The sequence below is a fragment of the Caulobacter sp. GW821-FHT10E02 genome (genome assembly GCF_059415225.1).
Genome location: NZ_JBWKMV010000006.1, coordinates 224588 through 280734, shown reverse-complemented (window position 1 = coordinate 280734; position 56147 = coordinate 224588). Strand labels below are relative to the sequence as shown.

At 68.1% G+C, this 56147-nt stretch carries 55 protein-coding genes (2 of these 55 running past the window's edge); 33 read left to right on the top strand and 22 right to left on the bottom strand.

The window, feature by feature from the left end; genetic code table 11:
- The 7 genes from AC07NI_RS25970 to AC07NI_RS25940 form a co-directional block, all read right to left on the bottom strand.
- On the bottom strand, positions 1-1772 hold the 5' portion of the coding sequence (locus tag AC07NI_RS25970; RefSeq protein ID WP_494624566.1) for an Atxe2 family lasso peptide isopeptidase. It extends 265 nt beyond the left edge of the window; only the first 1772 of its 2037 coding nucleotides appear in the window; it begins with the start codon at positions 1770-1772; its stop codon lies off the left edge, out of view.
- Positions 1766-4699 carry a TonB-dependent receptor gene (locus tag AC07NI_RS25965; protein ID WP_494624564.1) on the bottom strand — a complete coding sequence of 978 codons (2934 nt, stop codon included), beginning with the start codon at positions 4697-4699 and terminating at the stop codon, positions 1766-1768. The genes AC07NI_RS25970 and AC07NI_RS25965 overlap by 7 nt, the downstream gene beginning before the upstream one ends.
- Positions 4700-4801: 102 nt before the next feature.
- Positions 4802-5764 (bottom strand): FecR family protein, encoded by a 963-nt coding sequence (locus AC07NI_RS25960; RefSeq protein WP_494624562.1) that lies wholly within the window; start codon positions 5762-5764, stop codon positions 4802-4804.
- A gap of 14 nt (positions 5765-5778) precedes the next feature.
- A complete protein-coding gene (locus AC07NI_RS25955; RefSeq protein ID WP_494624560.1) occupies positions 5779-6324 on the bottom strand; it encodes an RNA polymerase sigma factor in 546 nt (181 codons plus the stop codon).
- A 422-nt stretch (positions 6325-6746) separates the two neighbouring features.
- On the bottom strand, positions 6747-7841 hold the full coding sequence (locus AC07NI_RS25950; protein WP_494624558.1) for a DUF3800 domain-containing protein: 1095 nt from the start codon (positions 7839-7841) through the stop codon (positions 6747-6749).
- Positions 7842-7870: 29 nt separating this feature from the next.
- On the bottom strand, positions 7871-8536 hold the full coding sequence (locus AC07NI_RS25945; protein ID WP_494624556.1) for a hypothetical protein: 666 nt from the start codon (positions 8534-8536) through the stop codon (positions 7871-7873).
- Entirely contained in the window at positions 8529-8918 is a 390-nt protein-coding gene (locus tag AC07NI_RS25940) for a hypothetical protein (protein ID WP_494624554.1), read from the bottom strand. Before AC07NI_RS25940 ends, AC07NI_RS25945 begins: the two co-directional genes overlap by 8 nt.
- A 151-nt stretch (positions 8919-9069) precedes the next feature.
- Between AC07NI_RS25940 and AC07NI_RS25935 the strand changes: the two genes are divergently transcribed.
- From AC07NI_RS25935 to AC07NI_RS25925, 3 genes are all read left to right on the top strand, one after another.
- Positions 9070-10179 carry a PIN domain-containing protein gene (locus tag AC07NI_RS25935; protein WP_494624552.1) on the top strand — a complete coding sequence of 370 codons (1110 nt, stop codon included), beginning with the start codon at positions 9070-9072 and terminating at the stop codon, positions 10177-10179.
- Between the two features lie 142 nt (positions 10180-10321).
- Positions 10322-11047, top strand: a complete 726-nt coding sequence (locus AC07NI_RS25930; protein WP_494624550.1) for a class I SAM-dependent methyltransferase — start codon at positions 10322-10324, stop codon at positions 11045-11047.
- A gap of 253 nt (positions 11048-11300) precedes the next feature.
- The gene (locus AC07NI_RS25925) at positions 11301-12053 is read left to right on the top strand and encodes a helix-turn-helix domain-containing protein (RefSeq protein WP_494624548.1); all 753 of its coding nucleotides are present in this window, start codon (positions 11301-11303) and stop codon (positions 12051-12053) included.
- Between the two features lie 157 nt (positions 12054-12210).
- Here AC07NI_RS25925 and AC07NI_RS25920 read toward each other — a convergent pair whose 3' ends face one another.
- Both AC07NI_RS25920 and AC07NI_RS25915 read right to left on the bottom strand, forming a co-directional pair.
- Positions 12211-13098: a hypothetical protein gene (locus AC07NI_RS25920; protein WP_494624546.1), complete on the bottom strand. Its 888-nt coding sequence runs from the start codon at positions 13096-13098 to the stop codon at positions 12211-12213.
- A gap of 58 nt (positions 13099-13156) precedes the next feature.
- Complete coding sequence (locus AC07NI_RS25915; protein WP_494624544.1) at positions 13157-14158, bottom strand: DUF4238 domain-containing protein; 1002 nt, start codon at positions 14156-14158, stop codon at positions 13157-13159.
- Between the two features lie 264 nt (positions 14159-14422).
- On the opposite strand from AC07NI_RS25915, the gene AC07NI_RS25910 reads away from it, so the two are divergent.
- Positions 14423-18445: a type II toxin-antitoxin system MqsA family antitoxin gene (locus AC07NI_RS25910; protein WP_494624542.1), complete on the top strand. Its 4023-nt coding sequence runs from the start codon at positions 14423-14425 to the stop codon at positions 18443-18445.
- 209 nt (positions 18446-18654) lie between these two features.
- On the opposite strand, the gene AC07NI_RS25905 is transcribed toward AC07NI_RS25910, so the two are convergent.
- From AC07NI_RS25905 to AC07NI_RS25895, 3 genes are all read right to left on the bottom strand, one after another.
- Entirely contained in the window at positions 18655-19062 is a 408-nt protein-coding gene (locus AC07NI_RS25905) for a hypothetical protein (RefSeq protein ID WP_494624540.1), read from the bottom strand.
- Between the two features lie 194 nt (positions 19063-19256).
- Positions 19257-19499 carry a hypothetical protein gene (locus AC07NI_RS25900; protein ID WP_494624538.1) on the bottom strand — a complete coding sequence of 81 codons (243 nt, stop codon included), beginning with the start codon at positions 19497-19499 and terminating at the stop codon, positions 19257-19259.
- 288 nt (positions 19500-19787) lie between these two features.
- Positions 19788-20699 (bottom strand): 3'-5' exonuclease, encoded by a 912-nt coding sequence (locus tag AC07NI_RS25895; RefSeq protein WP_494624536.1) that lies wholly within the window; start codon positions 20697-20699, stop codon positions 19788-19790.
- A gap of 123 nt (positions 20700-20822) precedes the next feature.
- Here AC07NI_RS25895 and AC07NI_RS25890 point away from each other — a divergent pair, with 123 nt between their 5' ends.
- The 3 genes from AC07NI_RS25890 to AC07NI_RS25880 are packed head-to-tail and all read left to right on the top strand — an operon-like array spanning position 20823 to position 22355.
- Entirely contained in the window at positions 20823-21191 is a 369-nt protein-coding gene (locus AC07NI_RS25890) for an ArsR/SmtB family transcription factor (RefSeq protein ID WP_494624534.1), read from the top strand.
- Position 21192: 1 nt separating this feature from the next.
- Positions 21193-21684 (top strand): SRPBCC domain-containing protein, encoded by a 492-nt coding sequence (locus AC07NI_RS25885; RefSeq protein WP_494624532.1) that lies wholly within the window; start codon positions 21193-21195, stop codon positions 21682-21684.
- Positions 21684-22355, top strand: a complete 672-nt coding sequence (locus tag AC07NI_RS25880; RefSeq protein ID WP_494624530.1) for a DUF998 domain-containing protein — start codon at positions 21684-21686, stop codon at positions 22353-22355. The genes AC07NI_RS25885 and AC07NI_RS25880 overlap by 1 nt, the downstream gene beginning before the upstream one ends.
- A 96-nt stretch (positions 22356-22451) precedes the next feature.
- Here AC07NI_RS25880 and AC07NI_RS25875 read toward each other — a convergent pair whose 3' ends face one another.
- The 3 genes from AC07NI_RS25875 to AC07NI_RS25865 all read right to left on the bottom strand — a co-directional run bounded on the left by AC07NI_RS25875 (position 22452) and on the right by AC07NI_RS25865 (position 24336).
- Positions 22452-23036: an RES family NAD+ phosphorylase gene (locus tag AC07NI_RS25875; RefSeq protein WP_494624528.1), complete on the bottom strand. Its 585-nt coding sequence runs from the start codon at positions 23034-23036 to the stop codon at positions 22452-22454.
- Complete coding sequence (locus AC07NI_RS25870) at positions 23033-23782, bottom strand: hypothetical protein (protein ID WP_494624526.1); 750 nt, start codon at positions 23780-23782, stop codon at positions 23033-23035. Before AC07NI_RS25870 ends, AC07NI_RS25875 begins: the two co-directional genes overlap by 4 nt.
- Before the next feature lie 92 nt (positions 23783-23874).
- Positions 23875-24336, bottom strand: coding sequence for a MerR family transcriptional regulator (locus tag AC07NI_RS25865; RefSeq protein WP_494624524.1), 462 nt, complete (start codon positions 24334-24336; stop codon positions 23875-23877).
- A gap of 69 nt (positions 24337-24405) precedes the next feature.
- Between AC07NI_RS25865 and AC07NI_RS25860 the strand changes: the two genes are divergently transcribed.
- From AC07NI_RS25860 to AC07NI_RS25840, 5 genes are all read left to right on the top strand, one after another.
- Positions 24406-25644 carry an NADH:flavin oxidoreductase/NADH oxidase family protein gene (locus tag AC07NI_RS25860; RefSeq protein ID WP_494624522.1) on the top strand — a complete coding sequence of 413 codons (1239 nt, stop codon included), beginning with the start codon at positions 24406-24408 and terminating at the stop codon, positions 25642-25644.
- 115 nt (positions 25645-25759) lie between these two features.
- Positions 25760-26665 (top strand): acetoacetate decarboxylase family protein, encoded by a 906-nt coding sequence (locus tag AC07NI_RS25855; RefSeq protein WP_494624520.1) that lies wholly within the window; start codon positions 25760-25762, stop codon positions 26663-26665.
- 175 nt (positions 26666-26840) lie between these two features.
- The gene (locus tag AC07NI_RS25850) at positions 26841-27500 is read left to right on the top strand and encodes a DUF998 domain-containing protein (protein ID WP_494624518.1); all 660 of its coding nucleotides are present in this window, start codon (positions 26841-26843) and stop codon (positions 27498-27500) included.
- A 72-nt stretch (positions 27501-27572) separates the two neighbouring features.
- Positions 27573-27848: a metal-sensing transcriptional repressor gene (locus tag AC07NI_RS25845; protein WP_494624516.1), complete on the top strand. Its 276-nt coding sequence runs from the start codon at positions 27573-27575 to the stop codon at positions 27846-27848.
- A gap of 7 nt (positions 27849-27855) precedes the next feature.
- The gene (locus tag AC07NI_RS25840) at positions 27856-28995 is read left to right on the top strand and encodes a nickel/cobalt efflux transporter (RefSeq protein ID WP_494624514.1); all 1140 of its coding nucleotides are present in this window, start codon (positions 27856-27858) and stop codon (positions 28993-28995) included.
- Positions 28996-29072: 77 nt separating this feature from the next.
- Here the strand turns inward: AC07NI_RS25840 and AC07NI_RS25835 are convergent, their stop codons facing one another.
- Together AC07NI_RS25835 and AC07NI_RS25830 are read right to left on the bottom strand one after the other, a co-directional pair.
- Positions 29073-29930, bottom strand: coding sequence for a hypothetical protein (locus AC07NI_RS25835; RefSeq protein ID WP_494624512.1), 858 nt, complete (start codon positions 29928-29930; stop codon positions 29073-29075).
- Positions 29927-30856, bottom strand: coding sequence for a HEPN domain-containing protein (locus tag AC07NI_RS25830; RefSeq protein WP_494624510.1), 930 nt, complete (start codon positions 30854-30856; stop codon positions 29927-29929). Before AC07NI_RS25830 ends, AC07NI_RS25835 begins: the two co-directional genes overlap by 4 nt.
- 240 nt (positions 30857-31096) lie before the next feature.
- On the opposite strand from AC07NI_RS25830, the gene AC07NI_RS25825 reads away from it, so the two are divergent.
- The 3 genes from AC07NI_RS25825 (at position 31097) to AC07NI_RS25815 (ending at position 33470) form a co-directional block, all read left to right on the top strand.
- Complete coding sequence (locus tag AC07NI_RS25825) at positions 31097-31375, top strand: HU family DNA-binding protein (protein WP_494624508.1); 279 nt, start codon at positions 31097-31099, stop codon at positions 31373-31375.
- A gap of 113 nt (positions 31376-31488) precedes the next feature.
- On the top strand, positions 31489-32358 hold the full coding sequence (locus tag AC07NI_RS25820) for a LytTR family DNA-binding domain-containing protein (protein ID WP_494624506.1): 870 nt from the start codon (positions 31489-31491) through the stop codon (positions 32356-32358).
- 83 nt (positions 32359-32441) lie between these two features.
- A complete protein-coding gene (locus AC07NI_RS25815; RefSeq protein ID WP_494624587.1) occupies positions 32442-33470 on the top strand; it encodes a M23 family metallopeptidase in 1029 nt (342 codons plus the stop codon).
- A gap of 74 nt (positions 33471-33544) precedes the next feature.
- Here the strand turns inward: AC07NI_RS25815 and AC07NI_RS25810 are convergent, their stop codons facing one another.
- Positions 33545-34183, bottom strand: a complete 639-nt coding sequence (locus tag AC07NI_RS25810) for a glutathione S-transferase family protein (RefSeq protein WP_494624504.1) — start codon at positions 34181-34183, stop codon at positions 33545-33547.
- 455 nt (positions 34184-34638) lie between these two features.
- On the opposite strand from AC07NI_RS25810, the gene AC07NI_RS25805 reads away from it, so the two are divergent.
- The 11 genes from AC07NI_RS25805 (at position 34639) to AC07NI_RS25755 (ending at position 44641) form a co-directional block, all read left to right on the top strand.
- On the top strand, positions 34639-35166 hold the full coding sequence (locus AC07NI_RS25805) for a GcrA family cell cycle regulator (protein ID WP_494624502.1): 528 nt from the start codon (positions 34639-34641) through the stop codon (positions 35164-35166).
- A 159-nt stretch (positions 35167-35325) separates the two neighbouring features.
- The gene (locus AC07NI_RS25800) at positions 35326-36258 is read left to right on the top strand and encodes a DUF2493 domain-containing protein (protein ID WP_494624500.1); all 933 of its coding nucleotides are present in this window, start codon (positions 35326-35328) and stop codon (positions 36256-36258) included.
- Positions 36259-37059: 801 nt separating this feature from the next.
- On the top strand, positions 37060-37428 hold the full coding sequence (locus AC07NI_RS25795; protein WP_494624498.1) for a single-stranded DNA-binding protein: 369 nt from the start codon (positions 37060-37062) through the stop codon (positions 37426-37428).
- Positions 37429-37554: 126 nt separating this feature from the next.
- Positions 37555-38571, top strand: a complete 1017-nt coding sequence (locus AC07NI_RS25790) for a DUF1612 domain-containing protein (protein ID WP_494624496.1) — start codon at positions 37555-37557, stop codon at positions 38569-38571.
- Positions 38572-39058: 487 nt separating this feature from the next.
- Complete coding sequence (locus AC07NI_RS25785) at positions 39059-39718, top strand: AAA family ATPase (RefSeq protein WP_494624494.1); 660 nt, start codon at positions 39059-39061, stop codon at positions 39716-39718.
- A 15-nt stretch (positions 39719-39733) separates the two neighbouring features.
- Positions 39734-40195, top strand: coding sequence for a hypothetical protein (locus tag AC07NI_RS25780; protein WP_494624492.1), 462 nt, complete (start codon positions 39734-39736; stop codon positions 40193-40195).
- Between the two features lie 135 nt (positions 40196-40330).
- Positions 40331-41299 (top strand): replication initiator protein A, encoded by a 969-nt coding sequence (locus AC07NI_RS25775; protein ID WP_494624490.1) that lies wholly within the window; start codon positions 40331-40333, stop codon positions 41297-41299.
- Between the two features lie 854 nt (positions 41300-42153).
- Entirely contained in the window at positions 42154-42675 is a 522-nt protein-coding gene (locus AC07NI_RS25770; protein ID WP_494624488.1) for a S26 family signal peptidase, read from the top strand.
- A gap of 17 nt (positions 42676-42692) precedes the next feature.
- Complete coding sequence (locus tag AC07NI_RS25765) at positions 42693-43403, top strand: cell wall hydrolase (RefSeq protein WP_494624486.1); 711 nt, start codon at positions 42693-42695, stop codon at positions 43401-43403.
- 246 nt (positions 43404-43649) lie between these two features.
- Complete coding sequence (locus tag AC07NI_RS25760; RefSeq protein ID WP_494624484.1) at positions 43650-43976, top strand: hypothetical protein; 327 nt, start codon at positions 43650-43652, stop codon at positions 43974-43976.
- 401 nt (positions 43977-44377) lie between these two features.
- Complete coding sequence (locus AC07NI_RS25755) at positions 44378-44641, top strand: hypothetical protein (protein ID WP_494624482.1); 264 nt, start codon at positions 44378-44380, stop codon at positions 44639-44641.
- Here the strand turns inward: AC07NI_RS25755 and AC07NI_RS25750 are convergent.
- Positions 44638-45138, bottom strand: coding sequence for a hypothetical protein (locus tag AC07NI_RS25750; protein WP_494624480.1), 501 nt, complete (start codon positions 45136-45138; stop codon positions 44638-44640). The genes AC07NI_RS25755 and AC07NI_RS25750 overlap by 4 nt on opposite strands.
- Positions 45139-45480: 342 nt before the next feature.
- Here AC07NI_RS25750 and mobQ point away from each other — a divergent pair, with 342 nt between their 5' ends.
- From mobQ to AC07NI_RS25725, 5 genes are all read left to right on the top strand, one after another.
- A complete protein-coding gene (gene mobQ, locus AC07NI_RS25745) occupies positions 45481-46977 on the top strand; it encodes a MobQ family relaxase (RefSeq protein WP_494624479.1) in 1497 nt (498 codons plus the stop codon).
- Positions 46978-47177: 200 nt separating this feature from the next.
- Entirely contained in the window at positions 47178-49091 is a 1914-nt protein-coding gene (locus tag AC07NI_RS25740; RefSeq protein ID WP_494624477.1) for a type IV secretory system conjugative DNA transfer family protein, read from the top strand.
- Entirely contained in the window at positions 49092-50051 is a 960-nt protein-coding gene (gene trbB / locus AC07NI_RS25735; protein ID WP_494624475.1) for a P-type conjugative transfer ATPase TrbB, read from the top strand. It abuts the gene before it with no gap.
- A 75-nt stretch (positions 50052-50126) separates the two neighbouring features.
- Entirely contained in the window at positions 50127-50792 is a 666-nt protein-coding gene (locus AC07NI_RS25730; protein ID WP_494624473.1) for a DUF6088 family protein, read from the top strand.
- The gene (locus tag AC07NI_RS25725) at positions 50789-51880 is read left to right on the top strand and encodes a nucleotidyl transferase AbiEii/AbiGii toxin family protein (RefSeq protein ID WP_494624471.1); all 1092 of its coding nucleotides are present in this window, start codon (positions 50789-50791) and stop codon (positions 51878-51880) included. The genes AC07NI_RS25730 and AC07NI_RS25725 overlap by 4 nt, the downstream gene beginning before the upstream one ends.
- A gap of 4 nt (positions 51881-51884) precedes the next feature.
- Here the strand turns inward: AC07NI_RS25725 and AC07NI_RS25720 are convergent, their stop codons facing one another.
- Complete coding sequence (locus tag AC07NI_RS25720; protein ID WP_494624469.1) at positions 51885-53255, bottom strand: MmgE/PrpD family protein; 1371 nt, start codon at positions 53253-53255, stop codon at positions 51885-51887.
- Between the two features lie 38 nt (positions 53256-53293).
- The gene (locus AC07NI_RS25715; RefSeq protein ID WP_494624467.1) at positions 53294-54487 is read right to left on the bottom strand and encodes a 2-methylaconitate cis-trans isomerase PrpF family protein; all 1194 of its coding nucleotides are present in this window, start codon (positions 54485-54487) and stop codon (positions 53294-53296) included.
- An 80-nt stretch (positions 54488-54567) separates the two neighbouring features.
- Here AC07NI_RS25715 and AC07NI_RS25710 point away from each other — a divergent pair, with 80 nt between their 5' ends.
- Both AC07NI_RS25710 and AC07NI_RS25705 read left to right on the top strand, forming a co-directional pair.
- The gene (locus tag AC07NI_RS25710) at positions 54568-55485 is read left to right on the top strand and encodes a LysR family transcriptional regulator (RefSeq protein WP_494624465.1); all 918 of its coding nucleotides are present in this window, start codon (positions 54568-54570) and stop codon (positions 55483-55485) included.
- Positions 55486-55578: 93 nt separating this feature from the next.
- Positions 55579-55923 (top strand): MmcQ/YjbR family DNA-binding protein, encoded by a 345-nt coding sequence (locus AC07NI_RS25705; protein WP_494624463.1) that lies wholly within the window; start codon positions 55579-55581, stop codon positions 55921-55923.
- A 48-nt stretch (positions 55924-55971) separates the two neighbouring features.
- On the opposite strand, the gene AC07NI_RS25700 is transcribed toward AC07NI_RS25705, so the two are convergent.
- Positions 55972-56147 carry the 3' end of a thermonuclease family protein gene (locus AC07NI_RS25700; protein ID WP_494624461.1) on the bottom strand. The gene runs 211 nt beyond the window's last position, so the window shows 176 of its 387 coding nt (coding positions 212-387); the start codon falls outside the window, past its right edge — the gene reads right to left on this strand; its stop codon occupies positions 55972-55974.

Sequence of the window (56147 nt, the reverse complement as noted above, 5' to 3'; positions counted from 1 at the left end):
GGCGCTCGGATCCGGTCGACATTGAGGGCTGGCGACAGTTTGGCCCAAGCCTCCGGTGTTTCGCCCGGCGGGCCGAGCCCCCAAACCCGACGCAGTGCGTCTGGGGTGTCGCGTCCAGCCACGCCCTGGGCCCAGTAGTAGGCCGCCTCGACTTGCGTCGAAGCGATTGAGGCCGCAGCCAATCGATCGCTACGCATCGCCATCCAGGTGGTCACCTCGCTCCCGAAGCTGAGGCCGCCCATACCAACCTTGTGAGCATCAATCAGGCCGCGGGCCGCCAACTGGTCGATGATCGTCTCGATCCCCGCCTGGCCGGCCGCGTACTCGCTGGCGGCGTCATAGACGCCGGGCGAAGCCGGGGTCTTGGTGATGCAAACCGCCGCGATGCCTGCTTGGGCTAGGACGGCCAGCGGCCATTCGTCCCCAGTGCCGCCGCGCAGGTAGCCGTCGCATACATAGTAAGTGATGAACAGCGGCCAGGGTCGGCTTGGCGAGGTCTTTTCCGGTCGCACGAGGAACCCAGTAAACGGTCTTCCGGTCGGGTCTCGCCAGAACAAGGACTCGACGGTCGGCGCGTCACGCTTCAGGTCAAGATTGGGCTCGGCCAAAACGGTCTGGCGTCCATTAGCCAGGTCGATTCGCACCAATCTGGGTGGGGCGGCGGCCGCCGCTGCGATGCAGACGGCTTGGACGATGTCGAACGCGCACGGCGCGCCGAGCCCGTCGCCGCCATCGAGCACGCCCTCGGCTGTGGCGATTAGGCGGACCTGTCCGGTGTTCGGGCGCCAGGCTCGCAGGCTCTGCCGGCGGTGCAGATCAACTGCGGTGAAAATCACCTCCTGCTCACCCCGCCAGGCCAGGGCCACTATTCGGTTCTGGCACGACGGAGACGCGCAGGTCGCGATCGTGGTCTCGCCGCGCCGGACCTCAAGATGACGCGCCGCGCCTTCACCCAGCGCCACGGCAACGAGAGCTCCGTCCGCCGTTCGGGCGGAGACCGCCGCGTGCGCCAGGAGCACCGGCTTGGCCGGCGGGATGACGCCAGCGGCGGCCGCCTCCGCGTCCGTCGCCGCCCGCGCCTGCCCCGAAACAAGATCCTGACTGATATACCGGCGCGGAACGTCCCAGAGCACCGTCCCGTGGTCGAACCACTGGCCGGTCAAGCGCTGGGCGGCCAGGCGGCCGTTGACCTCGACGGCCGCGAACAGGCTCTGGCTGGGATCGACGTGAGAATCGATCCGTACGCCCTGGTCGTACTGCCGTCGCTCCGCGCCCAACAGCGCTTCGCGCGTCGGACCGACGGCATAGACCAGCCGCGCGCCGTCGGCGGTGAGGCCGAAAGCTTCGACATCGGCATCATCGTGGGTGACCTGGACTGCAAAGCCCTCCGAGGTTGCGCGCCAAACCTGGATCTGGCCATCGATCAGCGCCCGGTAGAAAAACGCTCGTGAATCTGGCGCCCATCGCGGGGGCTCGGCGCGGAGGCCGCCATAGTCCTGCCAGATCGCGTCTCCGCCGCCCGCGACCCGTTGCGGCCGCGCGGAGCCGTCTAGCGGCGCGACCCACCAGGATAACGTCTGGCGATTGCGCTCGATCGACGCTTGGTTCTGCCGGTAGGCGACCGAGCGCCCATCGGGGGAGATGGCCGGGCCGGACAGGTCTGTGATTTCGATCAGCGACCGCTGGCTCTGCGCACTCGCCGCAGGAGCGGCCACTAACGTCAAGATCGATGCGGCGAGTGTCACGGCCAGAGAATGGCGACGGTTCACCATGCCTTGGTGACCTGCAGCGAAATAAGTCTGCCCTCGGGGCTGGCGTTGTCGGGATTGAAGCCGATCACCGTCGTCGGTGTCCGGAGGACCGCGAACGGCGGATCCTTGTCGAACATGTTGCTGACCGATAGGGCCGCCCTAACCCCCGACAGCGCTCCGCTCCTTGCTTGGACCTGATAGCTCAGCTGCAGATCCGCGGTTGTCCAGGCGTCGACGTGCTGGGCCGGCGAGACGGTCTGGTTCCGATAGCCGTCGGTGAAATTGACCGCGGCATTGACGGCGAGGGGACCCTGGCTCCAGCCCAATTGGCCTCGCAGGCGCAGAGCCACCGGGGAGCCGACGGATCCTAGAACGTCAACCTTTGGCGCGGTCGGCGTAAACCGTTGCGACAGGCCCAGGGTGTAGCTGCCACTGACGCTGGCGCTCAGATGGCCGGAGCCCAGGTCGGCGCCATAGTCGAGTGTGAAATCGACGCCGTCCTGGTCGACGACCGACAGGTTCTGCACCCGCAGATCGAGGATAATTTGCACTGCGGACGCCGGGATATTGTCGAAGTTCAGCAGGTACGGGGACGCATAATAGGCCTCGACCTCAGACAAGGTCGGATGCTCGTTGATGAGGCTAGCGTAGACCTCGCGGTTGGGAAGCACATCGAAGGCCGCCGAGTTTGGATTGGCGATCCGGTCGCGGTAGCGGATCTTGTAGTAGGTCGCGCTGGCGTGCAGCCCGGGCAGCCAGGTCGGACGCGCTTCAGCTCCGAACGTCCAGGTCTTGGCGCGCTCGGGGCCGAGATCGGCGGTGTTGCCCAGCAGACCTAGCACCGTCGACATCCCGGTCGGTGACTTGGGGTCTGGAATGGTGATCGGCTGATATCCGACGGTGCCGATTCCGATGATCTGGTTTTCGAACGACGGCGCGTGGAATGAAGTCCCGTAGGCGCCTCGCAAGACGAGGCCCTCGACCGGTCGCCAGTCGAGCCCGACCTTGGGATTGCGGGTGACGCCCCACTGATCGTAGCGCTCGACTCGTCCAGCCACGGAAAGATCGATGCGTCGCAGCGGGGACTGGCCCTCGCCGACCAACGGCACGCGCAACTCTGCATAGGCCGCGGACACCGTTCGGCCCGGCGGATAAACATTGGCGATGGCGCGCGGAGCGGCGGCGGCGAGGTCGCTGACCGAGTCTTTTGCGTATTCTTCCTCGCGACGCTCGGCGCCGACCGCTAGGCGTATTTCGCCGGCCGGGAGGGAAAAAAGAGGTCCATCCGCCTTGGCCGAAAGAAACCAGACCTGGGCGCGGCCGCGGCTGCTGGAGAACCCGCGCACCTTGTCGATCGTGGCCTGGGATGTGGATCTTGGGTCCCCGAAAAGGTTGTAGGCCGTCGCTGGGCTGGGGTCGGCCAGGGCCAGACCCAACCGATAGGTGTTGACCTGATTGTCCGTCCGCGTCGCTTCTGTCTGCCGGCCATAGCCGGCGCTAGCCGTCGCTGACCACGCTTTCAATCGATAGGTCGCGCCAACCACACCATTGATGGCGCGCACGGTTCCCGAGTTGGTCATCGGCCCCAGGTCGCCGGTGTAGTTATAGCGAACCTGGATGGGCTGGCCGCCGCCGATAGGATCCACGTAGAATGGGTTGGCGGCAGTTACAGTGGAGGTTCTGACCTCGGCGATACTCCGTCTGTCGAAGGCGCGCTGGGCCCACAGCAAATCACCGAACACGGTCAAGTTCGCGCCGATCTCCTGGCTGGCTCCGGCGTAGACAGCATGTCTCGATTGGTCGGGCAGGAGATCGCTTTGAGCCCAGACGTCGCCAAGGTTGGGCCGATCGGGCGTTAATTGGCCAGCAGTGAGGTTTCGGCCGTTCTGCCCAGCTGGAATGCCAAAGCTGCGTCCGCCGGCGACGATGGTGCCTGGCGCCGAATAGGGGGTTCTGTAGTCGAGACCCCCAAGTGATCGGAGATCCTCTGTGGCGTAGTCGCGATCAGACGCCGCCAGGCGGTCACGATGGTAGTATTCATAAGCCATCACCGCGTGGCCGCCTGACCACCTGCGACCGAGGATCTGGCCCAAAACGTACTCGTTGAAGCCGTTGGCCACTCCGACACGGGCCGTGGTTTCGGCTCCGTCGAAGGCGCGGCGCGGCACGATATTGACGACGCCGGCAACCGCATCCGAGCCATAGAGCGCCGAGGCGCCGTCGGCCAAGATCTCGACGCGCTCAACCGCGAGCGACGGCACCAGCGACAGGTCTGCGAACGTACCGGAGACGCCCCCGAGGGCGGGCCGCACTCCATTGATCAGAACGAGGGTGGAACTGGGACCAAGGCCTCTCAGATTGATCCCCGAGCCGTTGCCAAGGTTGGCGTCCGCTCCGTTGCGGATGCTCAGGCCAAGGGTCGCTTCGTTCGGGCCGCCGCCGAAGTTCTGCGGCGCAGCCTGAATAAGTTGCGCCGCCGTGGCGTAACCGCTCTTCGCCAAGTCTTCACGCGACAGAATGATCGGGCTCGCCCCGACGGGGGCCGCGCCCCGGATGCGCGTGCCGGTGACCACGAGCTCCGACAGGGTCTCAGCGTCGCCGGCCTGGGGCTCCCCCGGCGCGGCCGGGGCCTGGCGCAGCACAAGCTTGTCGCCGACAGGCGTCAGGACGAGACCGGTGTTGGCCAGGAGGCGATCGAAGGCTTGGTCGGGGGTGAAGCGGCCCCTCAGGGCCGGGGCGGTCTTGCCGGCCACCAGGGTCTGGGGCGCGATGACCTCGCGGCCGCTGGCCTGGGCGACGGCCGCCAGGGCCTGGCCGAGATCCTGGGCCTGCTGATCATAGGCCTGGGCGGGTTTGGCCGGTTGGCTTTGCGCGGCCGCGTGGCCGGCCAGCAGGCTCAGGGCCGCGGCGCTGGCGAGCAGGCCGCGGCGGGTCGAGATCGAGAACATGGTTTCCCCCAAGGACGCGAGATGCGTGGTGTCTGGGGGCTAGGGACGAGGGGGGTGAGCGAGACCCCCCAAAAAACTTCATCGAGGCGCCATGACCCTGTCTCAGGTCGCGGCGCGGCTCAGGACGAGGTCGCCTCCGGGGGCGGTGTTGACGCTGAGGCCGAAAGCGGCGGCCAGGCCCTTGGCCAGGCTTTCGGAGCCCGTGACCCGGAAGGCGCCGGAGACGCGGAGGCCGCCCAGGCTCGGGTCGGCGAAGCGGATCTTGCGGGTGTTGTAGCGATTGGCGATGGCCGCCACGTCCGACAGCGACGCCTGATCAAAGGCGCGCATGCCCGAGGGCCAGCTGGCCTCGACCTTGGAGGCCGGCGTGATCCTGGGCGCGGTCAGGCCTGGACCGAACCGCAGCTCCCGTCCGGCCGCGAGCGGTGTGCTGGCCGGCAGCAGGCGGGCGGCCGGGCCGGTCAGGCGCGGATGGCCCGACAGGACCGTGACGGCGGTTTCGTCCTGGGCGGCCAAGGCCAGGTCGAAGGTGGCGCCCTTGGCCTGGAGTCCCGCCTGGCCGGCCTGGACGGCCAGATCGCCGGCGGCGACGAACCGCGCCCGGCCGCGCTCCAGGCGGACGGTCTGGCGGCCGCCCTTGGTGGCGGCGGTGGCGGCGCTGTCGGTGTCCAGCACCATGGTGGAGCCGTCGGCCAGCGTGACCGTGCGGATCTGGCCCGTCGTCGTAGCGTAGCGGGTCTCGCCATGCCCGCCCCGAAAGACGACGGTCCCCAGGGCGATGGCGGCCACCACGCAGGCGGCCAGGGCGCCGGCCAGGGCATAGATCGGCTTGAGGTCGTGCCGGGGACGGCTGCTGCGCAGGCGCATCTCGGCCAGGCGCGAGCTGCCCAGCACGACGGACTCGTCAAACCGCGCGACCAGACGGTCATAGGCCCGGCCGTTGGCCGGTTCGCTCCGCCAGGTCTCGAAGTCGGCGCGATGAACCTCGGCGCCGGGGCCGCGCATGCGCGCGAACCACGCCGCCGCCTCCTGGCGCAGCCGTTCGTCCTGGTCGCTCGCCGTCATGCTCGCGTCTGTCCTCACGGCCTGCCGAGGGCGCGGTCGAGATGGGCAATGGCCTTGGCCATCTGCTTTTCGACCCCGCCCACGCTCATGCCCCATTCCTGGGCGATCTCCAGATAGGTGAGACCGTCCAGCCGATGGCGCAGGAAGATCTCGCGCGTCTTGGGCTTCAACTTCAACATCGCCGCTTCGTAGCGCGCCAGGGTCTGGCGCGCCACCAGGGCCTGATAGGGGTCGGCGTCATTGGCCGCGTGCAGGTCGGGCAGGAGTTCGGCGTGGGTGCGCTCGAGCCGGCGCGATACGTTCTTGGCCCGGTCGCGCAGCAGGTTCCAGACGATGCCCTTCAGATAGGACTCCGGATTGGTCAGGGTCTGGCGGTCGGCCGCCCCGGTCAGCCGCAGGAAGACTTCCTGGACGATGTCGCGGGCCTCCTCGTGGCTGTAGCGGCGCGTCAGCAAACTCAGGAGCTTGGGGCCGTGGCTGCGGAACAGACGCTCGACCTGGTTGTCCTGTCCGGCCGTCTCGGCCGGGCGCGGGCGGGGTTCGACGAGGAGATCGGTCATGCGACCCCCTCCCCTGCCCGTCCGTCGACGGGCGTCGTCACGAACCCGCCTCTCAGATGATGGCCAACGGCCATGGCTCGCCTCCGTGAGGCGTCGCCCGACGAAGGTCGGGTCGTCTTGAGACCATGGCTTGAGCAGCAGGGCGCGCGTCGTCATCGACGCGGATCGCGCAGGCGCGCCGGCCGCGCCGGGTGACGACCGGACGCGGAGCGGTTCTATCAAGCGAGGTTCTCACGCCTCGGCGTCGCGCTTTCAGCGACGCACCTAGAATCTAGAACGGCGGTTTCTCAGTTGGCAAGTCGGCCGGCATAGGTCTCGCCGTTTCTGGGGTTTAGGCCCTCCGTCATGACCAACTTGAACAGAAAGTGGCGCGGATCGAGGTCGATCTCGATGAAGCCGAGGGTGCGCAGCCAGCCGGTCCGTTACTGCCCTGCCGCCAGAAACCAGGCGGCGACATGCTGGTCCTGCAGGGCCAGGACGTTGTTGGAAAAGCCCGGCGTCTCGCCGACGGAGCGGTCGAGGAGGCCGTTCAGGGTCCTGAGGTTGCCGCGCTGGGCTGCGCTGAGCTTGGCCCGATCGGCCAGCATGAACCCGGGCGCGGTGTAGATCACATAGGTCAGGAGCTTGCCGATCAGCCCGGCGATCGGGTCGGAGATCTGTACGCCAGGTTCGGCCCTGGAGTTGGTGAAACGGTAGTTGGCCAGAGGTTGGTCGCCATCTCGCAGATCGTAGGTCGTGATCTGAGGGCGGACCACGTCCTCGTCGTCGAGGATGTGGCTGGCGTTCTTGAAGAGCGTGATGCGCTCGACGAAGCATCCGGCGAAACCGGCCAAAAGGGTCCTGGGTTCGTCGCCCTCGAGGAACGGAAGCGCCTCGGCGCGTCGCCCGGCCTTGAGGACATCCTTCAGCATCTGCTTGGGGAAGTGCTCAAGGAGATCGTCTCGCGCGTCGACCCAGTCACGCAGCGTCTCCATGAACTCAGGCCGGCGGTCTGGCGCGAGCCCGGGATAGTCGAAGGCGAAGAACAACGCCGCGGTCGCGGCGCGGTCGTCGCGCAGCACCGTGTAGAGGTCGTCCTTAAGGTTCGCGCCAAACGGGGTCATGTGGCGCATGCTCCGGTCGGCCAGCACCGCATCGATGATGTCGACGCACGACCAGTAGAACGGATCCAGGGCCACGTAGTGGACGAAGAGGTCCTGGGCGGAGACCCAGTCGAGATAGGCGGTCAGCCTGCGCGAACCGAGAAGCTTCAAAAAGCCGCCCCAACCCAGATTCTCCAGCTTCAACTCCTTGGCGTTGGCCTGCAGGCCGACCGCTTGTCGCAGCGCTTGGATGTCGAGGGGCCTGGACGGACCTGCGTGCCCCACACCGCCCAGCACGAAACAGGCCGGGTCGGCCACGTTGAACCCCTCGGCCGTGACGTGCAGCCGACGGATGTTGTTGGTTTCGTCGTAGTAGAGGGTATAGGGCCGATCCACCCCGGTCAGGCCATGGGCGCGGATCATCAGTTCACGCATGGGATTGATGTCGATTGGCATCACCGGGCCTACACCGCGAATCCCTGGTCGCGCAGAAACCACGTCAGGCGCCAGGTCAGGGCATGGTCGAGGTCAGCGGTGTTGTAGGGCGCGGTCTCGGCTCGGTAGTAGACCCCGTGCCGGCGCAAAAGCTTGGTGGCGCTGTCGGACGGCGGACCGTTGGTCACCAGGCCCCCGCGGCGTCGCAGCCGGCAATCGGCCGATAATCCCCAGAGTCCTCGCGCCAGCCCAAGGCCGATCTTGCCCGTATAGAACTTGCACTCTGCGTGGGCGGCAACCTCCGTCCAGGGGGGATTGGCGTGGTCGACGCGGGCCTGGTCCGCGGCCGGTTTGGTCACGGCCACTACGTCGAACTCGTGCTCGACCCCCGAGCGGCCGTCGATGCGCACGCCCAGGTGCACCTCCAAGGTTGGCCAGGACTCGTGTGTCAGCTCGGCGAACGTGAACGGCGTGGCGCTGTAGATCCAGCCAGGACCGGTGCGGAAACGAAAGCCGCTGCTCACGGGGCCGTTGATGTCTTTCAGCGCGACCGACCAGCCCATGTCCTGGGCGACTTCGACCATCCGCCACCAGACGAAAGCCTCGTAGGCGTCCTCCACGGCCGCGGCGCTGGAGTAGCCGCTGTGGGCCAGGTGGCCCACGCCCGTCTCGATCGCTGAAAGAAGACTAGTCACCGAGGTCAAACGCCGCCTCCAGTCCACGAAGGTTTTCAGCAAGGTTGAGGTAGATCCAGAGTCGGTCGTTCAAGCCCTCGCGGTCCAGGCGTATGCCGCGCTCGAACCGTTGGGGGCCAAGGTCGCCATGGGTGAGGAGGTCCGGCGTGTCCGGCTTGAAGTCGATGGTTTCAGCCCGCTGAAGGAGGTGAAACTCCACCATGGCCATGTCGACGACCAGCCTGCTGAGCTGGGCGACGAGCGAACGGACCAGAGTCTCGTCGATCTCGCCCAGCTCGGCGTCCTCTGGGGTGATCTGCACCTCGATCAATTCCTCCCAGCCCATTCTGCGGACCAGGAGCGACAGGCGTCTCACCACGTCGCGGCGTTCGTCGTCAGTCATTGGATCTCATGGTGGGCGCGATTCCCCTGGCCGGCGCGGTGACTCTAGCGGCTCGTCCCCAACGGTACAGCTATATCGGGTCGCGTGGATGCGGTGCGTCTTGCGCGCGAGGGCGCGCTCTGGTCCAAAGCCAGCGCCGAGGGGGCCCGAGATGAAGTACGACGTCCTGACCCTGGACACCCAGGTGTTCACCACAAACAGCTTCGACTTCGACGGCGGCTACCTGGCCCAGGTGAAGCAATTCAAGGATGGACCGATCGGGGTCGTAATTTCCTCGGTCGTCGCGCGGGAAGTGCGCAACCAGCTGGCCGAGAAGATCCGCCAGGCCAAGGACAAGTTCGAAGCGGCGGTTAAGGACGCCCTTCACTACGGTCTAGAGGTCAAGACGGCCGAGGGTCTGGAGCTGTTGACGGGCACGCCCAGGGCCATGGCGACCAAACGCATCCAGGCCTATCTCGCCGAGATCGGCGCGCACGGAACGGTGCCGGTGAACCTCATCACCGTCGATCAGCTGATGGACACCTACTTCAAACCCGCCCCGCCGTTCACGGCCAGCGGCAAGAAGAAGGCGGAGTTTCCCGACGCCGTGGCGCTCCTGACACTCGAGGCCTGGGCGCGGAAGCACGGCAAGAAGATCCTTGCCGTCAGCGGCGACGGCGACTGGGCCAGCTACGCCGAGAAGTCACATTATATCGACGTGGTCCCCGATCTGAAGGAAGCGCTGGCGCGTCTTCAGGCTCACGCCGAGGAAGCCGCCGCCCTGGTCCAGTCGTTCCTGGCGGAAATCGACAAGGATGGAAGCGACGCGGCCAAGGCCTTCGAAGCGCTGTTGGATCCTGAGGTCGACGGCTACGCCGTCGATCCTGGCGTCGAGACCAGCCAGCACGCCGAGGTCGACGGGGGCGAGCTGTCCTTGCTCGGATTTCAGCTGGCCGGTGACCCGCCCGACTACGACTTCGAGGTGGTGAGCTTTGGGCCCTTGAAGGTGGCGGCCAGCATCGAGCTGAGCCTGGCGGCCAAGGCGTCCGCCTATGTCAGCTTTTACCACTGGGACTCGATCGACAAGGAGTCCATCCCGATGGGCGGCGTCGTCGCCGAAAAGGAGGTGGAGACCCTACGCGCCACGGTCATCGCCACCTGGGAGAAGGACGTCCTGGAGGGAGATTGGACCCTGGACTCGGTCGAGCTGATCTCCGTCGACAATCCCAGAATTGGCTACGTCGAGCCGGACTGGGGCGGCGATTGGGACGACGAAGCTTGAACTCGCCGGTTCGATCGGATCGTCCGCGTGTTATGGCTCGACGGTGCCACTAGAACCTCTCATCGTCGGACACTCGCGCGTTCAAGCTTGGCTGGACATCCGCGAGCCGCTGGAGCGTCAGCTGAAGCCGCTTGGAGGCGCCGTGGTGAAGGCGCTCGGTCTGTCGACGGGCGAGAGGGTCCTCGACGTCGGCTGCGGCGTCGGCGGCACACCCGCCGCCCTGGCCGCGACGGTCGGGCCCGAGGGCGCGGTCGTTGGCGTGGAGCTGCTGCAAGACGCCGTCCGCGTCGCCGAGCACGATTCCGACCTTCCCGACAATGTGCGCTTCGTGGTCGGCGACGCCCAGACGTATCCGTTCGAGGTCGGGTCCTTCGACGCGGTCTTCTCGCGGTTCGGCGTCATGTTCTTCACCGATCCGGTGGTCGCCTTTCGCAACTTGCGGCGGGCCCTGCGACCGGCAGGAAGACTGGGGTTCGTCTGCTGGCGATCGCTCGATCAGAACGAGCTTGACCACCTGCCGCTCCGCGCCGCCGCGCCGCATCTGCCGCCGAACCTCGTGAATGAGACGGCCGCCTCCGGCTGGTTTTCGTTTTCGGATCCGAACCTCGTCCGTGCGCTCCTGGCCGACGCCGGGTTCGTCGAGATTGAGATCACGCCGCATGACGCGCTGGTCGGGAGCGGGAGCTTGCAGGCGATGGTGGACGTCTGCACGCGGGTCGGCGCCCTCGGGGCGATTCTTCGCGATCACCCTCATCTGCGTCCGAGCGCTCTGCCGGCCCTGGAACGCGCCCTGCTTGAACGCGATGGGCCGGCGGGGCCAAGCCTACGAGCCGCTGTCTGGATCGTCACGGCCCGGGCCGGCCGCTGAAGCTCTGGAAATTACCTGGACTCCATTCCCATGGCCCGCCGCCAGACCGGGTCGCTCTTTGCGGCCCGGTCCAGGGCGTCGTGGCAGGCGGTGTGCAGGAGTCTTAGCTATCCCTGGGACCAGCGACCGCTGACGAAAATGTGTGTCGAGGGCGAGCGCTCGGCGCCTGATGGTTGGCATCGGGGCTGAAGGATTTATCCCCCTGCTTTTGTCGGTGGCGGTCGCGCAATCTGACGGGAGAAAGGAGCACCCCATGTCCACCCCCACCCTGTTGGAACGCCTGACCGCCCTACCCGCGCCGCATCCAGACGTGGCCACAACGCCGCCCGTCGAGCTGATTGCGATCCTCGTCAACATGGGGCGACGGGCCCGCACCCTCAAGCAGAGCACTCTGGCCGAGTTCGCCGGTGTTTCGGTTTCGACGGTCGAGCGCATCGAGCGCGGCGAGTCCGTGAGCGCCGAGGCGCTCGACAAGGTTTCCGTCGCGCTGGGGCTGCCGGCTGGTTATTTCACCACGCCGCGCCTGCCGCGGTCGGTCTTCGATCCCGCCACCCCCAAAGAGCGAGCCAGCGACCCGATTGTTGTCCGGGTCGCGCCGCTGCGCACCCAAGCCCAACTGCGCGCGCTGACCGACTGCGAAGCGATCGTGATGTATCCGCCCGACGACAGCGAAGCGACGTTCGAGATGCTCAGCGACCTGGCCGAGCGCATCGACTTCCTGTCGTTCGTTCTGAGTGAGCACAAGATTGTTCACGGCGCGCGCCCCGCTCGCGGCCGACGCGAGGTCTATCAGAGTGTCCTCGATCAGGTGGCCGCGATGTCGGCGCGAGGTTTCATCGTCCTGGCCGGGGTGACCAGCCGGCCGACCCTGGCGGGTGGCGTAGAGAGCGTGGCGTATTTCGCGGTCAGCCCACGCGACCAGGATCCGGGCGGCCTCAAGCGGCGTGCGATCGTGATGGATCGCAGCGAGCTGCTGAACACCAGCCCGCGTCGGCTGCTGGTCTGATGGGCGGGCAGCTTCTTGAACCGGCGACGCTTCTGGCGCTTGCGGCGGTCATCGGTGCCCTAGCCCGACTGATCTGGGCGGTGCGTCGGCCGGTCCCGGGGCGGGTCAAGCGGCGCGGACCCAACTCACGTTAGCGAATGATGGGCGCAGGCCGTGTTCATGTCTTCGACTCGACGCGGCTGCGTGGCACGCCGCAATCGCGATAGCCGTCCAAGGCGCGGATCAGCGACATCGCGAAGTCGAAGATCCTGGCTAGCTTCCGGTCGTTCGTTTTGAGGCCGTGGAAGTAGGTGGCCTGAGCGCCGATCTTCAGGTCCCTGAAGGTCGCCAGGACGTCGCGCTCCCGCGTTGGATAGGTGCCCGGATTGCTGTTTCGATAGATCCAATAGGCGGTCAGCATTGCGCCATAGCGAAAGGCCAGCGAGTTGACGAAGTGGGCGTGGCTGGTCGGCAGTTCGTGGCGGCGCAGTTGGTTGCCGACCAGCATGTTTTTGGCGATGTCCTCGGCCATCAGGTAGGTATGGCGCTGCAATCGCCCGGAGATCGTGCGGGGATTGTCGGCGATGCCCCGCAGTTCGGCGAGCTGGCCCTTGGTGAACTTGGCGTCCTCGCGAGCGAAGATGGCGTAGATCTTCCGCGCCTCCGGCGCCAGAGCGGCTCGCAAGTCCTGGCAATGCTCCTCATACGGTTTGAAGCGCTGCACCAGGACGTCGTCGGCGGGGGCCTGGATCACGGTCTCGCAGTAGGCCGGGAAGTCCCGTGTTTGTTGTCGATCGATGAGGCGTTCGACCAGGCCGCCCGGCTCGCCGCGGTCGCGAAAAAGATCGTGGGTCGAGCGGAGAACCAGCACCCGATCGGGATGGCGACAAGCGACCGCCAAGGCGTGCCGGGTCGTCGCCATGGCCTTCTTGCCATGCCACTCCTCGAAGATGGTTTCGGGCAGCACCGCGAAGTTGCGAGCGTCTTCTTCGAGATAGGCCGTCAGGCATTCGCGCTGCGCGAAGTTGTTGTCGACCACGAAGTAGTTCGCCGACGGATCGATCATCTCACATGTCCCCTGCTCCAACCTGGCCGACGCCGTGGTCGAGCGCAAGGCGGAGCCTTTAGCGGACTGGCCACGCCGGCTTGGTCACAGACAGGCCGTGCGGGGCCAGGCCCGAGCAGAAGACGGTCTGATGAGCCTGGTCGACGATGCGGGCGTGGAAGACGTCGAGGGCGGCCAAGTCGTCGGACTCGTAGCTGACCTGCATGTGCTTGGGGCCATGGCGCAGGCCGTTGCGGACGCCAAGAGGGATGGGCCTGCCGAGCGCGGCCTCGGGGTCGATGAAGAGGTAGCGGACGAAGGCGTGGGCGCCGAGGTTGAAGTCGAAGGCCATGTGCGGGTTTTCGGGGATCGGGGTGCTGTAGCCACGATCCGACAACAGGCAGCGTTGCTGGGTGTAGGTGTGGACGTGGACGGAGAGCGCATGGTCGCGGCTCTCGTAGACCGCGGCCAGGGTGTCCTCGAGCATGTTCTGGCCGCCGGGCATCAGCGGGGTCAACAGCATGAACATCATCCGCAGCCAGGCCTCGTACTGGGCGTCGGTGATCTGAAGCTGCCGGCAGAGGTGGGTCTGCTGCGGACGTCGGCCGGTCAGGATTCTCTGATAGGCGGTCGCCTGCGTCGGGTCGGTGGGATGATGTCGCGCCATGGCCCCGAAAGTGTTGAGCGCTTTGGCGACGCCGTAAGGGTTGCGCACGAAGTTGATCATCTTTGCGACGAAGAGGTCGAACAGGAGTTGGCCGACGTCGGGGTCGCGAGCGGAGTGGGCCTGGAGCAGGCGCTCGGTCGCGGTGCTCAGCTTGCCTTCGTAGTGGCTGAACAGCGTCTCGAAGTTGGCCCGCACGCCCGCGTCATCGATGTCGAACGAGTACAGGTCCAACATCGACAGGGTGTTGGCGATCGGTACGCCGCGTGGGTCTTGGAGGCGGAGCGTCCGCGCGTCGCGATCGGCGATGTCGAAGGCGTAAATGCGCTGGTTTTTGGGCTTTGCCGCCGGGTTGAGGGCGTTGAGGCGCTGTTCGACCTGAGCGACGAAGTGCTGGTTCTTCGTCTGGCTGTCCATGGGACATCGGGCCTGATGCAGGATGAAGGGCGTCGAAGTTTTGGGGCGGGGGCGCGCGTGAAGGCAAGGGCCGAGTGTCTAAACGGGCTACGCGGCGGGTGGTCGTCTCGCCTAAAGGCGCCTTGCGCCATTGCGACCGCCTGAACCGCGTCTAACGACATTCGGGCTATGCGCCCATCCCGCTTCCGGGTCATCATTTTTGACATTTAATAGAATTGACACCATTATGGTGTCGTACATGGATTATAGAAAGAACCGGTCCTTATGACCAAGCCCGTTTCTCAAGACGCTGCGCCGCCCTCGCCGGGCGAAATTCGGGCGATCCGCGAAGGCCTCGGCATGACCCAAGCCGAGGCTGGAGAAGTCATTGGCGGAGGCCCGCGGGCCTTCACCAAGTATGAAAGCGGCGCGGTCGTCCCCGCCGCTTCGGTCGTCAAGCTGCTGCGGTTGCTTGATGAAGACCCCTCCGCCCTGGCCAAGCTGAAAGGGGTGAAGGCGCCGCCGATCCCAGTGCGCCACCCCTCGCCCTTCGAGATCACCGGCGCGCACGTGGCGACCCTGTCGCCGGCGCTGTTCGCCGAGCTTCTGCGCAAGCTGCTGGTGGCCGAGGCCCTGACCTTCGACCTGCCCCTGGCTGATATCCATGTCGCATCCTCGATCACTTCCGCGGACGGCGGCGAGGATGGCCGCATTATCTGGGAGGCGGGCCCCGGGCGGACGAAGTTCCTGCCCTCGCGGCGCAACCTCTTCCAGCTCAAGGCCGGTCCGATGGGTAAGGCCGGCGCGGCCAAGGACGTCCTGGAGAGCGACGGCTCGCCCAAGGCGCGGATCGCCGCGATCCTGAACGAGGGCGGCGTCTATTTGATGTTGTGCGCCCGCGCCTACGCCAAGAACCGGATCGACGAGCGCGCCGACGCCATCCGCGTCGCGCTGCGATCGGGCGGCCTGACGTTTAAGGACGAGCAGGTCCTGTTTCTCGACGCCGACCAGGTCGCCACGTGGACCAACCAGCATCCAGCCGCCGCCACCTGGGTGCTGGAACTGACCCAGCCGGGACTGGCCGGTCCCTTTCGCAGCTGGACCCACGCGATGGGCCGCGAAGAACATGACAGCTCGCCCTTCGTCTCCGACACGCGCTTGGCCGACCTCGGCCCGCGCCTGCGCGAGACGCTGTCCGCACCACAGGGCGTCATCCGCGTATTCGGCGCCTCGGGGGTGGGCAAGTCCCGTCTAGTCCTCGAGGCGCTGGCCCCGGCCGACCTCGAGGCGCCGGCCGAAGACGACCTGAGCGGCGTGACTCTGTACACGGTCGAGCCAGAACAAGGCGCCATTGCCGTGCGCACGGCGGTTCAGCATCTGGTCGAGGCCCAGGTTCGCGCGATCGTCATCGTCGACCGCTGCCCCCAAGAGCTTCACAACGAGCTTGAGGCTCTGGTCCAACGCAAGGGTTCGCGCCTTTCGTTGGCGACCCTGGACGACGAAGTGCCCGTCTCGGTGTTGCGCCCCGCCGAGATCGTGATCGATTCGGCCGGGTCGGGCGTCATTGAGGCCATGGCCCACCAGGTCCTGCCTACCGCTCGATCCGAGGACTTGCGCCTGCTGGTCAAGGTGGCCAGCGGCAATCCTCGAATGGCCCGCCTGGTCACCCGGGCCTGGACCGAGTCGCGCCCCTTGGCTGAAGCCACCGACCTCACCCTGGTCGACAGCATTCTGCTGGGTCGCGCCACCGATGGGCGCGACATCATTAAGCGTGGCGCCGCGCTGCTGGCCGCCTTCGGCTTGATCGGCATCAAGGGCGACGCCGATCAGTTGCCGCAGATCGCCCCGTTGGGCCGCAATCTGACGCCCGACGACCTTCGCGCGACAATCGCCTTCCTGGTCGGACGCGGCCTGATCCAGACGCGCGGCCGCTCGGTGATCCTGCAGCCCCGTCCGATCGCGCTGCGCCTGGCGCGCCAGCAATGGGAAGCCTGGTCGGAGGCGCAGCGCGACGAAGTTTTGACCGGCGCGATCCCCTCGCACCTGAAGTCTATGGCCGCGCGCCAGTTGACCCTGCTCAACACCACCCCGGTCGCCGCCGAGGTCGTCGCCCACGTCGCCCGACGGGGCGGACCGCTCGACGGCGTCGATAAGCTGGCCCAGGACGGCAATGCCGATGTCCTGGTGGCCTTGGCCGAAATCGACGCGGCCGCCATCGCGCGCCTGATCGCCGGGATCATCGAGACCGCTGACCTGGGCAAGCTGCCGAGCGATGTGCGACGCGGCCTGGTCCGGGCCCTTGAGCGCATTTGTTTCCTCGAAGAGACCTTCGAAGAGGGGGCGCTGATGATGCTGCGCCTGGCCTGCGCGGAAACCGAGAGTTGGGCCAACAACGCGACCGGCCAGTTCGCCGGCCTGTTTCCGGTGCTGCTGGGCGACACGACCGCAGGCCCCGAGGCCAGGCTGCAGGTGCTCGACGAAGCGCTCGACACCGCCGATCCGGTTCAACGCGGCATCGCCGTCAAGGCCCTGCTCCAGGGCGCCAAGACGGGCTTCTTCACCCGCGGCGTCGGTCCCGAGCTGCATGGCGCCCGGCCGGCGCTTCAACCTTGGCGCGCCCGGACCAACAGCGAGGCGACCGACTACATCAAGGCCTGCGTGGAGCGTCTGGCCCAGGTGGCGGCCGGCATCGGCAAGTCCGCCGACGAAGCCCGGGCCGGCCTTGGCCACGAGCTTCGCGGGCTGATCAACACCGGGATGATCGATACCGCCGAAGCGGCGGTGAAGACGGTGATGGCCCATCACCCCTATTGGCCGCAGGCCCTTGAAGGGCTCGGCCACTGGTTCGTTCACGACAATGCCGACCCCGCCTCGGACAAGCCCGCGCGGGTGGAGGCGATGATGGCGGCCCTGCAGCCGCGCGACCTGTCCGACCGCGCCAAGGCGATCGTCACGGAAATGCCCTGGGACTTCCCCAACACCAAGGAGAAGCTGTCCTATGAGAAGCGCGGACAGGCGCAGTTGGCGGCGGTCGAAGCCTTCGCTCAGGAGGTTTTGGCCACGCCGGGCGCCTTCGAGCGCCTGTTGCCCGTCCTGACCCACGGCCGGCAGCGCATGGCCTTCCATTTCGGCAAGACCATCGCCAGCGCCGTGCCCGACCCGTTCGAAGGCCTCGCCGCGATTGAAAAGGCGCTCTCCGACGGCAATGAGCCGCCGGACTACGATCTGATGACCGGCTTTCTGGCGACCATCGCCAAGACCGATCCGGCCTTCGTCGAGACGTTCAAGGCGAAGGCCGCCGCCTCGGCGTTGGCGCCGGCCCTGCCGCTCATCTGTTTTCGGCTCAACATCACCAAGAGCGACGTCGACCTGGTGATCACCGCGCTGAAGTCGCGCCGGTTGCCGCCATGGAACCTGATGCAGTGGACCATGGGCGGTGTCCTGGCCGAACTGCCGCCAGAGGACGTCGCGCCGTTGTTCGACGCCATGCTCGACCTTGGCGGCGAGGCGTTCTCGGTCGGCCTGGACGTGATGGGCATGTACGGGCATGACCGCATGGAGCGGTTCGAGGCCCTGCGTCCGCAGTTGCTGAAGCTGGCCGAGGGCGCCTCCCGGGCCAGGAACGCCCGCTCCCAAATGGACGGCCATCACTTCAGGGAGCTGTTGGGCTGGCTTCTCGACAAGGGCGAGACCGATCCGGACGCTCGCGCGGCGGCGCGGATGCTCGCTAAGCGGCTGGGGGGCGGTCCTGACGACGAACGTCTGGTCGAGGGTCTGTTACCCGTTCTGCTGAGCAAGTTCGCGCCGACCGCTTGGCCGCTGGTTGGCCAGATCATCCTGGACGGTGGCGCGCCCGCCTGGCGCGTCCAGTACGCCCTCAATCGGACCCCGCCGACGGACGACGACAGCCCAGTCATCCTCAACCTGCCCGAGGACACGCTCTTTGGCTGGTGCCATGCCCATCCCGAGGTCGGTCCCGCCTTTGTCGCCCAGGTGATCCCGATCTTGGCCACCCGCGAACCCCGGCCTGGTGAAGCGCGCCTGCACCCCATGATGGCGCGCTTGCTCGATGAATTCGGAGATCGCCCCGACGTGCTCGAGGCGGTCGCGGGCAACATGAGCACGTTCTTCTGGACCGGCTCGCTGGCCAACTATTACGTCCTTTACCTGGAGTCGTTCGAGGCGCTGAAGACCCACCGCCACCCAAAGCTTCGCCGTTGGGCCAAGAACATGATCCAGCGTCTGCAAAAGGCGATCGAGGGCGCCAAGAACGATGACGACGAGCGCGAGGCGGGCTGGGAGGTTTGACACCTCCCGCCGCTGAACCGGCTTGAGCAGTCAGAAGGCATCGAGATTACCGGCCTCGCCGCGGGTCATCTCGCGCCCTGGACCTGCCTAGATCAAATCCGTTCTGAAATCGGTTCGAGGCAGGCAATGTGTCGTGGGGATGTCTCAAGCCTGGACCCGCCCCGATTTTCAAACGCGTCCCGCACAAATGAAGAGCAGGCTCCAGACGTCTAGTCGTCCAGGCCCATGGCGCGCCGCCATGACGGGTCTCGTTGCTCGGCCTTGTGCAGGGCGTCGTGGCAGGCGGTGTGCAGCAGGGCAAGGAGCGCCAGGCACGCCTCGGCCTTGCGGGGCGCGGTTGAGAGGCAGGTTCCGCAGTCGAGATTCGGGGTGGCGTTGCCGCCGAATGTGCAGCGGTGATCGTAGGAGACGTGGTGGACGGTGCAGTCGTCCAGGGTCCGGCTGGTGATGTCGACCCTGCAGGACGCGCAGCGTCCGGCCTGGCGTTCATGGAGCGCCCGCTTGACCGCCAGGGATTGGCAGATCTTGTCGGTGAACTGCCGCCACGCGGCCGAGTTCTGGTATTTCTCCCGAAGGTCTCGCTTCTTGTTCTGTCTGTACAGGGACGAAACGGTCACGCGGGTCCTGTTGGATGAGTTCGCCGGCGCCACGGGAGCACCCGGCTGATCATGGCGGCGATCGGGACGGAGATGCAACCTTGGCGTGGCCGCCTGCGGCGGCCTGGCTCTAGGCGGGGCGCCGCCCCAAGCCCCGTCCGCGGGTCTTAGCCCTGCCGGGTGAGGATCCCTGACGCGGTCGCGATCATGAATGATCACGAGGGTGTCCTTTTGCGGGGCCGGAGGAAGGTGACGATGATCCAGCCGGCGACGGCGGCCAGGACCACCACGCCGATCAGGGTGGCGTCATCGAGCTGAAGCAGGCGGTTCAGAACGTCGCCGACGCTCCTGCAGCCCTTGAACTGTCCGCCGATCCCCAGGATCGAGTCCTTCAACTGAAGGAGTGTGAGAGCAAGGATCGTGGCCTTGCCCATGACTTTGGCGTGCTCTTCAGACACGGTCGTCTCCCGCTTGGCGGGCCGGCGGGTCGAAGGAATGGTCGGAGAGCCACGACGCACTCGATCGACGCAGCAAGCCGCTGCCGTCCATGGAATGCCGTCGTCTCGGGCGCTTGAGCCGATGGTTATGAGTTACCGTCGACCCGTCGGATCGATCGTATGCCTGTTACCAATGACGCCCATCCTGACCGGGAAATCTCCCGAGTCAGAATGCCCTTATACGCCTAACAGCGGGGGGCTTGGTCACGGTGCATGAAGAGCTGTCGCCGATCAAGACCGGATGCGACCTCAAGCCCGCTCCGAGAACCGCTCGAACGCGGTGATGCGTCGGGGCGTCAGGCCCGGGTCGTAGCCGTAGATCTCCTGGGCGAGGTAGTCGAGCTCGGCCTGGCGGTCGGCCTCGTCGACGTCGATGTACCAGGCCTTGGGCGCGGGGCCCTCCTCGCCGTTCCAGCGATAGCCGCGGGCCTTGAGCCTGTCCTTCTGCTCGAACGGCGAGCGTTCGGCCCAGATCCGCCAGCTGGGTTTGCGGGCGGTCTCCAGCATGTGGGCCAGGGCGGTCCTGCCGCTCCTGAGCGGGCGGCCAAGGATCTCCAGTCCGGCCAGGCAGTCGTTCTCGGCCCGGTGGCCGTCGAAGAAGAAGCCGCACTGGCCCGCCAGGTAGGAGAGTTTGGTTCCCTCGAACCCCTCCCCTTTCCAGTCGACCTGGCTCATCGAGCAGGCCCAGCCCTTCAGTTTGAACCCCTCGTACAGGCGCTCGACAAAGCGCCGGTCGAACTGGGCGTTGTGGGCGACCACCACGGCGGCCTGGGTGATGAAGGCGGCCACAGCGTTGGGGTCGATCGACTTGCCGGCCACCATGTCGTTGGTGATGCCGGTGATGCGGGTGATCTCCTCGGAGATCGGGACGGTCGGTTCGCGCAGGGCCACGAACGGCGCGCCGACCGCGCAGATTCGGCCCTCTGTGTCGTACTTGAACGGCACCATGGCCAGCTCGATGATTTCGTCGCGCGCCGCGTCGGTGCCGGTCGTCTCGGTGTCGACATAGAGCCCGTCCTTGAGCAGGGCGGCGTTGGCGATCGGAGACAGGGTGCAGGTCTCGAACCGGCGCAGCAGGCGATAACGGCCGCTGGCTTCCAGCTGGCGGGCTATGGCTTCGAGGGCCTCGAGGTCTGGCGGGGTTGGCTCGGGCTCGATCATGCGGCGTCCGGGAATCGTCTGGAACCATCCTGCCACATCGAAGGCGCGAGGACGCCCGTGTGCGGCGGCCGGGCATTGGGCCGATCCGTGGGCTTGACACCCCAATGACCATATATTTAACTCATGACGACATTAACCAGCGGCGACATTATGAGCTCCGGCGATACGATAGGACCGATCTTCACCGCGCTCGCCGATCCGACCCGGCGAGCGATGCTGGCCCGGTTGGCTGGAGGCGAAGCGACGGTGAACGAGTTGGCCGAGCCTCTCCAGATGACGCTGCCCAACGTTTCCAAGCATCTGAGGGTGCTCCTCGACGCGGGCCTGATCCTGCAGCGCAAGGAGGGCCAAAGGCGGCCGTGCCGGCTCAACCCCGAAGGGCTGAAGGCGATCGAGACCTGGTCGCGCCGCTACATCGACGAATGGGAAGAGTCGTTCCAGCGCCTGGACGCTCTTCTGGCTGAAGCAACCGACCAGACTGAAGGACGCTGACATGACCAAGGCAGAACTGACGCTCGTCTCCGATACCGAGACGCGGATCCGCAGGACCTTCAATGCGCCGGTCGCCGCTGTCTGGGCGGCCTGGACCACGCCCGACCTGGTCAAACGCTGGTACGGCCTGAGGTCCCTGCGAATGACTGAATGCACCATCGACCTGACGGTCGGCGGGGCGTGGCGTTGGGTGCTGGCCTCCCCGGACGGCCAATTGATCGCGTTCTCCGGAAAATTCACGGCCATCGAGGCGCCGCACAGTCTCACACGCACCGAACTATTCGAAGCCATGCCGGGCACCGACTATGTCGTGACGCTGGAGTTCGAAGCGGTCGGCGGCCAGACGGTCCTGACCTCGAGGATGGTCTACCAGAGCAAGGCGCATCGGGACGGCCACCTCCAGTCGGGCATGGAGGGCGGCATGAACGAGACCTACGAGCGTCTGGACGAAGTTCTGTCGGACGTGGCCCCGGCCGACGGCGAGGCGGCGTGATGGACGCTGCGATCGGGCGGCCGCAAAGCGCCACGTCCAGGTGGGGCGACGCCACCCTGGGCCTGTGCGTCCTCTCCGCGCTGGCCATGGTCGGGAGCCACCTTCTCCGGCCCGACCTAGACCCGTCGTGGACGCCCATCAGCGAGCATGCCTTGGGCGACATGGGGGTCGTGATGAAGGGCGCGTTCCTGGGGCTGTCGGCCGCCTGCGCGACCTTGTCGTTTGCGTGGCGGCGCTCGATGAAGGGCTGGCGGGGCGCGGTGGCCCGGATCACACTGGCGCTCGCATCCTTGGGGTTTGCGCTGGCCGGCCTGTTCCCGGGCGACAGCGTCCTGGCGACGCCGCAGACCACGACGCTCGCGGGCATCGTGCACGGCGCCGGGGCGGTGCTGACCGACGGCCTGCCTGTCGCCGCCCTCTTTTCGGCCTGGAGCCTGGGCCGTTCGGAGAAGGTGGAACGGCGCTACGCGGGTCTGGCCTGGCTGGGCGCCGGCGTGGCCTCGAGCGGCTTCGTGGCCGTGGTGATCGTCATGGCGGCGTTCATGCCGGCGAGCGGCCAGCTAGGACCCGATGTGCCGATCGGTTGGGCCGGCCGCTATATGATGGTGGCCTATGCGGCGTGGCTGGCGATCGCCGCGGTCGTCCAAAGCCGCACGGGACGCCGGGCCTAGAGCCTGACGATTTCGGACGCGGAAGCATTCAGCCGCGGGCGGCCAGGCTCTAGGCGGCAGGTCCGCCTAGAGCCCTTCCCCTATCGGGCAAGCCGGTCATGGCGCCTTGGCCAAGGCGTAGACCTCGGCCAGCTCCCAGAACCAGTCGCTGTCCATGTCGGTGCGGCGGGCCTGCTCGCCGATCGCCGGGGCGGTCCGCTCGAAAAGGGCGTAACACAGCTCGTCGGGGTCGTGGCGCGCGGTGTAGGCCAGGCCGTCGGCCGCGATCGGGTGGTCATGCAGCGCCCGCGACCAGGCCTGCGGGATGTCGTAGGGCAGGCCGCCATGCACCACCTCGGCGGTGGCGCCCAGGCGCGCCAGGCCCGGACCGTTGAAGTTGATCAGGGTCAACGCGCGGCTGGCCTGCAGGATCGCATAGGCCTTGGTCGCCTGCAGCGCCGGATCCAGCGTCCGCCGTCCCGGGGTGCGCAGGAAGGACTCGGCGAAGGCGCCGCGCGGATCCTTGGCGGTGTAGAGGACGCCATAGCCGGCGTCCGGGGCGTTGAGACGCCCGCCGAGCGAGCGGTCGAAGAAGATCGGATCGCGCCTGGCCGAATGGAAGCGATGCAGCGCCGCGCCCGCGGGAATGGTCAGGGTCAGGGGCGTGCGGCTGGCAAGATCGGCGGGCGGTGGAACGCTCACTCGGCGTGAACGCCCGAGAGGCTGGCGGCCCGCTCGACCAGGGCCACCTCGCCACGGCGCAGCAGGTCGATCGGGGCGCGACCGTCCAGCAGGTCGTGGGGGTTGACCAGGAAGCTCAGCACCGACCAGGGGCTCGTATAGCCCAGCGCCGCCTGCACGTCCTTCAGGCCCGGCACGACCGCGCCGTCCGGCTGGAACTGCAGGGCCGGGAACCCGCGCCGACCGCTGGGGCCGGGCACGGCCAGCAGCGTCCCGTCCTTGACGCGCTTGTCGATCGCCTGGCGGCTGACCCCGTGCAGCAGCTTGCGCACGTCCTCGACGTCGAACGCCCCGCCGGCGTCCTTCAGATCCTGCTGCGCGTTTTCCAGGCCGCGCAGAAGAGCCCGCGCCCGGGGGCCTAGCGTGAACGCCGCCTTCAGCTGTTCGCGAATGGCTTGACGGCGTTCGGCCGTGACCGAGGCGGTTGCGACGTCCTGAGCCTCGCCGACCTGGCGGCGGAAGCCGCGCCGGCGGATGCGCTTGAAGATGCGAACCTTGCTCATCTCCTTGGCGGCGGCCTCGGTCTCGGCGACCACGAGGACGCGGGCACCCTTGGGAACCTGGTCGAGGGTCGCGCCGGCGGCCAGTGTGAACGCGACCGCGTTGGGGCCGTCCCAAATGATCGACGCGCCAGGTTCGGTCGAAGCGATCTTGACCGTCTTGGATCCGGCCTTGGCCGGGGAATTGGGGGACGTCGAACCTGCCATGGCGTCAATATAGACCGTTTGGGTCGGCTGGCAACCTTGGCAACCTTGGCAACCTCGGCGTCGCTCCGCACGATAGCCAGTACAATTGGCGGCTAGTCACGCGCTCGGCCGACGTCCTCGAACGGGTCGGCTTTGCCGGCGTCCAGGACACGCGATAGGACTCTGCGGGCATTGGACGCGCAGTCGAGGTCTTCGGGTTTGGCTTCGATGTCGGCGATCAACGCGACCAGCTGGGCCTTGGTCTGCGCCAGGCGCGCCTCCAAGGCCTCGATGTCCGCCAGGCGCCCACGAAGCGCCGCCATCAGCGCGTCGTGCTCCCAGTCCTTCAGGTCGGGGGGAAGGAGCCGCCGGATCTCGTCCAGGCTGAAGCCCGCCTTTTGCGCGGTGGCGATCACGTCCAGGACGAGCGCGGCTTCCGCCGGATAGGTGCGGTAGCCGTTCGAACGACGCTCGACGGTCGTCAGCAGGCCGGCCCGTTCATAGAAACGGATGCGTGACGGGGTCTGGCCGGTTCGCCGGGCCAACTCGCCGATGTTCACCACGGCCTCCAGCAAAAAAGCACCTTGACCTTAAACTTAACTCAAAGGTTAGGAGCACGTCCACGTTCTTCGTGGAGCCTGCCGATGTCTCTTTTTTCCCCGCTGTCGCTGCCCAACGGCGCCGTCATTCCAAACCGCATCGCCAAGGCCGCGATGGAAGAGAACATGGCCGACGCGGACCACCTCCCGTCCGCCCGGTTGATCAATCTCTACGAGGCCTGGGCTGAAGGCGGGGCGGGCCTGATCATCACCGGCAATGTCATGGTCGACGCCCAGGCCATGACGGGGCCGGCCGGCGTCGTGCTGGAGGATGACCTCCATCTCGACCGGTTCACGGTTTGGGCGAAGGCGGCCAGATCGCGTGGCGCTCGGGTCTGGATGCAGATCAATCATCCAGGCCGTCAGATGCCGGCGGCGCTCGGTCAGGAGACCCTGGCGCCTTCGGCGATCGCGCTTGACCTCGGCGCCCAGTCCAAGATCTTCCCCATGCCCCGCCAGATGTCGGCGGCGGACATCATCGAGGTGCGGCGCCGGTTCGTGCGGACCGCGGTCTTGGCCGAGCGCGCGGGCTTCGACGGCGTCCAGATCCACGCCGCCCATGGCTACCTGCTGAGCCAGTTCCTGTCGCCCCTGGCCAACCATCGCAAGGATCGGTGGGGCGGAGCCCTGGAGAACCGCGCGCGCCTGCTGCTGGAGATCGTGCGGGAAGTCCGCTCGGCGGTCGCGCCGGGCTTTGCGGTTTCGGTCAAGCTCAACTCGGCCGATTTCCAGCGCGGCGGCTTCTCGCCCGAGGATGCGCGAGCCGTGATCCAGATGCTGAACACTCTAGGCGTCGATCTCGTCGAGCTGTCAGGCGGCAGCTACGAGGCCCCGGCGATGATGGGCTCGGGGCGCGACGAGCGAACCTTGGCCCGCGAGGCCTATTTCCTGGAGTTCGCGCGGGAGATCGCCGAGGTGGCGACAATGCCTTTAATGGTCACCGGCGGGATCAGGCGGCGCGAGGTCGCCGAGAACGTTGTCGAGAGCGGTCTGGCCATGGCGGGCGTGGCCACGGCGCTCGCGATCCAGCCGGACCTGCCGCTCAGGTGGCGCCAGGGCAAGGCCGACGCGCCGACGCTCAAGCCGATCACCTGGAAGAACAAGCCGATCGCTTCCTCGGCGCACATGGCCGCGGTTCGCCACCAACTGGTGCGTCTGAGTCGGCGGCGGCGCACCGAGCCCGGCGTCTCGCCCGTGTGGGCGCTGATCACCTCGCAGATCCAGGCCCGGCGCAGCGCCCGCCAGTACCGGCGATGGATCGCGCAAAGGCGGGCGGCGGCCTGATGATCGACGGCGCTCGAAACCCCGCGCCGCGCCCGCCCCAAAAGATCCTGGTCCTCGCCGAGCGCCTGCGGGCGCCGGCCTGGTCGTCCCCGTTGCCGCCGAAGAGGTCGCCTCCATGGCTGAGAACATGACAGACGTTGAATTTGGCGGACAAACGGTCCGCGTGCCGCGCGGCGGCTACTACGACCGCTTCCGGTCCAACCCCGATCTCGACGCGGTGGCGCGTGATCCCGCCGCGGGCGACATCGACTTCTTCCGGAGAATACCCAAGCAGCAGGTCAACTCACGGGTCGGTCCGACCTGGGCGCCGAACTTCTACTATCGCAGCAGCTCGGTTCAGTTGCTCATGTTGGCGCCGATCGATCGACTGCGCGCGGCGCTGCCCAGGCCGCTCGAGCCCTTGCGGCCGTTTCCGGGCAAGGGCTTGGTGGCGCTGACCTTCTTCTCCTATGCGGTTTGCGACAACGATCCGTACAACGAGGCGTCGGTCGCGGTCGTCGTCCGCCAGCCTGGGGCAAGCGGCCCCCACGCGCCGGAGCTGCTGGACGATATCCGCCGACGCAGTTTCTACGCTCACGTTCTGGCGCTGCCTGTCACGACCGAGATCGCGCGCGTACGTGGCGTTTACGGCTACCAGTTGCCCAAGTGGCTCACGCCGATCGACGTGGGCATCGACAGCGAAGTGACGGCCAGCGTTGCGGCCGGCGACGGCGCGCCCGACCTCCTGTTGCGCGCGCCTCTACCGACATTCCGGGACGTGCCGTCCCAATCGCGCATGGGCGCCAACACCATGATCCATCAGGTCGATGGCCGATGGCATCAGACCCTCGTCCAATCCAACACGCTGTCCTACGCCGAGCGGTTGTTCCCCAGGGGGGTGGAGCTGGTGAGGCGGGGCGGTCCGCTGACGGACCTGCTCAATGGACTCGGCGCATCGACGATGCTTCGGCTGGACGTGGTGAGGGATGCTCAACTGGTTTTGAACCTGCCCACGCCGTTGGAGCGCTTCGGGGCGGGGTAGAGGCGATCGACGGCCGCTACCGCCAGAAACCGAACCGTCGACGACGACGAGGGATGGCACGCGGATCTCGCCAGCCGTCATCGCGAAAGCCCAGGGGCGCGCAGGTCGCACTTGCTTTTCCCGCTTGGCCCCGATGTTCTCCAGGTGCAAGGCGTCTCAAAACCCTGGGACGAGCATGCGCGAGGGGCGGATGATGGGTCTTCAAACAGATCGCCGGCTCGTTTGGGCGAGGCGTTCGGCCGAAATCGCCACGGTCTGTTTCGGCTATTTCATCGCAGCGCTCATCGCGCTGCATGGTCTTCGGCCGGACTACACACCCGTCGACCACATGATCAGCGACTTCGCGGTTGGGCGTTTTGGCTGGGTCATGACGAGCGCCTTCGTGGCGGTGGCCCTGGGCTGTCTGGCGCTCGGATGGGGAATGGCGATCGCCGGCCCTAGATCCCTGCCCGGCCGCGCCGCGGTTCTGCTGCTGTGGGTCGCGACGCTCGGCCTGCTGGTGACGGCGATCTTTCCGACGGACCTGGAGACGGCGGTCACCACCACCACGGGCAACGTTCACACCATCAGTTTCCTGGTCAATGTCATCAGCCTGATCCTGTGCGCGTTGCTGTTCGCCGTCAGTTTTCACCAAAGCGAGGACTGGCGGGGCTATCGGTGGATCGGGTTGGCCATCGCGATCGCGTTGCTCGGTGCGTTTATCGCCCAGTTCCTGACGCTGCATCGGGGCGCGCCCTATGGCCTGACCAACCGTCTTTTCGTCGCCGTGCTCATGATCTGGTTTCTGGCGACCGCCAGGCGCCTGCGTCGCGTCGCCGTCCTGCGACAGGGCTGATCGTTCACCGAGTCCGCCCGGATTTGGAAGTCGCGGTTTGATATATCCCCTCCAGGGGGATAGGATAGGGATATGGCCCACGTCGTCCACGAAACCCATCCAGAAATCGTCAACCGCCTGAAGCGCGCTGAGGGTCATCTTCGTAAGACCATCGCGATGATCGAGGCGGGACGCACCTGCCTGGATTTGGCCCAACAGCTCCACGCGATCGAGAAGGCGGTGGCCGCCGCCAAGAAGACGCTGATCCACGACCACATCGACCACTGTCTGGCTCACGCCGCCGAGGACGAGCCGCGCGATGCGGGCAAGGCTATGGCCGAGCTCAAGACCATCGCCAAGTACCTCTGAGGCGCCGATGACTTCCCTCGCTGATCTTCTCGCCCAGGGCGCCGGGCACGCCTGGCTGTTCATCCCCTCGGCCCTGCTGCTGGGCGCGCTGCACGGCCTGGAGCCTGGCCACTCCAAGACGATGATGGCCGCCTTCATCGTGGCGGTGCGAGGCACGGTCTGGCAGGCGATCCTGCTTGGCCTGTCGGCGACCGCCTCGCACACCCTGATCGTCTGGGTGATCGGCCTGGCGGGCCTCTATTTCGGGCGCAACCTCGATCTGGACACGGCCGAGCCCTGGTTCCAGTTGGCCTCCGCGGCGATCATCATCGCCGTGGCGCTGTGGATGGTCTGGCGCACCTGGCGCGAAGGTCGCGCGCAGACCAACGAACACGACCATGAGCATGACCATTATCACGACCACGGCCATGAGGACGAGGTCCGGCGCATCGACACTGGCCACGGCGTTGTCGCCCTCGCGATCTTCGAGGACGGCGTGCCGCCCTGCTTCCGGGTCACCGCCGAGCGCGGCCACGCGCCGAGCGCCGGCGAACTGACCGTCACCACCAAGCGCCCCGACGGCAGGGTGCAGACCTTCGCCTTCGTCGACAAGGGCGCCTTCCTGGAATCGACCGATGCGATCCCCGAGCCGCATGCGTTCGAGGCCCGGCTGTCGATCGCCCACGGCTCGCACGGCCACGACTTCGATGTCGTCTTCGCCGAACATGACCACGAGCACGACCATGGCCACGATCACGGCGGCCTGGACGTTTCGGATCCCGGCTACCAGGACGCCCACGAGCGCGCCCACACCAACGACATCAAGAAGCGCTTCGCCGGTCGCGACGTCACAACCGGCCAGATCATCCTCTTTGGCCTGACCGGGGGCCTGATCCCCTGTCCGGCCGCGATCACCGTCCTGCTGCTTTGCCTGCAGCTCAAGCAGGTCGCCCTGGGCGCGACGCTGGTGTTGTGCTTCTCGATCGGCCTGGCCATCACCATGGTCACAGTCGGGGTCGTAGCCGCCATCGGCGTGCGTCATGCTGAAAAGCGTTTCGCCGGCGCGTTCTCGACCTTCGCCCGCCGCGCGCCCTATGCGTCCGGCGCGCTCATCACCGTGGTGGGCTTGATCCTGGCCACCCAGGCGCTTCGTGCGATCCTCGCCTGACGAGAACAGCAGCCCGTCGCGTCAACGCACTTGACCGCTGTTAGAGAACGATCCCTGACGCGGGAGCTGCCCCCTGTTCACCGCTTCAGCCAGAACGCCACGGCGGCCGCCGTCACCTGCAGAAGAAGGCGCGCTTCGTCGCGGCCGTAGACGTGCTCGCTCAAATGGCTGCCGTCATCGTGGTGCGCCAGCTGGGTGGCATGGCGCGCGGACGCCATCAGCAAGTCGATCCGTTCGGGAAAGGACATGGTCATGACGTTGGGCGGCGTCTTGAGCTTGGACTGGGATCCGAGTTTGAGCCGCTCATAGGCCAGCCGGCACGAGCCGACGCAGTTTTGATAGTCGCCGTTGTGGAAGGCCTGCTCGGCCACTTGAAGGTGGCGGGCGATGTCGATGTCGCCGTCGCCGCCGATCGAGATCGGCAGCGTGCTCTCCAGAAGGACGATGCTGAACGCGCCCGCGGCTTTGAGCTGCGCGATCCAGTCCGACTGCGCGACCGTGTGGGAGAGGTCGCAAACCAACGCCGTGCGCCCTACCAGGTCCTCCAGCGCCCCGCCGACCCCGCAGACCTGGAAGGTGAGCGCAAGCGGTCCGCCGTCGCGTTCGTCTTCGAGCGCCAGCAGCTGGCGCGGCGACAGCTGCGCTAGGAATTCAACCTGTTCGCCGAACCCGCCGCCACGCTGTTCGAACCGCGCGGTCGCGCGCGGGCGCAAGGTCGTCAGGTGTGTCCGGTGGCCCGAGCGCGATTGCACGACGACGTCGATGCCGTCGATCCGCAGCCAGTGCAGGATCGCGTCTTGACCGGGCAGCGGCGCGGGCTTTGTCGTCGCGACCTCGGCCATCAGCACCAGATCGAATGCCCCGATGGAGGGGCGCAGCGCAACCGCCCGGACGGTGAGGTCGGCGACGATGTTGTGCAGCAGCGTGAGATTCATTCGGGACCTTCGCCGGCCGCCCGGCGCAACTCGTCCATGCGCGCGTCGCAGACCTCGCGCACCAGCGCGATCAGGTGCTCGGCGCTTGCCTTCATGTGCTCGAGTTCGGCCAGGGTGATGTGGAAGCTGTCCTGGTTGTAGCGGGCGTCGACATAGGCGCGCTTGAGCTTCTCGAAGGGCTTGCGAAGGGCGCGGGTCTCGCGGGGCCAGACCGGGATCAACGACGGCGCCTTGGCCTCCGCCTGGGCGCGCAGGAATTTGATGTTGTGCGAGCGCGGCGCGTAGAAGCCGTTCAACAGCAGCACGGCGATGTAAGCCGCCTCGATTGTCTGGTGGAGGTTGAAGGCGGCCTTGTGGAACCAGTCGTCTTCCTCGCCTTGGGCCATTTGGAACACTGCCGTCGCGAGCGACGTGCGTATTGTCCCGAAGATCTTCTTGTAGTGCCGCTCGCCAAGCGCAAGAGCGGCTTGCGGCGTCAGAGGCTTCAGCGGGCTGAAGGCGTGGCCGGGGACTTCGTAGAGCGCCACGCCTTGGTCGATCACCTCGCGGAAGAAGTAGAGGCCCGCGTCGAGGCCCTGGTTGATGTCGTCGAGGTCGTTGACCATCAGATTGACGATCCGGCCGATCGACGGGTCGCGGGCGATCTTCTCTTCGGTCTCGAACCAGTAGTCGGCGATGTCGGTCAGCTTCTCGTCGCTGACCACCACCAGGATGTCGAAATCGGAGAGATAGCCGTTCTCCGGCTCGTCGACGAAGTCGCCGCGCGCGTAGCTGCCGAACAGGATGATCTTGTAGATCTTGGCCCCGCGCCGCCACGGCTGGGTGCCGCCCGCCACCGCCGCCTCGAAGCCGTGCAGCAGGTGGCCGGTGATCTTGTCCAGCTCCCTGTGCTGGCGATCGGGCAGGTGGTCGAGATTCGATTTCATCGCCGCGAGTCTCGCCGTCTTGGCCTGGCGCCACAAGCGGCAATTGGGGGTCAGGCCAGGCCCGACAAGCGGTCCGGGCGGGCCTCGGCGACCTGGGCGACAGGTCGGAAAACCCTCTGAGCGCCTTCCGGTCTGGTCCGATCCTGGGGGTGACAGAATTCTCGACGGCGGCCTCGTGGACGGTGACAGCCTGGCCGATCGCGGGCAGTGTCGGCGTCCGGTTTCTCAAGGAGTATGCCCGTGAACGTTTCGGATCTGGTCGACGCCGCCGTGGCCGCCGAGCCCAAACTGACCAAGGCCCAGGCCAAGGCCATTATCGACGGCGTCTTCAAGGCGCTGACCGAGGCGGCCGTGAAGGGCGAGGAGATCTCGATCGCCGGTTTTGGCAAGTTCAAGGTCCAGGCCAAGCCGGCCCGCACCGGCCGCAACCCGGCCACCGGCGGAACGATCCAGATCGCCGCCAGCAAGAAGGTCGCCTTCCAGCCGGCCAAGCAGCTCAAGGACGCCGTCAACGGCTGATGCGACGGCGCGCGCCGGCGGTCACTTGAGGTCGGTCGGCGGGCCGCGCGCCCGGCGGCGAGGCTGGCGAAGGCCGGTTGTGGCTCCGGGAGCGGCGACCTAGACCTGTCGACATGCGCCGCGCCCCCTTTCTGATCCGACGCTTCGGAGACCGCGCTTGGTTCGTGCGCGCGATGCTGGTCAATGTCGGCGCATGGCTGTTCATCGCCCTGGCGTTCGCCGCGCAGGGCGTGCTCGTCGCCGCGGTGCGTGGCGCGCCGCAACCGTGGTGGCCGAGCCTCGGCTATTCCGTGGCGATCTTCTCGATCTGGGCGCCGCTGACGCCCCTCGTGGCGCTCGCCGCGGATCAGATTGAAGGCCGGGTCGCCGCCTGGCCCTTGCGCCTCTTGCTTCACGTCGCGGGCTTGCCGGTGGCCTGCGCGCTGCACGTTGGCCTGTTTTCGGGGCTCTTCTGGTCCATCTACGCCGACCCTCACCGCGCACCCACCCGCGCCGCGTTCGCGACCACCATGTTCGTGCGCAATCTGGACCTCGACAGCCTGCTCTACGCCGCGATCGTCGCGGGGGTGATTGTCGGGGGCCGGCGGCGGGAGAGCGCCCCGTCCACGGTCTCCAACCCACCACAGCCGCTGCGCGTGCGTGTGCCCGGCGGCGTGCGGCTCATAGCCCTCGATACGATCGACTGGATCGGCGCGGCTGGTGACTACGTCGAGGTCCACGCCGGTCCGCGGATCGAACTGGTCGACGAGTCCCTTGCCGCGCTCGCCAAGCGGCTTCCGGCCGAGGCGTTCGCCCGGATCCATCGCGGCGCGATCGTCCGGCGCGACCGCGTCGTGGAGGTGCGTAGCGCCGGGCGGGGCGATGCGCGGGTGCGGATGGCGGACGGCCGCGAGCTGCGCCTCAGCCGTCGCTACCGGGCCAACCTGATCCCTGATCGGTCCCGCCGGACGGGCGCGGGGGTCCCGCTCGGCGAAACGCCCTAGCGGCCCGGCCCCGGGGGCGCCCTATCCCGGGCCCCGAAAGGGGTAGGCTCATGCTACGAAATCTTGGGTTGGCGCTCTTGGCGATGTTGACGGTCGGCGCGGCGCAGCCCGCGCGGCAAGGGTTCGACATGGCCGTGATCCATCCACCGCACGCCGTCGCGATCGCTGGGCGTCGTCTGCTGGTCTACGAACTCCACCTGACGAACTTTGCTGGCGCGGACCTTCATCCGACGCGCATCGAGGCGCTCGATGCGACGACCGGCGTGGTGATCGCCGCGCTCGAGGGCGCCGCCCTTGACCGGGCGATCGGCGGTCCGGGCCGCAAGCCGGGCCCCGCGATCGCCAAGCCCGGTGAGCGCCTGGTGGTCTACTGGGAGGTCTCCCGGCCTCTGAGCGATCCGGTCCCGCGCCGACTGAGGCATAGGGTGGTCTTCGACGGGGCGAGCGTCTCGGGCGGCGAGGTCGTTCCCGTTCGCGAACCGTTGCCTTTGCTTGGCCCGCCGCTGCGCGGCGGCCCCTGGTCGGCCGTCTACGACCCCGCGCTCGAACGCGGCCATCGCCGGATGGTCTATGCCGTCGACGGGGCGGCGCACGTCCCAGGCCGCCATGCGATCGACTGGTTCCGCGCGGGCGACGGCGACGGTCGCGGGGCGGAGGTGCTGGCGGTCGCCGACGCCACCGTCGCCGCCACCCGCGACGATATGGACGAGCCCGCCGCCGGCGCTGCCGCGCCGCCGATCCCGCTGGCTGACGGAACGGGCAATTTCGTCGCCCTGCGGCTCGCCGATGGCGGCTTCGCCGTCTACGAGCACCTTGCGCGGGGCGTGAGGGTCAAGCCTGGCCAGAGGGTGAAGCGCGGCGACGTCATCGGGCGGGTCGGCGCGACGGGCCACGCGAGCAGGCCCCACCTGCACTTCCATGTGGCCGACAGCGTTTCGTCGCTGGCCGCCGAGGGCTTGCCGTTCCGCCTGTCTGGAATGACCGAGCTCGGCCGCTATCCAACCGTCTTCGCCGCCTCGGACGGCGGAGCCTGGACGGTCGAACCGCCCAGGCGGCTGAGCGGCCCGGCGGACGACATGCCGGCGGCCAATGTCGTTATCGGGTTCGACTGATCGCTCACCAGGCTCGTCGAGGCGCGGTCCAACCCCGAGTCAGAAGACGGCAGGGCCTGGAGAGACGCCTGGGCTCAGGACGTTGGCGGCGCCTCGGCGGCGATGAGGTCGTCGTCGATCCTGTCGGCGCGCTCGGCGGCGGGGCGCCGCAGGTGGCGCTCCACATAGGTCTCGAACGCCGGGCGCTTTTCGATCGTGCCGAAGGTCATCCCCCAGGACAGGTGGGAGGCCAGGTAGAGGTCGGCGGCCGTAAAGCTGTCTCCCACGAGATAGGCGCGGTCCCTGACCGCCCCCTCGACGGCGCCCAGGACGTCGTCGATGCAGCCGAAACCCAGCGAACGGCTCTGCTCGTTCGTCGGCTCCAGGTTCACCAGCTTGGCGCCCACGGCCTGCTCGATCGGGCCGGCCCCGAAGAACAGCCACCGATAATAGGGGCCGCGCAGCGGACTGTTCGCGGGAGGAGCCAGTTCGGCTTCGGGGAAGGCGTCGGCAAGGTATGCGCAGACGGCGGCGCATTCGGTGACGATCACCCCGTCGTGGACGATGGCCGGCACCTTGCCCATGGGATTGATGGCGAGGTAGTCGGCGGTCTTGGCCTCGCCGGTCTCCCAGCGCAGGATTCTGGTCTCGTAGGGCTGGCCGATCTCTTCGAGCATCCAGCGGACAATGCGGCCGCGCGACATGGGGTTGGTGTAGAAGACGAGGTCGGACATGGATGGCTCCCGGTGTTTGCGGGAGCCTATTCCGAGGCTGCTGACAGCGGCTTGGCAGCAGCCGGCCTCGGCTGACGACCCCGATGTGACCCTGGGCGAGACCTACGATCCAGAAGGCCGTGGCTTGACCGCGATTTCATCGGTGCGGGCGGTTGCGTCGTCGCTCGCGTCGGCCGCTCCGGGGGTTGAGAAGGCGCTTGATAGAACACCCGCCAACGTCTTTAGCCGAAGCCTGGACATGCACGTTGGCCCCCCGGGCGGCCGGCCGTTCCAATTTGGGGGACGGTTCGGCGCACCACGCGATCGACGACGCACCTTAGCCTCTAAGTTGCATCTGGGGTTCTGCCAATACCGGAGAAACTCAGTATCGGAGCGGCGGGGCCGGTGAGGCCGCAAAGGGTGGAGGCAGGAAGGGCCGGGCGCGCCGATCGGGCGCGTCGAGGCGAGCACCTCCCATGTCTTCCACCTCCTGGAACGCCGATCGTGTCACGACCCTGAAGGCCTTGTGGCTGGCGGGCCGCAGCGCGGCCGAGATCGCCAAGGCCCTGGGCGGGGTCACCCGCAACGCCGTCATTGGCAAGGTCCACAGGCTGGGCCTGGCCGAGCGCATGACGCCATCGGCGCCGCGCCGCCCCGCGCGCAAGCCCCCTGCCCGCGCCCCGCGTCGGGCGTCCGCGCCAAGGCCCCCTTCCCCGCCGGCCGCGCCGGCCGTGCGTGCGCGTCCTCGCGAGCGCGTCGTCGTGGAGGCGGTGGCCCGGGTGTTCGATGTGCGCGCCCTGTCGGCGCGCGTCTGCCGCTGGCCCGTCGGCGATCCCAAGGCGGCGGGCTTTGGCTATTGCGGCGCCCTTGTCGAAGGCAAGGGCCCCTACTGCGAGCCCCATCACCGCCTCGCCTGCCCTCCCCGTCTGCAGCTGCGGCCGGACCGCGAGGGCCGAGCGGATCGGCGTCGGGCGGCCACGCTCGGGGGTGGCCTGCGGTCCTGAAGGATGGAGGACGCCCTCTGGCTCCGGCGACCTCGCCACCGTCCGTCGCCGGCCACAAGGGGCGCTGCGCTCAAAGCCCTTGTGGCCAACGCCGGACCGGCGGCGCGGGGCGGTCGGGAGCCGACGGGCTCTTCCTCCAACCCTTCCCGGACAGATCCCATGATCCCGATCGCCCCCACTCTTCTCACCGGCCCCCTCACCGCCTTCGAGGCCCAGGCCCTGACCCTTGACGATCCGCGCCCCCATCCGCCCGAGGAGGCGCTCGCCCAGCTGGGCCATTGCGTGATGACCGAGCTGCTCGATCTGCTGGCCGACACCGCCCTGGAGGATTTCCAGAGCGTGCTGGCCGAGACCCTGATCGGCGCCTTCCATGCCGCGTCACAGCGCATCGAGCGCGAGGCCGACCGCGCCCGCGACGAACTGCAGCGCCACATCCGCGACTTCGACGGTTCGGAGGTCAGCGACACCGACATGCAGGAGGCCACCCGCCGCACCCGCGCCGCCGACGTGGCGGTCCAGGCCGTGGACATGGTGCGCGACGCCGCCGCCCAGGCCTATGGTCTGGCGACCGGCGAGGTCTGGCAGCCCTGGCGCGGCAGCGTGAGGGCCTCCAAGCTGACGGCCGCCCAGGTCGAGGCGCGCGAGGCCATCCGGGCGATCAAGGCCCGTCGCCACGGCGCCGTCGATCCCGGGTCGATCGTGGTCGGGTTCCGTGCCGCCCCCCAGGCCGACACCGCCCTGGACGCCGGCCGGATCTTCGACGCCCTCAATTGGGCGCGGGCGACCTGGCCCGACATGGCCCTGGCCGTCACCGGGGCGCGCGGCGGCGAGAAGGTGGCCCAGAAGTGGGCGCGCTCCCATGGCGTCACCACGGTCCTGGCGCGGGCTGATTTCGATCGCAACGGACGGGCCGCGCCCTTCCGGGCCAATGACGAACTGCTCGAGCTGGAGCCGGTCTGCGTGCTGACCCTGGCCAATTCGCTGGATCCGGCGCGCGGCGGCGAGCTGAAGCCCTTCGGTCCGGCGCTCAACCTGGCCCAGAAGGCGGCCGAGCGCGGGATCCGTTGCGTGGCCGTGAAGCTGCGAGGGTGACGACGGCGCGGCGGCCTTCGGGCCGCCGCGCTTCTTGTCGTTTTGAGCGGAGAATGAAGGTGGAACGAAACGCCAGATCTGGGGCCAAACGAAGGTTCGGCGACGAGCCCTAGCGGTTGGCGATTCGTTCCCTGGGCCTCCGCGACACCGCCCCTGAGACCGGCCTCCAGGCGGCGGGAGGCGCCGCCCTGTCGTCTCGCGATCGGGTCTTGAGCGGTCGCGCGTTGCGCCGGTGGCGCGGTTTGGCGACCACCAGGGGTGATGACGGAGCCTGGCCGTCCGGGTCGGCGCGGGCCGTGGGGGCCTGCCGGCGACGTGGACCGCCAGGCCCATGGTCGGGGGACGATCGCCGCAGGTTGACGTCCCGGGGCTGCGGATCCGAGCCCTGTGCGGGGTGTCGGCCCGGCGTCAGCGCGCTTCTGTGTAGGGCGGGGAGCGTCGCGACACGGCGGCCGGCGCCCTCATGGGGGTTGCGGCGGAGTTGCGCGTCGGCGGCTCGCCGACGTCGCCTTCCTCAGCAGGGTCTTGCGGCGCCTTTCCAGGATGAACCCGGTCGGACGCGGGTCCTGCGCGATCAATCACGCCATCCCTAGGGCGGGGCGGGCCGGGTCAAAGCCGACCTTGCTGCGCAAGGCGCGGTCGCCGGACCCTCCGGCCTTCCTCCGCTTCGCTGCGTGCAGCCCGGTTTCCAGCGCCCGCGGGCTTTGGCCCGTCCCTTGGTCCCCGCCCAGCCGGTTCGCGTGATCGCGGCAAGGACCGCGAGCCGCCGGGGCCCTTCCCGGCGGAAGACGGAGAAAGACCATGCTGAACAAGGCTCAACTGATCGGCTTCACCGGCGCCGACGCGGAAATCCGCACCACCCCCAAGGGCAAGAAGGTCGCCGTGCTGCGGGTCGCCACCAGCCGCTACACCAAGAAGAGCGGCGAGCGCCAGGACTTCACCACCTGGCACCAGGTCGAGATCTGGAGCCCCGGGACGGTCAAGTGGCTGGAATCGCGCACCCTGACCAAGGGCTCGAAGGTCTATGTCGAAGGCGAGATCCGCAACGAGCGCTACACCGACAAGGACGGTCAGGAACACTACTTCGCCAAGGTGGTGGTCGCCGGCCCGGGCCATGAGCTCAAGTCGCTCGACCGCCCCGAGTCCAATCCCGAAGACGAGGAGGGCTGACGCCCTCCGCCCCGCCCCGGAGGTCAGCCTCCGGGGCGGGGTCGCGTTCGGCCCATGGCGTAACGCACAGTTAAGGGGTAGAAATGTGCGTCACCCATGCATGAGCATTTTGGCGGGAAATCGGGCTTGCTGGACGCATCGGTCGAAGGGCTGTTTCTGAACCTCGCCAGGGCCGAGGACACGGTGAGCCGACTCGACGCGCGCGCCCAGACCTGTCCCTTCGCCGAGGGCTGGGCCGCGCGCGTCGACTTCATCGAGGCCAACGGCTGGGGTTGGGTCAGCGGCGAGATCGTCGACATGGAGGACCTGGTCCTGCACGACGCCCAGATGGATGCGCGCCTGCCCGACCAGGCCCTGCGCGCGACCTACGGGCTGGTGCGCGCCCGGCGCAAGGCGCGCGGTTCGGGGCCGGAGCTGCAGACCGCGCACGGCGCGGCCTGGCTGGCCGGGCATCGCGGCGAGCCGCCGCTCCTGGCCCCCTCCCCTCTCGATCCCGAAGAGGTTCGCCGAGATCCCGCCGCCGAGGACCGCGACCTGGTCGGCGAGCTCGTCCATCAGGTGCGCTCGATCAGTCGGGGTGAGACGGCCGATCCGCTCGAGGCCATCGAGGAGTGGGTCCAGTGGTCGCGTCGCCTCCCCGAGCGCGCGCCGGCGCTGCTGCGCGCCGCCGCCGCCCTTGAGGGCTGGCGGCTGGTCAATCCCCTGCCCCGCCAGAACTATGTCGGCGGCGTGATGGTCGCCCAGGGCCTGCGCCAGTCGGGTCGCACGCGGTCCTGCCTTCTGGGATTCGAGGCCCCGCGCCGCACCCACCTTCAGCCGCCGCGCGGCTTCATGGCCCCGGCGGCCGTCCGCCTGGCCTACTGGCTGAAGATCATGGCGGTCGGCGCCGAGGCTGGCCTGGCCGAGATGAAGCGGCTGGACCTGGCGCGGCAGGTGGTTCTCAAGCGCATCGGCGAGCGACGGGCTCACGATCGGTCGGCCGATCTCCTGGATCTTCTGCTCGCCCGCCCCTTGGTCAGCGCGCCGATGGCGGCCGAGCACCTGGGCGTGGCGGGCCATTCGGCCCGACGGCTTCTGACCGGCCTGGGGTCATCGTTGATGGAAGTCAGCGGGCGCTCGCGCTACCGCGCCTGGCGGCTCTAGAGCGCCAAAGGGGGCAAGGGGGCAAATGGGGAAGTTCCCATCTGGGCGCTTGGGAATTGGGGTGGTTGCGCGGCCTGGCGAAGCAGGTCAGCTAAGGATGACAGCCCCCCGCTTTGGGTTCTGCCCAAGAGCGCGTTTCCCCGCTTGGGAACAAGGGCAAATCCCCATTTGGGTCTTTTACCCATAAGGGCAAGCGCCCATCACGGCGTTTGCGGATTTGGGAGCATGGGTTAGAGTGGTGATCCTCGGATGGGGTTTCGGTGAAGTCCCCATGACCCCTGTTGCGTTTATGACGTCTTGATCTCTTGCGGATGAGGGTTTCTGTGGACAAGTGTCTCTCCCCATTCGCCCATGACCCCAAATGGCCAATTGGGTTAAACCCCTGTTCACCAATTGGCCATAACGTCACTTGAGCAAAAGGGGCTTATCCCAGAGCCCCAAGTCACCCTTTGCCCTCTCGCCCATTTCCTCAGAAGGGAGCTTCCCCATGGCGGTCATCAGCGTGTGTTCGACGAAGGGCGGGGTGGGCAAAACCACGCTCGTCATGTGCCTGGCCGACGCCTTCGCCCGTCAGGGCGGCTCGGTGGCGATCGTCGACGGGGACCCGAACGGCCACGTCGGCAGCTGGCGCGAGCGGGCCGGCGACGACTGCAAGGTCACGGTCATCAGCGAGGCCAACGAGACCAAGATCCAGGACGTCATCGCCAACGCCGCCAGTGAGTACGCCCTGGTCTTCGTGGATCTCGAGGGCGCGGCCTCCCAGGCGGTGACCTACGCCATCGCTGAAAGCGACATGGTCCTGATCCCGACCAAGATCTCGGGCATGGACCTGCAGGAGGTCTACCGCACCTACGAGGTGGTCAAGCGCGCCGAGAAAATGCTCAAGCGCGGCATCCCGGCGCGTGTCGTGTTCAGCCAGATGAACCCGCTCTATAGCCGCGTGGCCGGCCATGCCCGCCAGGAGATCCGCGACAACGACATTCCGGTGCTGAACACCGAGGTCATCCAGCGCGCCGCCTATCAGCAAATCCACTTCACGGGCATGACGCCCAGCGCGCCCGGCGGCGAGCCCAAGGCCGCCAAGGAGATCGCCGCCGTCCTGGCCGAGCTGCTCGAAGCGCTCGCCCGCCAGGCGCAGGCGGCCTGATAGGGGAGGGAGCACATGACCGACAAGACCCCACGCCCGGCCTTTCAGCCGGCCCCGCGCCCCCGTCCGATCAATGACGCGGGCTCCTCCGAGGCCTTGCGCCAGGCCACCTCGGATCTAGGCTTCAACCGCACCACCAGCGCGCCTGCCGGCGCCGCCGAGCCGGTGCTCGCGCCCGCGCCGAAGTCCGAGCCCACCGCGACGGCGGCGGCCACGCCCAAGGTCGTGGCGGCCGCGCCGGCCCCGCGCGCCGTCCCCAAGCCCAAGGCGCCGGCCGCCGCGCCGGCGACGGACTTCTCCGATCGCGAAACCTCGCTGAAGTTCGTGATCGACGACGAGCTTTCGACCGCCCTGAAGATGGACGCCGTCAAGCGACGGGTCACGGTCAAGTACCTGGTCCTCGAGGCGCTGGCCGAGAAAGGCTATCCGGTCGACCTGGCCAACTTGCCGGAAGACGGGCGGCGGGCCCGGAAATAGCAGATGGGCAAATAGGCAAATGGGGCTTTGCCCATTTGCCCTTTGGGGCGACCCAGGGCGAGCGAGAGGCCATCACGCGGGGTTCGTGGGCCGAATCGCGCTACCCGAGAAGATCGTGAGAGCAGGGCAGGGCGCATGACGGCCCCCAAGGACCGCAACAACCAGTTCGACCTCTTCATCCCGCTGATGCGGGATCTCTCGCTGAAGGATCAGCGCGAGACAATGGAGCGTCCGTTCTTCTCGCTGCAGAAGCGCAAGCGCCTCAAGCCGATTGAATACAAGAGCCAGGACGGCGAGGTCTCGGTGAAGGTCGAGGCCGTGCCCGCCTACGGCATGGCGACCATCTGGGACGCCGACATCCTGATCTGGGCGACCAGCGCGCTCAACCGCCTGAAGGACGAGGGCAAGAACGACGTGCCCCGTTCGCTGCGCGTAACGGCCTATGATCTCCTGCGCTCGATCCAGCGCGACACGGGCGGCAAGGGCTACGCCGACCTGAAGGCGGCGCTCGACCGCCTGCAGACCACGACCATGTCGACATCGATCCGCGCCAAGAAGGGCCGCGACCGCCGCTTCAGCTGGCTCGACAGCTGGGAGGTCGAGGTCGACCCGATCACCGACAAGCCGATCGCCTTGAAAATCACGCTGTCGGACTGGGTCTGGGAAGGGATCATGCGCGAAAAGGCGGTCCTGACCATTCACCCCGACTACTTCCAGATCTCGGGCGGGCTGGAGCGGGCGATCTACCGCATCGCCCGCAAGCACGCCGGCGACCAGGACGAGGGCTGGGCCTGTCGGGTCACCACGCTGCGCGACAAGACCGGTTCGGACAGCACGGCCAAGGAGTTCGGCCGCATGCTGCGCAAGATCGTCGAGACCAACGAGCTGCCCGAGTACGACATGTCGTTCCTGACCATGGGCGACGGCTCCCTGGGCGTGAAGTTCATTCGTCGGTCGGTCGTCGAGCGGGTGCAGCTGAAGGCCGAACTGGAGGCCGAGGACGCCGCGCGTCGGCGTCGCGAGCGGGAAGACCGCCGGGCCGACGAGGTCGACGGCCGACTCGACCCCTGGGCCAAGCGGCGCGTGATTTCGGGCGAGAGCTAACGGGCTATCACACACCGCGTCCGCCGTTTCCTTTTGTAATCAATCTGTTGTCCGGACATTTTAAACCACGGGGACTTCGGCCTCTAACGGGGTTTCACCCACCGTCGCCGGGTCCGGCGCCCGCCAAATTGGTAAACGGCCGGTTAAAATCCGGGCCTGGAGGCCATTTTGGACTCCGTTTCATGGTCTGGGGCGGCTCGGACGGTCCGTCGGGGTTTCGCCCACCGGCTCCGACCCCGTCGGACGGGGTTTCACACACCGCCGCGGGCGGCAATCATCGGGGTTTCACACACCGGCGGACCGACAAAGGGGCGGGGGGCGGCCGAGTTTCGGGGTTTTACACACCGCGGACGGTCGTAGGTGTCCAAAACCCCGATAATTCGGGGCTTCGCATCGAAAAACGACGACGGGCTTCGGGGTTTCGCCCACCGGCGAGGATTCCGGGCCCTTCGGGGTATCACACACCGCCTGTCGCGCCGGCTCAGCTGTGGACGGTCTCGGGACATCGCACACCCCAGGTGCGGGGGAACGCCCACCGCAGTCTCGGGGTATCAGACACCGACTGACGGTCTATCGCACACCCGGCCCTGTCATAAGCGATTGTAGTCCCTTATGAATCTTGGCCTCCGAGGCCCCTTAACTTAACTAACCTATTCCATAACAATATCTCTAACGGCGCAGCTGAGGCGCCGCCGGGAGAAGCAGGGCCAAAAGGGCGGCCCTGATCCCCCGGCTCGTGGCTGAAACCGTGGCGCGGGGGAACACCCACCGGGCCAAGGCGCCCCGCCTGGACCCGTCGACCCTGTATTTCTCGGGAATTGCCGTCGCGGCCGGCCTCGTGAAAGGCTGGCGTCATGCATCGGGGCCTCCGCATCGCCTTGCTGGCTCTGATCCCCGCGCCCCTGGCCCTGGCCCAGGCGCTGCAGCCCGCGCCGCTCGTGCTGGTCAACGATACGCCCAGCGAGCCGACCGGCCTCTATCTGCGGACCGCCACGGCGCCGGGCGTCGGGACGATCATCGCCTTTCGCCCGCCGCCCGCCGCCTGGCCCTATGTCGGCCAGGCGCTGCCCGAGCGCGCCCGCACCAGCATCCTGAAAACCGTTCGGGCCGGGCAGGGCGACCAGGTCTGCGCCGCGCGTCAGGTCCTGACGATCAACGGCCGGCCGCTGGCGCGGATCGCCCGCACCGATCGACGAGGTCGGCCCCTGCCGGCCTGGTCGGGCTGCCGCAGGCTTGGCGAGGGGGAATTCTTCGTCCTCTCCACCCGCATCCCCAACAGCTTCGACAGCCGCTACTACGGCCCGGTGCGTCGCGGCGACGTGCTGGCGGTCTACCGGCCGCTGCTGACGCCCTCAGAGGCCAGCAGGGCGTCATGAGAGGGTGGGCCGGGAGGATGGCCGTCGTGCTGGCCGCGAGCGTCGTCCTGGCCGCCCCCGCGACGCAGGCCAGGGCCCAGGCGCAGACCTTGACCGCCGACGCCGGCCTTGGCCGCTTGCGCGCCCTTGTCGAGGCGCCCGGCGCTCGCGACGCGATCGCCAGGGTCACCTTGGCCGAGGCGGCCGGGCAGGGCGACAGCGGCCTGGCGGGGGTGGTCTACACCATCCTCAATCGCCTGGCCTCCGGCGCCTGGGGCGAGAGCGTCGACCAGGTGGTCAACGCCCGCCGCCAGTTCGAACCGGTCACGCGCGCTGGCGGCGACTGGCGAGCCTTGCCGCCAGGGCGGCCGGCCGACCGCGCCCGGGTCGACACCATCCTCAATCTCGCGCTCGACGGGCGCCTGCCCGATCTCACCGGCGGGGCCCTCTACTTCCAGAACCCCAGGATCGTCGCCGACCGGGTGGCGGCCGGCACGGTCTCTCCGGGCCTCGTCCACTTCGGCGGCGCCGCGCCCAGCGCGGTGATCGGCGACCACAGCTTCTATGCGCGGGTCCGGGCGCGCGGCCCAGCGCCGCCGGTCGATGCGCTGACGCGGGCCGGCGGCGGGATCTTCGTGCCGAGGGATCCGCCGGTGGCGAGCACGGCCTCGACGTCGCCGGGCGAGGCCTCCGGCGAGCGGGGGCTGTTTGTCCTGCCCGACGGGGCGATCGTGCAGGAGCGGCCCTGACGCCTTGAGGGGGCCGCCAGCGCTGGCTCGCTCTCGCGGAGCTCGCCGCCGACCAGGGGCGGCGGAGCGCTGGCGACTGAGCCTGGCGGCGACGTCGTCCCATCGTGTCACGGCGCCCCACCAGTCAACGGCTGCGCCGTTCCCCTTCACGCTCGCGGGCGAGCGCTGCGGTGACAGGAGGGGACCCCGCCGTGTCCCGCCGGGTCAACGCCGCTCACCGGGAGCGGCGAAACGGAGGATCTGGCGATGTTTGATCTGATCAACACGGTGATGGGCCTGTTTCGGAAGGCGGAGCCGGCCGCGCCGACGCGCCTGGGCGAAGCGGCCGACGATCATGTCCACGCCTACTGGGATCACCTGGATGAACTGGCATGGGCGGAAGGGCGCGTCGAGTTCGAGGCCGAGGAGGCCGCGCGGGCGGCTCGCGACGAAGCCTGGGCCAGGCTTCCGGACGAAGAACGCGACGCCGTGATCGCCTGGTGCGACGCCCTCAACGCTCAGGGGCGACTGGTGGATCATCCCTACTACGACCAGTGGCTGGCCCTGCGGATGGAGGGCTATGTCGGCGACTGACCTCGGGGGGCGCAGCCCCCCTTTTCGCCGACCGGCGCATGGACCGGGCGGCCTCGCTGGCCGGGCGGCGCGAGGCGGCCCTACCGGCGACGACGGCGCGCGCGCGCCTCAGGGCGATGCGGCGCCTTGCGCCGCGCCGCCATCGGCTCGCGTCCAACCGCCGGGCCCGCCTCGCGGGTTCGCGCCTGAAGGCGCTCACCGGCGCCGCCTTGCGACGCCGGGGCCTCGGCTACTGAGCCTGGGGGCGCCTCTTCCCATCGTTCCATGTCACCCAGCCCGTCAACCCGCTGCGCGGGTTCCCCTCCGGGCCCGCTGCGCGACCCCTGCGGTGACTGGCCGGGGCCCGACATGAACCTCGAGATCAAGGCGCTCGCTGGGAGCGTCGGCAAGGAGATCTCGCCATGACCATCGGTCCCGACCATACGCACGATCGGATCAACGACGAGCTGCGCGCGGCGCACATCGCCTCGGGCGAGCCGCGATACAGCCTGCAGGTGGACCGCCTGGGCGGGGGCTATGTCCGTCGATGGAGCAACGATCGTCGCCAGGCTTTGCAATGGCATCGCGAGGCGCTCGCCGATCCGCAGATGAAGGCGGTGTTCTGTTTCGACCACATCGCCATCGACATGCTCGCCGTCGATTTCCGGCAGGGCGCGGTCCACTAGGTGAGGGGGGCTCGTCCCCCCTTTTTGCGCCGCGGCTCAGAGGGCGCGTCGGAGGGCTCGCCGGATAGAGGCGGCCCCTGCTTCGATATCGCCGCCTGGGTCATGGCGTCGAAGTCGGGCAGGGCGGGCGAGCCGTCGGCCTTGATCGGTGAAAGCCGCAGGCCGAGCATTTCGGCGATGGCGTGACGGTCGCGGGGCCGGTCGATCCGCCGATCGAGAATCTCCAGCATCCGGGCCATCAGGGGATCGTCGGGGTCGCCTTGCGCCTCGGCCAGCAAGGTCGCGCCCAGCACGATCTTGGCCCGGGTCTCGCGCTTGCGCTCGGTCTGGTCGAGCAGGGCCTCCAGCCGCTCGACCCGCGCGCGCCAGACCGCGAGGCGACGGTCTTCGTCCTCGATGTCCGACAGGCGCGTGACGTGGCCGCGCGCCCTGGGCAGCGATCCGTTGAGCGCGGCCAGGGCGGTCTTGGCCCGATGCTCGCGGTCGGCCAGGCGCACGGCGAGGTTCTGAAGCCGGCGGGTTCTGGCCGCTTCGGATTCCGATTTTCGGCGAGGGGGCCTGGCGGGCTTGGCGGGTGCATCCATGGTTGGGTCAAGGCTGCGGCTTGAAAAGGGGACGGGATGAGGTTACCCCTTAGCGACTTAAGGTGACAAGGGCGCAGTTATGCATTGCTGCGCAACGCCTGCGGTCGGGAGGGCCCGACACCCCTCGACGCCCTCATCCCGGGCGTTACCGGGGGGCGTCGAGCCAAGGGGCAAGCCCCTTAGCGATCCCTTTCGCCGTGCGGCGCATCGCCGGCCTGGCGGCCGGATCGATTGGATGGACGAGGAAGGGACGCGGTGGCGCAGTACCGGCTCGAGGTTCAGCCGTTCAAACGCAGCGAGGGTCGCTCGACCGTCGCCGCGTCCGCCTATCGCTCGGCCACCGTCCTGCGCGACGAGCGCCTGGAGATGGTGTTCGACTATTCGGCCAAGGGCGGGGTGGCGTTCACCGGGATCATGGCGCCGCAGGACGCGCCCGCGGCGTTGCTGGATCGCGAGCGGCTCTGGAACGCGGCGGAGGCGGCCGACAAGCGCTCGGACTCCAGGGTCGCGCGGGAGCTTCTGATCTCCTTGCCCCACGAGCTGTCGGACGATCAGCGCCACGCCCTGGTGCGCGCTTTCATCGCCGAGAGCCTTGTCGCGCGAGGGATGATCGCCGACTATGGCGTGCACTATCCCGACCGCCACGGCGACGCTCGAAACCATCACGCCCACATCATGGTCACCACCCGGCGGGTCGGACCAGAAGGCTTCGGCTTCAAGGCGCGCGACTGGGACAGTCCCGACGCGGTCAAGGCGCTGCGCCTGGAGTGGGAGCTGGTGCAGAACCAGCACCTGCGCCAGCACCTGGGACCGGACGCGCCGCAGGTCAGCAGCCGCAGCCTGGCCGACCAAGGTCAGAGCCGCGAGCCTTCCATCCATCTGGGTCCGTCGGCGTCGGGCATGGAGCGGCGGGGCGAGGCGTCCGATCGTGGCGACATCAATCGCCGGATCCGCGAGCGCAACCGTCAGCGGCGCGAGGCGCCCGCCCAGGTCCGGGCGCTCGAGGACCGACTGGCCGAAGGCCGGCCGCGCCAGGCCTACCCGATCGACGCGGTGATCCGCGAGTTCGAGGCCATCCACCAGACGATGGCGCGCGAACGCGACGGGTGGGCGCGAGACCTGGCGCGACTGACCCCGCCCGAGGTCCCCACGCGCAGGTCGATCACCGGAGAGGTCCTGGGCGAGGCGGTCGGCCGGCGCGCCGAGGCGGCCCGGCGCCTGGACTGGACCGAGCGCAGGATCGAGCAGGGCAGGGCGCGTCGCTCCACCCTCCTGCGATGGATCCGAAATCCCGCCCGGATGATCTGGGCCGCCCACGTCGAGCTGAACGCGCTGGACCGGGCGCGCGCCCAGGAGCGTCGGGCCGCCATGGACCTTCGGGTGCGCCGCGACTGGCTGCGCAGCGAGGCGGGCCAGGCCTATGTCGCCGCGCGCCTGGATCCCGCAAGGCAGGCGGCGGACGCCGCGCGCCGGGCCGCGCGCACTCTGGAGCGCAAGATCAAGCGGGCCGACAAGCGCATCGAGAACGTCGCCAGCACGCGGGTGAAGCTTCTGGTGGCCCGCGAGCTTGGCGAGGCGACCCTGACCGCTCCGTCCCGGATGGACCTGGGCGTCGGCCAGGCGGTGCGCGAGGTCGACCGGCGTGTGGTCGACACGGTCAGGGCGCACGCGCCCGCCGCCCAGCAGGCGGCGCTGAGCAAGGTGATGGCGCTGGTGAAAGGCCAGTTGCCGGGCCTCGGACCCGACCGCTGATGGGTCGCGTGGCCTAGCGGGTCATGTAGGTCGACAGCCGGCGCGAGGAGCGCGCTTGCCAGACCTCGGCGGTGTCCAGGAAGCCGTTCCACTGGCGATCGGCCGCGGGACCTGCGGCGCCGGAGAAATGCCCCGGTAAAACTCCGGAATTGTCGCCCGCCCGGACCTGGTCTCAGGTGCCCGATCATCGGAGCGCGCGCATGATCGCCAAGGCCCGCTGGCTCGTCCCTTTGAGTCTGGTGCTGATGATCCTGGGACTTTGGGCCGCGACCCAAGCCGCCGGGCAGCTTTTTGGTTATCCGCCGCCCTTCGGCGAGGGCTGGTCCCAGGTGGGCGGCGTGCGGATCTATCCGCCCTGGTCGTTTCTGGGTTGGTACGGGCGCTGGGCGCGGCTCTATCCGCAGGCCTTCGATCAGGCCGCCCTGGCGGGCCTTGGCGTCTTTGTCCTGCCGCTCGTGCTGATCGCGGCCCTGACCCGGCGGTTCGTCGCGCGGCCAAAGCCGTTCGGAACGGCGGCCTGGGGACGATCGCCCGAGGCCAGGGCCGCCGGCCTGCTGCACGGCGAGCGCCTGGCGGGCCGGGTGCTCGGGCGGCTCAAGGGGCGATTGCTGACCTTCACCGGCGTCGAGCACTGCATCATCGTGGGCGCCTCGCGATCGGGGAAGGGCGCCGGTCACGTGGTGCCCACCGTGCTGTCCTGGCCCGAGAGCCTGTTCGTCTACGACCGAAAGGGGGAGCTTTGGCACATCAGCGCCGATCACCGCCGACGGTTCTCCCACACCTTCTATTTCGCGCCCACCGACCACAACACCGCGCGGTGGAACCCGCTGTTCGAGGTTCGCAAGGGCCCGATGGAGATCGCCGACATCCAGAACATCGTCGGCATCCTGGTCGACCCGATCGGCCTCAAGCAGGGCAATCTCGACTTCTTCGACCAGAGCGCGGCCAACTTCTTCACCGGCGTCATCCTGCACGCCCTCTACACCGCGCCCGACGACCTGAAGAACCTGACCTATGTGCGGCGCCTGCTGATCGACATCGAGCCGACCCTGGACGCCATGCTGGGGACCAAGCATCGCTGGCGGCCGGACGCCAGGGCCGCTGACGGCCTGGCGCGGGACGACGACGGCGAGCCGATCGCCGAGGTCCATCCGGAGGTCTGGCTCGGCGCGACCGCGTTTCGCAGCATGGAGCCCCGGGTTCGCTCCAGCGTCCTGGCCACGGCCCAGAAGTCGCTGGCCCTGTGGGCCGATCCCCTGGTGGCCAACGCCACGTCCTGGTCGGACTTCTGCATCGGTGACCTGGTGTGCGCCCAACACCCGGTGAGCTTCTACCTGATCACCCCTCAGGCCCACGCCGACCGTCTGGCCTTCCTGGTGCGCGTCATGCTGCGCCAGAGCCTCAACAGCCTGATGGAGACCATCGACGCCGACAGCCGCGGCCGCAAGAAGCGTCACCGGCTGCTGAAGATGCTCGACGAGTTTCCGAAACTGGGGGCGCTGCCCTTCCTGGAGAACGCCCTGGGCGAAATGGCCGGCTATGGCGTCTCCGCGCATCTGATCTGCCAGAGCTTCAACGACGTCTTCAAGCACTACGGCGTCCACACCTCGATCTTCGACAACTGCCATGTGACCGCCGCCTTCGCGACGTCCGAGCCCGGCAGCATCGAGCGGATCGTCAAGCGGGCCGGCCGATCGCTTGAGATCCGAGAGAGCTTCAGCGATCCGCGGCTGATGTTCGGCACGGGCCACCGCAGCCGCAACCAGGCCGAGGTCGAACGCTACATCCTGGCCGAACAGGATGTGCGCGCCCTGCCGGGGGACAAGCAGTTCCTGTTCGTCAACAACGCCAAGCCTTTCCTGGCCGAGAAGATCCGCTATTTCGAGGAGCCGCTGTTCTCGGCTCACACCCGGGATTTCTTCCACGGTGAGCGCGCGCGGTTCGTCCAGACGCCCGAGACCCTGGACACGCCGGGGCCGCCGCCGATCGACTGGCTGGGGGTGACCGCGGTCGAAGCCTATGCGCCGCCCCTGCAGCCGGCGGACGTGGCCATGACCCTGGCCTGCGCCGACGGCCTCAGCATCGTCGACCTGATCTACAACGAGGAGGATTAGGTGAGCGCCGCATCGCAGGAAGCCCTCGATCGCAAGCACAGCGCCCTTCGTCAGGCCATGGGCCCGGTCCTGGCCGCCGCCCTGGCCGACTCTTCGGTCGTGGAGGTGATGGTCAATCCGGACGGCGCGATCTGGATCGAACGGATCGGGCAGGGGCGCGCCTTCAGCGGGGAGCGCATGGCGCCGGCCGACGCCGAGCGGATCCTACGCCTCGTGGCCGATCATGTCGGCGAGGTGGTGACTCGCGACCAGCCGCTGGTCAGCGCCACCCTGCCCAGATCGGGCGAGCGCTTCCAGGGCGTGTTCATGCCGGTGACGCGCGCGCCGGCGTTTTCGATCCGCAAGCGGCCGGAGGTGATCTTCACCCTCGATGACTATGTGAAATCGCAGATCATGACGGCGCAGCAGGCCGCGGCGTTGCGCTCGGCGGCCGAGCGGCGCGACAACATTCTGATCGCCGGGGGCACCGGCAGCGGCAAGACCACCCTGGCCAACGCCGTGCTGGCCGAACCGGCCTTCGCCGAGGACCGCGTCCTGATCGCCGAGGACACGCCCGAGCTGCAGTGTTCAGCCCAGGATCAGATCGCCCTGCTGACCAAACGAACCGAGCCGGCGGTGACCATGGCCGACCTGGTCAAGGCCGCCCTGCGCCTGCGGCCGGACCGCATCATCATCGGGGAGGTTCGCGACGGCAGCGCCCTGGACATGCTGAAGGCCTGGAACACCGGCCATCCGGGCGGGCTGGCGACCCTGCACGCCAACAGCGCGCGCGAGGCGCTCAGCCGGCTGGAGGACCTGATCGGCGAGGTCGTGCCGACCGTGCCCTATCGGGCCATCGGCCAGGCCATCGATCTCGTGGCCTTCATTCGGCGCGCGCCGGACGGGCGGCGGCTGGAGACCCTGGTGCGGGTCGAAGGGTGGATCGAGGGGGACTATCGTCTGACCCCCGTCGCGCTGTAGCGTCCGAAACTTGTATACAAACTTCGGACGTTCTTGGCCTTGCTAATGTCCGAAACTTGTATACATATTTCGGACATGACCACCACTCGATCTCAGCTGACCTCGATCATGGACGCCCGTATCGCCAAGGCGGCGGGCCGCCAGGTCTGGACGCCGTCGGACTTCACCGACCTGGGCGGCCGCGACGCCGTGGACAAGGCGCTGCAGCGAAGGCTGGCCCAGGGCGTGCTGCGCCGGATCGATCGGGGCCTCTACGACAAACCCAAGCTCAACAGCCTCACCCAACAGCTCAGCCCGCCCGACCCGGCCGCCGTGATCGACGCGGTGGCGCGGCGCGATCATATCCGGCTGCTGATCGACGGCATGACGGCGGCCAATGACCTGGGCTTCACAAACGCCGTGCCGGCCAAGATCGTGGTCCATGCCGACGCGCGACTGCGATCCATCAAGCTTGGCCAGATGGCCATCACCTTCCGGCCGACGGCGGCCAGCAAACTCTATTGGGCCGGCCGGCCGGCCATGCGTCTGGTCCAGGCGTTGCATTGGCTGCGTGACGGGTTTGGGCAGGACGATGTCGGCCAGGACCATGCGCGCCGGGTGGCCGCCCTGTTGACCGATCCGAAGACGGGTCCGGCGCTGCGCAAGGATCTGGCCGAGGGTTTCGCCGCCCTGCCCAGCTGGATGCAGGACCTGGTTCGCCCCCACATCATCGATGAGCTGTCGGCGCAGCCCGCGCCATGATGAACCTCGCCTTCGACCAAGTGATCGCCGCCGACGCCGAGACGCGCCTGGGCCTGTTCAACACCACGGCACAGCGCCTGGGCTCCACGCCCTCGAACATCGAAAAGGACTTCTGGGTCTGCTGGACGCTGGACGCCCTCTTCAACGGCCTGCCCGGCGATCACCGCCTGCTGTTCAAGGGCGGCACCTCGCTATCCAAGGGCTTTGGCCTGATCAGCCGCTTTTCCGAAGACATCGATGTGACCGTGTTCCGGGCAGATCTGCAGTCGACGACGTCGATCGACGAACTGAAGCGGATGACCAAGACCGCGCGGGGCAAGTGGCTCGACGGTCTGAAGCGGGTGTGCGCGGACTATATCCAGACCGAATTTCGCGACCAGCTCATCGACCTGGCGAACGCATGCGCCGCGCGCAACGCCCTGGGGGAAGACGCATTCGCCATCGAGGTGGATCCCGACGACAGGGACGGCCAGAGCCTTCTGCTGCGCTATCCCGCGGTCACGCCTGAGGACCCTTATGTCCGAAAGGTCGTCAAGATCGAGAGCGGAGCCAAGTCAGCCCTCGATCCGCACGCGGCGCGGGTCATCGTCCCCTATGCCGACGCCGACGCCCCCGCCGTCGATCTGTCGGTCCCCAACGTCACGACCGTGGAGGCCGAGCGCACGTTCTGGGACAAGGTGGTGATCCTGCACGGCCTGCGCCGCAGCTACGACGCCACCGGCAAGCTTCGCGGCGACGGTCAGAAGGTCTCGCGCCACTATTACGACATTCACCGGCTGATGGAGGCGGGCGTCAGCGCCAGCGCCCAGGCCGACATGGCGCTGGGCGTCGACTGCATGACCCACGCGCGATTGTTTTTCTATCGGCCCGACGCCGATCAGGCGAGCGCCAGGCCCGGCAGCTTCGCCATGACACCCCACGACGGCATGGTCGACGCGCTGCGAGCCGACTATGGGGCAATGAGCGGGATGATCTTCGGCGCGGTTCCCGAGTTCGATCTGGTGATTGCCAGCGTCGCCCGGCTGGAAGCCGAGCTCAACGCCGCGGCGCCCTGGCCAGAGGACGAGGCCGCCGCACCGGCGGCCTAGCGGCTCAACCGATCAGCGCCATCAGCCGGTTCAGATTGGGCTGGCGTTCCAGATCGCGGACGATGGCCACCACCTCGTCGGCCTGGCCGGAGGTCAGGACGCCTTGGGCGAGGTGGCGGAACTTGCGTTCGACCTTGGCCTGCTGGGCGGCCAGATCGCGCGAGGGCTGGGAGACGTCGCCGCTTCGCTCCAGCGTGCGCCCGTCGTTGAGCGTGACCTTGACGGTGCTGCCGCGCGGGACCCGCAGGCCCTCGACCGTGACCTTGTCGCGCAGGGCGATGAGATCGGCGCGGCGAGCGGTCTCGTCGCTGAACAGGCTGTCCTGGAAGGTGTCTTCGCCCGCCAGGCTCAGCGCCGTGGTCATGCGCAGGGAGAACTTGCATTCCAGGCCGGTGGCCGGCTCCTGGATGTTGCAGCTGCCCAGATAGCCGTTGGGGACCTCGACCAGGACCGAGGCGATGTCGTCGGCGGTGATGGCCTCCTCGGCGCGCAGCTGGCTGGCCGCCTCGATCGACTCGTGGGTCAGGTAGCAGGCGGCGTGGTACTTGAAGAGCGCCTCGATCATCCACGGCGCGGGGCGTTCGGCCAGCCCCCGGTCGATGTCGACCGTGGTGGACTGGGTGTCGGCGAACCCCTGCTTGGAGGCGAAGGTGTCGGTGTCGCCGGTGAAGCCCCGGGCGGCCAGTCGCGCGGCCAGAAGGCCGTTCTGGGCGGCCTTGCCGGCGTTCAGCGGCTTGCACATGGTGCCGATCGAGGCCTTCAGGCCGGCGGCCTGGGTGGCGGCGACGCCAAGGGCGTTGGCGATCGCCACAGGGTCTGAGACGCTGAGCAATCGACAAGCCGCGACGGCCGCGCCGAAGGTCCCGAAGGTGGCCGTGCCGTGCCAGCCCTTGGCGTAGTGCGACGGACCCATCAGGGCGCAGATCCGGCACTCGGCCTCGACGCCGGCGATGAAGGCCTCCAGGACCTCCGCGCCGCTGGCCCCGTTGCGCTCGGCCAGGGCGATCACCACGGGGGCGACGGGCACGCTGGGGTGGCCCATGGGAATGATCACGTCGTCGAAATCCAGCGCGTGGCCCATGGAGCCGTTGATCAGCACGGCCTGGTCGATCGAGGTCTTGCGCCCCAGGCCGACAAGAGTGGAGCCGCCCGTTCCGTCCTGCCCCGCCAGTTCCTCGACCAGGATCGTGACCAGGGGTTCCTTGCGGCCGGCGAGCGAGACGGCGATCCAGTCGAGCAGGCATTGCTTGGCCACGGTGACGGCCGTGTCGGGCAGCTGTTCGAAGGTCAGGGCCTGAATGCGGTCGATAAGCCGGCGGGTGACGGACGCCACGGCGGGCGCCGGGTCGATCGGCAGGGTCTGAGCTTGAGCCATGGTGGGTTCCAGGTCTGGAGGCGGCGCGAGTCGCGCGATCAGTTCAGAAGGTCGGCGGGGACATAGGCGAACCCGTCCATCAGCCGGCGGGCGGTGCGGCTGAAACCGAGATCCTCGAAGGCGACGAACGGCGCCTGGCTCGTGGCCTTGGATTTCACCCGGGCGGGCGTCACGCCCGAAGGGTGGCCGATCCGCAGGACGTCGGCCTGGGAATCTCGGGTCAGGGCGTGGACGACCGAGCCGGGGATGCGGGAGGCGGCGGCCAGGCAGACCGAACCGGTGCCTGGCGTGGATTCGTGCAATGAGCCCATGAAGACCAGGTGGATGCGGACATCCATCGCGGCCTGGTCGATCTCGGCGCGATTGATCGAGGTGTACGGGGTGGGCGGCGAGACGAAGCCGACCATCGGCAGGCCCGATTGGCGCGGGACCTTCTTCCAGTCGTGGGCGAAGCCGAACAGCACCGCGGCCTTGGCCCGGACCTCCTGCTCGGCGGCCATCAGGGCCGGATCGCCGTTGATCGTCTCGAGCGTCTCCGTCCCGTCCAGACCAAAGTCGGCCGCCTTGACCCAGACACAGGGATTGGCGGCGTCGCAGAGGGTGGCTTCGATCCGGCGGCCGTCCTCCAGCATGATCGTGTCGCTGGGATTGCCGGTCGGCAGCAGCCGGCCGGTCTTGGCGCCGATCGTGCCGACCCAGTTCATCAGCACCTCGGCGCCCGTGCCTGGGACGCCGTCGATGGCGTAGTCGCCCTCGACCACGGCCTTGCCGTCCTGGACCGGGACTTGAGCCACCAGGATCTTGTCGGTGTTGGTGTTGTAGATGCGGACCTGGGTGTGGCCCTCCACCGGGGCGACCAGACCCTCGTCGACGGCGAACGGCCCCACGCCCGAGGAGATGTTGCCGCAATTGCCCTCGTAGCCGACCCCGCCGCGTTCGACCCCGACCTGAGCGAAGGTGTAGTCGACGTCGGCGTCCGGGCGCTCGGAGCGGCGCACGATGGCGATCTTGGAGGTGATGGGCCGCGAGCCGCCCAGGCCGTCGATCTGCAGGGCGTCGGGCGAGCCCATCAGGCGGGCCAGCAGCTTGTCGCGGGCCGGTCCGGGGGAGGGCAGGTCGTCCTCAAGGAAGTAGAGTCCCTTGCTGGTGCCGCCGCGCAGCAACACCAACCGGACCCGGCCTTGGGCCAGGCCGCCGGCGCGGGCCGGACGATCGCCCTCGATTGTCGGCATCTAGGCCTCCCTGCTTGTTATTGACGATCCTAGGCGGGCGTTGTTGATCGACAATCGTGGAAATCGGGATCGATTGTTCAGTGAAACGGATCAATCTGGAGACGGCCGACCTCGAGGCCATCCTCGCCTTGGCCGACCTGGCCAGCTTCCGGGCCGCCGCGGCCGCCCTGGGCTGCTCGCAATCGTCGGTGACGGCGCGCATCCAGAGGGTGGAGGCCCTGTTGGGGGTCAAGCTCTTCCACCGCACCACGCGGCGGGTGACGATCACCGAGGAGGGCGAGCGGGTGCGCGTGCGCGCCGAGCGCACCGTGGCGGAGATGCGGGCGATCGTTCAGGAATCCCAGGACGAGGCGCAATTGCGCCGGGGCCGGATCGTGATCGGAGCGACCTCGACGGTGGCGGCCAGCCTCATGCCGCCGGTCATCGCCGCCTATCGCCACGCCTGGCCGGGGGTGGAGGTGGTGATGCTCGACGACTTCTTCGGTCGCGCCCTGGACCGCCTGCAGTCGGGCGAGGTCGATTTCGCGGTCATTCCGTTCGACCCGGGCGAACGTGACTACAGCTTCCAGAAACTGGTCGACGACACCTTCCTGCTGATGGTCCCCGACGCTCATCCCCTTTGCGCCTTGCCGCGCGTGACGATGGCGGATGTCGCGGCCTATCCGATGCTGAGCTTTCCCAGTCAGTCGACGGCCTGGGCCACGGTCGAACAGGGCTTTGGCCGGGCGGGGGTCACCAATCGTCCGGTCTTCGTCACCCGCAGCGTCCTGACCCTGGCGGCCATGGTCCGCGCCGACCTGGGCGTGACCTTCATGGCCCGGATCATCATTCCGCAGCTGGACATGACCGGTCTGGTCCTGCTGGAGGTGGCCGACATGACCCTGACGCGCCAGATCGGCGTCGCCACGGTCAGGGGCCGTCCCCTGCGGCCGGCCGCCCAGGCCTTCGTCAAGCTGCTGCGCTCGCGCGCCCAAGGCGCGGACATGCCGTCAGACTAGGCGCGCGCGGCTAAACCCGACGCCCTGCCGCGTGCGGCAGGCTGGACAGCCGCCGGCCTGGCGGTAGAAGCGCGCAGGGCCAGTGGAGGGATCATGACGTCCGAAGAGTTTCAGCAACTGGCGGCGGGCCTGGCGGGGGTCCGCTTCGAGAACAAGCTGGGCTCGATGAGCTATTCGATCGGCGGGCGAACCTTCGCCACCTTGGGCTCGCCGCAGCCTGGTTGGGCCGTCCTCAAGCTGACTCCGGACGAGCAGGCCCAGGCGATCGCGCGCGCCGACCACGCCTTCAGCCCCCAGCCGGGCGGCGCGGGCACGCGCGGCTGGACCTGCGTGCGCCTGGCCGCTGTCGAGGCCGCCGCGCTCATGCCCTTTCTCAAGGCCGCCAGGGCCAAGGCCGCCAACGCCCGCACGACGATGACGGTGCTCAAGGGGCGATAAGGCGCAGGCTCCGCGCGGCCTGGACGCGGGTCCTTCAGCGCCGCCCGTCTAACGCCATTGACCAACGCGCAGGCGGCGCGCCTCGGCCTCGGCAGGCCCATAGGCGCCCTTGCTGTAGCGACGCCATTCGGTCGCATAGCCCGAGCGGATCAAGGCGGCGTTGAGGTCGGGGCTGGCGTCGGACCAGCAGCGGCCGACGAACCGGCCGTAGCGGTCGCGATCGA

Excerpts from the sequence above, each read along its gene's own strand:
- AC07NI_RS25965 (WP_494624564.1), bottom strand. The coding sequence starts at position 4,699 with ATGTTCTCGATCTCGACCCGCCGCGGCCTGCTCGCCAGCGCCGCGGCC.
- AC07NI_RS25960 (WP_494624562.1), bottom strand. The coding sequence starts at position 5,764 with ATGACGGCGAGCGACCAGGACGAACGGCTGCGCCAGGAGGCGGCGGCG.
- AC07NI_RS25955 (WP_494624560.1), bottom strand. The coding sequence starts at position 6,324 with ATGACCGATCTCCTCGTCGAACCCCGCCCGCGCCCGGCCGAGACGGCC.
- AC07NI_RS25950 (WP_494624558.1), bottom strand. The coding sequence starts at position 7,841 with ATGCGTGAACTGATGATCCGCGCCCATGGCCTGACCGGGGTGGATCGG.
- AC07NI_RS25940 (WP_494624554.1), bottom strand. The coding sequence starts at position 8,918 with ATGACTGACGACGAACGCCGCGACGTGGTGAGACGCCTGTCGCTCCTG.
- AC07NI_RS25935 (WP_494624552.1), top strand. The coding sequence starts at position 9,070 with ATGAAGTACGACGTCCTGACCCTGGACACCCAGGTGTTCACCACAAAC.
- AC07NI_RS25925 (WP_494624548.1), top strand. The coding sequence starts at position 11,301 with ATGTCCACCCCCACCCTGTTGGAACGCCTGACCGCCCTACCCGCGCCG.
- AC07NI_RS25920 (WP_494624546.1), bottom strand. The coding sequence starts at position 13,098 with ATGATCGATCCGTCGGCGAACTACTTCGTGGTCGACAACAACTTCGCG.
- AC07NI_RS25915 (WP_494624544.1), bottom strand. The coding sequence starts at position 14,158 with ATGGACAGCCAGACGAAGAACCAGCACTTCGTCGCTCAGGTCGAACAG.
- AC07NI_RS25910 (WP_494624542.1), top strand. The coding sequence starts at position 14,423 with ATGACCAAGCCCGTTTCTCAAGACGCTGCGCCGCCCTCGCCGGGCGAA.
- AC07NI_RS25895 (WP_494624536.1), bottom strand. The coding sequence starts at position 20,699 with ATGATCGAGCCCGAGCCAACCCCGCCAGACCTCGAGGCCCTCGAAGCC.
- AC07NI_RS25890 (WP_494624534.1), top strand. The coding sequence starts at position 20,823 with ATGACGACATTAACCAGCGGCGACATTATGAGCTCCGGCGATACGATA.
- AC07NI_RS25885 (WP_494624532.1), top strand. The coding sequence starts at position 21,193 with ATGACCAAGGCAGAACTGACGCTCGTCTCCGATACCGAGACGCGGATC.
- AC07NI_RS25880 (WP_494624530.1), top strand. The coding sequence starts at position 21,684 with ATGGACGCTGCGATCGGGCGGCCGCAAAGCGCCACGTCCAGGTGGGGC.
- AC07NI_RS25870 (WP_494624526.1), bottom strand. The coding sequence starts at position 23,782 with ATGGCAGGTTCGACGTCCCCCAATTCCCCGGCCAAGGCCGGATCCAAG.
- AC07NI_RS25860 (WP_494624522.1), top strand. The coding sequence starts at position 24,406 with ATGTCTCTTTTTTCCCCGCTGTCGCTGCCCAACGGCGCCGTCATTCCA.
- AC07NI_RS25855 (WP_494624520.1), top strand. The coding sequence starts at position 25,760 with ATGGCTGAGAACATGACAGACGTTGAATTTGGCGGACAAACGGTCCGC.
- AC07NI_RS25850 (WP_494624518.1), top strand. The coding sequence starts at position 26,841 with ATGCGCGAGGGGCGGATGATGGGTCTTCAAACAGATCGCCGGCTCGTT.
- AC07NI_RS25845 (WP_494624516.1), top strand. The coding sequence starts at position 27,573 with ATGGCCCACGTCGTCCACGAAACCCATCCAGAAATCGTCAACCGCCTG.
- AC07NI_RS25840 (WP_494624514.1), top strand. The coding sequence starts at position 27,856 with ATGACTTCCCTCGCTGATCTTCTCGCCCAGGGCGCCGGGCACGCCTGG.
- AC07NI_RS25835 (WP_494624512.1), bottom strand. The coding sequence starts at position 29,930 with ATGAATCTCACGCTGCTGCACAACATCGTCGCCGACCTCACCGTCCGG.
- AC07NI_RS25830 (WP_494624510.1), bottom strand. The coding sequence starts at position 30,856 with ATGAAATCGAATCTCGACCACCTGCCCGATCGCCAGCACAGGGAGCTG.
- AC07NI_RS25820 (WP_494624506.1), top strand. The coding sequence starts at position 31,489 with ATGCGCCGCGCCCCCTTTCTGATCCGACGCTTCGGAGACCGCGCTTGG.
- AC07NI_RS25815 (WP_494624587.1), top strand. The coding sequence starts at position 32,442 with ATGTTGACGGTCGGCGCGGCGCAGCCCGCGCGGCAAGGGTTCGACATG.
- AC07NI_RS25810 (WP_494624504.1), bottom strand. The coding sequence starts at position 34,183 with ATGTCCGACCTCGTCTTCTACACCAACCCCATGTCGCGCGGCCGCATT.
- AC07NI_RS25805 (WP_494624502.1), top strand. The coding sequence starts at position 34,639 with ATGTCTTCCACCTCCTGGAACGCCGATCGTGTCACGACCCTGAAGGCC.
- AC07NI_RS25800 (WP_494624500.1), top strand. The coding sequence starts at position 35,326 with ATGATCCCGATCGCCCCCACTCTTCTCACCGGCCCCCTCACCGCCTTC.
- AC07NI_RS25795 (WP_494624498.1), top strand. The coding sequence starts at position 37,060 with ATGCTGAACAAGGCTCAACTGATCGGCTTCACCGGCGCCGACGCGGAA.
- AC07NI_RS25785 (WP_494624494.1), top strand. The coding sequence starts at position 39,059 with ATGGCGGTCATCAGCGTGTGTTCGACGAAGGGCGGGGTGGGCAAAACC.
- AC07NI_RS25780 (WP_494624492.1), top strand. The coding sequence starts at position 39,734 with ATGACCGACAAGACCCCACGCCCGGCCTTTCAGCCGGCCCCGCGCCCC.
- AC07NI_RS25775 (WP_494624490.1), top strand. The coding sequence starts at position 40,331 with ATGACGGCCCCCAAGGACCGCAACAACCAGTTCGACCTCTTCATCCCG.
- AC07NI_RS25770 (WP_494624488.1), top strand. The coding sequence starts at position 42,154 with ATGCATCGGGGCCTCCGCATCGCCTTGCTGGCTCTGATCCCCGCGCCC.
- AC07NI_RS25765 (WP_494624486.1), top strand. The coding sequence starts at position 42,693 with ATGGCCGTCGTGCTGGCCGCGAGCGTCGTCCTGGCCGCCCCCGCGACG.
- AC07NI_RS25760 (WP_494624484.1), top strand. The coding sequence starts at position 43,650 with ATGTTTGATCTGATCAACACGGTGATGGGCCTGTTTCGGAAGGCGGAG.
- AC07NI_RS25755 (WP_494624482.1), top strand. The coding sequence starts at position 44,378 with ATGACCATCGGTCCCGACCATACGCACGATCGGATCAACGACGAGCTG.
- AC07NI_RS25740 (WP_494624477.1), top strand. The coding sequence starts at position 47,178 with ATGATCGCCAAGGCCCGCTGGCTCGTCCCTTTGAGTCTGGTGCTGATG.
- AC07NI_RS25730 (WP_494624473.1), top strand. The coding sequence starts at position 50,127 with ATGACCACCACTCGATCTCAGCTGACCTCGATCATGGACGCCCGTATC.
- AC07NI_RS25725 (WP_494624471.1), top strand. The coding sequence starts at position 50,789 with ATGATGAACCTCGCCTTCGACCAAGTGATCGCCGCCGACGCCGAGACG.
- AC07NI_RS25720 (WP_494624469.1), bottom strand. The coding sequence starts at position 53,255 with ATGGCTCAAGCTCAGACCCTGCCGATCGACCCGGCGCCCGCCGTGGCG.
- AC07NI_RS25715 (WP_494624467.1), bottom strand. The coding sequence starts at position 54,487 with ATGCCGACAATCGAGGGCGATCGTCCGGCCCGCGCCGGCGGCCTGGCC.
- AC07NI_RS25705 (WP_494624463.1), top strand. The coding sequence starts at position 55,579 with ATGACGTCCGAAGAGTTTCAGCAACTGGCGGCGGGCCTGGCGGGGGTC.